Below are 57,671 nucleotides of genomic sequence, written 5' to 3'. Positions count from 1 at the left end.
CCGGAGGCTGAAAGAGGCACCGCGCGCCAAATCGCTATAATTTCGACATGTCCGAATTCTCCGAAAATCCCGGCGCGGCCGTGGCGGCGCAGCCTGATACGCCCGCTACGTCCGCTTCACCCGCCCCGCGCCCGTTGCGCGCGATCCAGCCCCTGCCCGACCAGCTGATCAGCCAGATTGCCGCCGGCGAAGTGGTCGAGCGGCCGGCTTCGGTGGTGAAGGAATTGCTGGAGAACGCGCTCGACGCCGGCGCGACGACGCTGCGCATCGTGCTCGACGAAGGCGGCGTCAAGCGCATTTCGATCACCGACGACGGCTGCGGCATCCCCGAAAACGAGTTGCCGCTAGCCTTGCTGCGCCACGCGACGAGCAAGATCCGCTCGCTCGCCGAACTCGAAGCGGTCGCAACGCTCGGGTTTCGCGGCGAAGCGCTGGCTTCGATTGCATCGGTGGCGGAGATGTTTATCACGAGCCGCACGGCGAGCGCGCCGCACGCGGTGCGCATCGATGCGCAGACCGGCGCGCTGACGCCCGCGGCCGGCACGCAGGGCACCACCATCGAAGTGCGCGAACTGTATTTCAACACGCCCGCGCGACGCAAATTCCTGAAGAGCGAGCAGACCGAACTCGGTCATTGCCTTGAGATGATCCGCCGCTCGGCGCTCGCGCGGCCAGACGTCGCGATTTCGGTGCTGCATAACGGCCGCGCCATCGAGCACTGGAACGCCACCGATCCCGCGACGCGCGTCTCGAAGATTCTCGGCGAAACGTTCGCGACAGCGCATCTGCCGCTGGATGAATCGGCCGGGCCACTTGCGGTCTACGGATGCGCGGGGCTGCCGACCGCGAGTCGTGGCCGGGCGGACCAGCAGTATTTCTTCGTCAACGGCCGCTTCGTGCGCGACAAGCTGCTCACCCACGCGGCGCGCGCCGCGTACGAGGACGTGCTGCACGGCGACCGCTACCCGTCGTACGTGCTGTTTCTCGATCTGCCGCCCCAGGCCGTCGACGTGAACGTGCATCCGTCGAAGATCGAAGTGCGGTTCCGCGATTCGCGCTCGATTCACCAGTTCGTGTTTCACGCCGTGCAGCGCGCGCTGGCGCGACACGCGGGCGCTTCGCCGGAAACGACTGCGGGCGGTCACGCCGCCCATATCGCCCCGATGCCGATGCCCACGCCGAATCCCGCTTCGTTCGGCTCGACGCCGCTCGGCGGCGGCGGTCTGTCGGACGAAAACGGCGGCAATACGTGGCTGCGCCAGGCGCGCATGACGCAGGGCACGTTGCCGGTTGCTCAACCACTAGCGCTTTACGACGCACTCTTCGGCCGCAGGGACACGGGTGCCGGAACATCGTCGGGCACGACCGCGCTCGAAGCGCGCGACGCGGACGGTAACGGCAATGGCATGTCAGCGTTTTCATCCAGCTTTGCGGCCAGTGGCACGCAGGCGTTCGCACCGGCTTCAAACGGCAGCAACGAGCAGCCGCTCGGCTTCGCGCTTGGCCAGATCCACGGCATCTACGTGCTGGCGCAGAACGCGCACGGGCTTGTGATCGTCGATATGCACGCCGCGCATGAGCGCATCCTGTACGAGCAGTTCAAGCACGCATTGTCCGACCGGACGATTGCCGTGCAGCCGCTGCTCATCCCGCTGTCGATGCACGCCGATCCCGTCGAGATCGGCACCGTCGAGGAAGAACGCGCGACGCTCGATGCGCTCGGCTTCGATCTCGCCGTGCTGTCGCCGAACACGCTCGCGATCCGCGCCGTGCCGGCGCTGCTGAAGGACGCCGACCTGCAGGCACTCGCACGCGCGGTCCTCGCCGATCTGCACGCGTTCGGCGGCTCGCGCGTGTTGACCGAACGTCAGCACGAACTGCTCGGCACGCTCGCGTGCCACCACGCGGTGCGTGCGAACCGGCGTCTCACGCTCGACGAAATGAACGCGCTCCTGCGCCAGATGGAAGCGACCGAACGCGCGGACCAGTGCAACCACGGGCGGCCGACGTGGTATCAGCTGACGCTCTCCGACCTCGACCGGCTCTTCATGCGCGGCCAATGAGCGTGCGCTTCTTCACCCGCTCCCGCTCCCGCTCCCGCTCCCGCGCACGATACGTCCGATGCACTCGCCCATGACATCACGCGAAGCCACGCCCATCGCCTGCCTGCTCGGGCCGACCGCGTCAGGCAAGACGGCGGCCGCGCTGGTGTTCGCCGCGCGGCGGCCGGTCGAGATCATCAGCGTCGATTCGGCGCTCGTCTACCGCGGGATGGATATCGGCACGGCCAAACCCACCGCCGAAGAGCGCGCGCTCGCGCCGCATCATCTGATCGACATCGTCGATCCCGCCGACGCGTATTCGGCCGCCGATTTTCGTGCGGCTACGCTGCGGCTCGTCGGTGAAATCACGGCGCGCGGGCGCGTGCCGCTGCTGGTCGGCGGCACGATGCTGTACTACAAGGCGCTGACGCAGGGGCTGAACGATCTGCCCGGCGCCGACCCCGAGGTGCGCGCGACGCTCGACGCAGACGCGGCCCGGGAAGGCTGGCCCGCCCTGCACGCGCGCCTCGCGGCGGTCGATCCGGTCACAGCGGCGCGCCTTGCACCCAACGATTCGCAGCGCATCCAGCGCGCGCTCGAGGTGTGCCTGCTGACGGGCCAGGCGATGTCGACGCTGCTGGAAACACCGGCGCGCGTCGACGAAGCCGCACGCCCCTGGCGCTTCACGCCGGTCGCGCTGGAGCCTTCGGATCGCAGCGTGCTGCATGCGCGCATCGAACAGCGCTTCGACGCGATGCTCGCGGCGGGCCTCGTCGATGAAGTGCGGCGCCTTCGTGCCCGCGGCGATCTGCATCCCGGGTTGCCTTCGATGCGATGCGTCGGCTACCGGCAGGTCTGGTCGTATCTCGACGGCGAGACGGACTACGACACCATGCGCGACAGAGGTGTCTTCGCGACGCGCCAGCTGTGCAAGCGCCAGCTTACGTGGCTGCGCGCGATGCCAGAACGCGTGATGATCGATTGCTGCGCGCCCGACGCAACCCAGCAGGCGCTTGCGGCGATTGAAAACATCGTCGGCGATATGGCCGCGCGATGACGGCGTAATAAAAAAGCCGCCTGACACACACAGTCAGACGGCTTTTTTTACAACGGGCAGATCACATCAATCAGATCAGACCACAACAGTCTGCGCCTCGCCTTCCCTGCTCTGACGCACGGTGCCGATCTTCCACACCTGCTCGCCCGCTGCGGACAGCAAGCCGATCGCCTGTGCGGCATCGTCAGCGGACACGATCACAGCCATCCCGATACCGCAGTTGAACACGCGATGCATTTCCGCGTCCGCCACGCCGCCGTGCTTCTGCAGCCAGCCGAAGAGCGGCGGCAGCGGCCATGCGCGATGGTCCAGCTCGGCCGTCAGGCCTTCGCGCAGGACGCGCGGAATGTTCTCGACGAGCCCGCCGCCGGTAATGTGCGCCATGCCCTTCACCGCCATGGTTTGCATCAGCGAAAGAAGCGGCTTCACATAGATATGCGTGGGCGCCATCAGCGCGTCGGCGAGCGAACGGCCGTCGAAATCGGCGTTCATATCCGGATTCGCGCGCTCGATGATCTTGCGCACCAGCGAGAAACCGTTCGAATGAATACCGCTCGATGCCAGACCCAGCACCACGTCGCCCGGGGCGATCGTGCTGCCGTCGATGATCTTGCTCTTTTCGACCGCGCCGACCGCGAAACCGGCCAGATCGTATTCGCCGTCCGGGTACATGCCCGGCATTTCCGCCGTTTCACCGCCGATCAGCGCGCAGCCGGCCAGCTCGCAACCCTGCGCGATACCTTTCACGACCGTCGCCGCGGTACCGACGTCCAGCTTGCCGCACGCGAAATAGTCGAGGAAGAAGAGCGGCTCGGCACCTTGCACGAGGATGTCATTGACGCTCATCGCGACCAGATCCTGGCCGACCGTGTCGTGCCTGTTCAACTGGAACGCCAGCCTGAGCTTCGTGCCGACGCCGTCGGTGCCCGAAACGAGCACCGGCTCCTTGTACTTTTTCGGTACTTCGAACAGCGCACCGAAACCACCGATGCCGCCCAGCACGCCGTCGCGCAAGGTCTTTTTGGCAAAGGGCTTGATCGCGTCGACAAGGGCGTCGCCCGCGTCGATGTCCACGCCGGCGTCGCGATACGACAGACCTTGGGCCGAATCAGTTGAATTCGGCGCGGATTTCGGTTGATTCATGGGGCAGAGCTCGAAGGTCGGTAAAATGCGATTTTACCCGATGCCGGCCGCCTGGCTGGAATTCATCCATTCGGACGATCCCTGGAAAACCCGCCTTGCAGCAGAATTCGCCTGTTCTGACGCCGTATCAGCGTCAAGCCTTCATCTGGGTCGCCATTGCGCTCGGGCTCGGCATCCTGTTGTGGCTGTTGAGTCCGGTCCTCACGCCGTTCCTGCTCGGCGCGATTCTCGCGTACATCCTGCAGCCGGGCGTCGCGTGGCTCGCGCGCCGGCGCATGCCGCGCAGCCTCGCCGCGCTGCTGATGATGCTGATCTTCGCGTTGCTGATGACGGCGCTCGTGCTGCTTATCCTCCTCGTCGTGCAGAAGGAAGGTCCGCAACTGAAGCAGCAGGTGCCGCGGTTTTTCTCGCAGGCGCATGACTGGCTGCAACCGAAGGTCGCGCTGCTCGGCCTCACCGACACGCTCGATTTCGCGAGCGTGCGCGATCTGGTGATGGGCCAGCTGGAAGGCAGCGCGCAGACCGTCGCGCTCTACGCGTGGACCTCGATTCGCACCAGCAGCAACGTGATGATCTCGGTCATCGGTAATGTCGTGATGGTGCCGCTCGTGCTGTTCTATCTGCTGTACGACTGGAACGCGATGCTTGCCCGCGTCCAGCTCTTCATTCCGCGCCGCTGGTACGACAAGACAATCCAGCTCGCCACCGACATGGACCACATGCTCTCGCAGTACCTGCGCGGCCAGTTGCTCGTGATGGGCGTGCTCGCCGTGTACTATGCGCTCGCGCTCTTCATCGCGGGCTTCGAGATCGCACTGCCGGTCGGCATCTTCACCGGCCTCGCGGTATTTATCCCGTATATCGGCTTTGCGACCGGCCTGATTCTCGCGCTCGGCGCCGCCGCGCTGCAGTTCGGCGACTGGTACGGCTTCGGCGCGGTGGCGCTCGTCTACGGCGTCGGGCAGATCCTCGAAAGCTTCATCCTGACGCCGCGGCTCGTCGGCGAGCGGATCGGCATGCATCCGCTCGCGGTGATTTTCGCGCTGCTCGCATTCGGGCAACTGTTCGGTTTTTTTGGCGTGCTGCTGGCGTTGCCTGTCAGTGCGATCCTGTCGGTCGCATTGCGCGAAATGCGTGCCGGCTATCTGGCCAGCGCGCTTTACAAGTAACTGACTCCGGTTTTTATTGTGCTTCGTCAACTGACGCTCGATCTCGGCACCCCACCGCCATCGACATTCGACAATTTCTTCGCCGGCACCAACGCCGAACTGGTCACGCGCCTGCGTGAGCTCGAGGGCGCGCTCGCCGTCGGCCCGGTCGCCGACCGGACGTTCTACGTCTGGGGCGAAACCGGCAGCGGCCGCAGCCATCTGCTGAAAGCACTGGTCGAGAACGCGCAACCCGGGCTCGCACGTTTCGCGTGCCCACAAAGCGGCCTCGCGGCGTTCGCGTTCGACCCACGGGTCGCGCTCTACGCGATCGACGACTGCGACGGCCTGTCGGGCGCCCAGCAGATCGCGCTCTTCAACCTCTTCAACGAAGTGCGCGCGCACCCCACGAGCGCGCTGGTCGCGACTGGCAACGCCGCGCCGATGGGCCTCGCGGTACGCGAGGACCTGCGCACGCGGCTTGGCTGGGGCCTTGTCTTCCACCTCGCGCCGCTGCCCGACGAACGCAAGGCGGCCGTGCTCAAGCACGCCGCGCGCGAACGCGGCATCGCCCTCGCCGACGACGTCCCCACCTACCTGCTCACGCACTTTCGCCGCGACATGCCAAGCCTGATGGCGCTCCTCGACGCGCTCGACCGCTTCTCGCTGGAACAGAAGCGCGCGGTCACCCTGCCGCTTTTGCGCACCATGCTCGCATCGCCCGAAAGCGGGGCGGCCCCCCGAACGGCTCCGTCGTCATCCGCTTCAAGTAAAATGGGCCCCCATGACTAACCTTGCACTCTTTGACCTCGATCACACGCTCATTCCCACTGACAGCGACCACGAATGGGGGCGCTTCATGGTGAAGCACGGCATGGTCGACGCCGAAAACTTCGCGCGTGAAAACGACCGCTTTTTTGCCGACTACAAGGCCGGGCGGCTCGACATTCACGCGTATCTGATCGCGATGCTCACGCCGCTGTCGAAGTACTCGCGCGCGCAACTGGCCGCGTTCCACCAGCAATACATGCACGAAGTGATCAAACCCGCGATCGTGCCGGCCGCGCTCGAACTCGTGCGCGTGCATCGCGATGCCGGCGACCTGTGCTGCATGGTCACCGCGACGAACGAATTCATCACCGGGCCGATCGCCGAAGTCTTCGGCGTCGACAACCTGATCGCGTGCGAAGCGGAAACCGTCGACGGCCATCCGCATTCGGACTACACCGGACGGCCGACTGGCACCCCGAGCTATAAAGAAGGCAAGATTGTCCGTACCGAAGCGTGGCTCGCTTCGCTCGGCAAGACATGGTCGGATTTTGAGCGCAGCTATTTCTACAGCGATTCGCACAACGACATCCCGCTGCTCGAAAAAGTCACCGACCCGATCGCGACCAATCCCGACGACATCTTGCGCGCCCACGCGCAGGCCAAAGACTGGCGCATCCTCGAACTCTTTCAACCCACGTGATCAAAAAACTCATTCGCAAGCTGTTCGGACAAGATCCGGCACCCGCTGACGCCCCGGACGCCGGTACCGCGCCGTCCGGCGCAGAAGAACCGGCTGGCACCCGCGCTGGCCGCAATGCCACGGGCGCCGCAGCCGGTCCGGCCACGAAGACACGCCGTAAACCGGCGCGCGCCACGGGCGCGAAGGCGGTGTCCGATCCGGACGTGCCCGTCATCATTTCGGCCGACATTCACGGCATCGATCCATCACTGATCTCGAAGAACGCGATCCGCGTGACCGAAGGGTTACAGCAGGCGGGCCACCGCGCGTTCATCGTCGGCGGCGCGGTACGTGACCTGCTGCTTGGCATCGCGCCCAAGGACTTCGACGTCGCGACCGACGCCACGCCCGATCAGGTGCAAAAGCTGTTCCGTCGCGCGCGCATCATCGGTCGTCGTTTTCAGATCGTGCATGTGCAGTTCGGCCAGGAAATCATCGAAACCTCGACGTTTCGCGCGCTGGTCGATCCGCCGGCCGCCGACGCCCCGCCGCCGCGCCGCCTGAAGCGCGACGAACTCGACCGCCGCACCCACGCAGTCGACGCCAGCGGGCGCGTGCTGCGCGACAACGTCTGGGGCGAGCAGCACGAAGACGCCACGCGCCGCGATTTCACGATCAACGCGATGTATTACGACCCGGCTACCGAAACGGTGCTCGATTACCACAACGGCATGGCTGACATGCGTGCGCGTCTCCTGCGCATGATCGGTGATCCGGCCACGCGTTTTCGCGAAGATCCGGTGCGCATGCTGCGCGTCGTGCGCTTCGCCGCGAAGCTCGGCTTCGAGATCGAGGACAGCACGCGCGCACCGATCGTCGAACTGGCCGACCTGATCAACAACGTGCCGGCCGCGCGTCTCTTCGACGAAATGCTGAAGCTGCTGCTGTCGGGTCATGCGCTCGCGTGTCTCACGCGTCTGCGCAAGGAAGGCCTGCATCACGGGCTGCTGCCGCTGCTGGACGTCGTGCTCGAACAGCCGCAGGGCGAGAAATTCATCACGCTCGCGCTCACCAATACCGACGACCGCGTGCGCGCCGGCAAGCCGGTTTCACCGGGCTTCCTGTTCGCCACGCTGCTGTGGCACGACATGCAGCAACGCTGGCAGCAATACGAGGCGAAGGGCGAGTTTCCGGTGCCCGCGCTGCACCGCGCGATGGACGACGTGCTCGACATGCAGACCGAGAAACTCGCGATCCACAAGCGCTTCTCGTCGGACATGCGCGAGATCTGGGGCCTGCAGTTGCGCCTCGAAAAGCGCTCGGGCCGCGGCGCGCTGAAGCTGCTGGAACACCAAAGATTTAGAGCAGGGTATGATTTCCTCCTGTTACGCTGCGAATCGGGCGAACTCGATGAGTCGGTCGGTCAGTGGTGGACGGATTTCATCGATGGAGACATCGCCGCGCGCGAAGCATTGCTCACGCAAGGCGGGAAGGACCGGGCACCCAGAAAACGACGGCGGCGCAGCAGTGGCGCCAGAAGCCGCAAGCCGGGTGACGGAATGGAGGGCGGCACGACCGCAGGAACGCGTGAAGCCAGCGATGCGAGCCCTGAAGGCTCGCACGAAGACTGACCGCTTCCGGCACGCGTCGTCGAACGTAAGTTGCAGGAAGCTATGCCATGACGGTTGCCTATCTCGGCCTCGGCGCGAATCTCGGGGACGCGCGCCAGACCCTGAAAGACGCTGTTGTGTGTCTCGCACAACAGCACACCATTGCCGTGCTCGCCAAGTCGAGCATGTATCGCACCGCCCCGATCGACGCAGGTGGAGACGACTATTTCAACTGCGTCGTGAAGATCGATACGACACTCCCCGTGCGCCATCTGCTCGCGCTGTGCCATACGATCGAGCATCACTTCGGGCGGGAGCGTCCCTTTCATAACGCACCGCGCACGCTCGATCTCGACATCCTGCTTTTCGGCGACCACTGCATGGACGAGCCGGATCTGATCGTGCCGCATCCCCGTCTCACCGAGCGCGCGTTCGTGCTCGTGCCGCTCGTCGAAATCGACCCGACGCTGATCATTCCGCAGCGCGGCCGCGCCGACGCCTTTCTTGAAGCCGTCGCGTCGCAACGCATCGAGAAGATGAATTCGCCCTGTCAGTGCCCGGTGCTTGGCGTGCTGACAGGCAGAAAAGCCGAATCGTCCGGAGGCGGTTGCCGATGAATTCCACGCCGCTCACCGTCGTCGCGCCGGATCTGCGCTCGCCGTTCCGCTATCTCGCGATCGAAGGCCCGATTGGCGTCGGCAAGACGTCGCTCGTGCACCGCCTCGCGGAGCGCTGGTCGATGCATGCGATCTACGAGCGGCCGCAGGAAAATCCGTTTCTCGAACGTTTTTACCGCGACACGTCGCGCTTCGCGCTACAGACGCAGCTTCACTTCGCGTTGCAGCGCGCGCAGCAGGTACGCGACATCGCGCAGGCGTGGTCGGCGGACACGCCGCTCATCGCCGATTTCATGACGCAGAAGAACGACGTGTTCGCGCATCTCACGTTGCCGGACGACGAATGGCAACTGTATCGTGCGCTCGCTGCGCGCGTCGATGCGTCAGGGCCTGCACCGGACATGGTCGTCTATCTCCAGGCGAGCCCGGAGGTGCTGTTTTCGCGCATCCAGAAGCGCGCGCTGCCGATGGAGCTACAAATTTCCGATGCGTATCTGCGCGCGCTGTGTGACGCTTACAACGAATTTTTCTATCACTATGACGGCGCGCCCGTGCTCACGGTGAACGCTGAACATCTGAATCCGCTCGAATCGGACGCGGACCTTGCACTTCTGATCGGACGCATGGAATCGATGCGCGGTCGCAAGGAATTCTTTGTCAAAGGCACGTCGCTTTAAACGACGCGCTCTCCTTATTCCGACGGACTGTCATGACCTATTTGCAGGAAACGAGCCGCAACGCCGTTACTGTGCCGAAACTGCAGGCAATGCGCGAAGCCGGCGAGAGGATCGCCATGCTCACCTGCTACGACGCAAGCTTCGCGTCGCTGCTCGATCGTGCGGGTGTCGACGTGCTGCTGATCGGCGATTCGCTTGGCAACGTGCTGCAGGGTCATTCGACGACGCTGCCCGTCACGCTCGACGACATCGCGTATCACACGGCCTGCGTGGCACGGGCGAAGCCGTCCGCGCTGATCGTCGCCGATCTGCCGTTCGGCACGTACGGCACACCTGCCGAGGCGTTCGAGAGTTCCGTGAAGCTGATGCGCGACGGCGCGCAAATGGTGAAGCTCGAAGGCGGCGAATGGCTGGCAGATACCATACGCTTTCTGGTCGAACGCTCGATTCCGGTATGCGCGCACGTGGGGCTCACGCCGCAATCGGTACACGCGTTCGGCGGCTTCAAGGTGCAGGGCAAGACGGAAGCGGGCGCGAGCCAGTTGTTGCGCGATTCGCGTGCCGTCCAGGACGCAGGCGCGCAACTGATCGTGATCGAAGCAGTGCCGACGCTGCTCGCATCGGAAGTCACCAAACAGCTGAAAATTCCGACGATCGGTATCGGCGCGGGGCTCGACTGTTCGGGTCAGGTGCTGGTGCTGCACGACATGCTCGGCATTTTCCCCGGCAAACGGCCGCGTTTCGTGAAGGACTTCATGCAGGGCCAGACGGGGATTTTTGCCGCGGTCGAGGCGTATGTGCGGGCGGTGAAGGACGGCTCGTTCCCGGGAACCGAACATACGTTTTGACGGTGATGGCGGGTGCGGCTGGTTCGCATCCGCCTGGCAAGCCGTTACGCTTCTCGTTCCGGGATTTGGCGCTCAGCCTGCCAGCCTCGCCGCTACCGCTCCACGCAGCGCATTACACAGCAGCAACGCTTCCGCCCGCTCCACATCCTCGCGCACAAGAACCCGCTCGGTGGCCTGCAGCTCAGTGTCCTCGAGCAGCACGCCGCGCATCACACCTGGCAGCACGCCCGATGACAGCGGCGGTGTCCACCAGCGCCCGTCGCACTTGACGAAGACTGTCGTGCGCCCGCCTTCGGTCAGTTCACCGCGGTCGTTGAAAAACAGCATGTCGAAGGCGCCCATCGACTCCGCTTCGTGCCATGCACGGTCATATTCCGCGCGACGCGTCGTCTTGTGATGCAGCAGCGCATCGCCCGCCCGCATCGCGCCGTAACCGTGATCGGACGCAAACAGCACGTCGACAACCCCGGTTTGCAGCGACGCCAGCAACGCGGCAGTCAGTTGCGTCGTGCCGCGCTTGCCGACCGACAGCCGCATGCGGTGCGGCGTTTTTGCCGCTAGTTGCGAACACTGCGCGACAATCTGTTCACGCGTTGCCGCTTCGTCGAACGCGAAGCCGAAATATCGCGCGCTCGCACCGATGCGCGCCAGATGGCGTTCCAGATGCCGCACGCCATTTTCGCGCGTCGCATACATCGTTTCGAATAGCTGGAAGCCCGGATCGGCCTCCGACAGAAACCGCGCTTTCAACCGGCACTCCGCGTATTCATCGGCGGCGACGCTGTCGAGCACGATGCCCGCGCCAATGCCGAGCTTGCCGTGGCGCGCGCCGCCCACCCCGGACGCGTCGAGCGTCAACGTACGAATCGCGACGGAAAGGCAGAAATCGCCGCAGACGTCTTCTGTGTCGTGAGCCGACGCAGCCGCCTCGTGCGAGGCCGGCACGGCGCTACCCGCGGAATTTACCGCGCCGATCGCCGGCGACGGCGACGGCGAAGGCGCATCGAGCCAGCCGATCGCGCCGGTATAAAGACCGCGTGGCGTGCTTTCGAGCGTATCGATCAACTGCATCGTGCGATGCTTCGGTGCGCCCGTGATCGAGCCGCACGGGAACAGCGCCCGGATGATATCGGCGAACGACGTATGCGCGCGTAACCGCGCTTCGACGCTCGACGTCATCTGCCACACCGACGCATAAGGCTCGACGGTGAAGAGCGCGGGCACTTTTACCGAGCCAGTCTCCGCGACCCGCGAAAGATCGTTTCGCAGCAGGTCGACGATCATCACGTTTTCAGCGCGATTCTTGGGGTCGTTCGCGAGGAATTCGGCGAGGTGTCGATCGGCCAGCGGATCCGGTGAGCGTGGCGCCGTGCCTTTCATCGGTCGCGCGTGCAGCGTACGGCCTTCTTTTTCGACAAACAGTTCCGGCGAGCACGACAGCACCCACCGGTCGTCGGGCAACGCGATCAGCGCGCCGTAGCGCACCGGCTGACGCGCCCGCAACCGTCGATACAGCGCAAGCGGCGTGCCGAACACGTCGAAATCGAGCCGGTACGTGTAGTTGACCTGATACGAGTCCCCGGCACGCAGCGCTTCATGGACGCCGGCAATGGCCTCTTCGAATTCCGCCTCATCGACACTCTCACGCATGCCGCCCACACCCGCCATCGACGGCTCCTGCGCGCCGCCATCGCGCGCCGCGAGCCACGTATCGACTTCATCGTGCGAGTGTTTTTCGCATCGTTCGAACAATAAAAAACGCAGCGTGGCATCGCCACGCTGCGTTTTTTGCGACCGGAGCGAATCCTGAAGAACCAGATTCCGGCCGAATTCATAGTCGCCGAGTACCACGGCGTGCAAGCCATCGCGCAGATCCGCCGCGACAGCGTCGCACACCGTGTCGAGCGCACCGGCATCCACGCACGCGCGCTCGCGCACAAAACCCGTGTACAGACGACTCGTCCGATGTGCTGCCGTCGAATCGCAGTCGTCGAGCAACGCGAACACGGTGCCGCGTTCGTCAGTCACCATGGGTACCGCCAACTTCAGCCTTCCGTTAATCGAAGAAGCTCTTCACCCGGTCAAACCAGCTCTTGCTTTGCGGGCTGTGCCGCGCGCCGCCCTCGACGAGCGACTTCTCGAACTGCTGCAGGATCTCGCGCTGACCTTCGGTGAGCTTGACCGGCGTCTCGACCTGCACGTGTACGTAAAGATCGCCCGCGATGCTCGAGCGCAAACCCTTGATACCCTTCGCGCGCAGACGGAACGTCTTGCCCGACTGCGTGCCTTCCGGCACCGTGAAGCTCGCGCGGCCCGCCAGCGTCGGTACCTCGATTTCACCGCCCAGCGCCGCCGTCGTGAACGGAATCGGCATCTGGCAATGGAGGTCGTCGCCGTCGCGCTCGAACACCGTGTGCTGCTTGATGTGAATCTCGACGTACAGGTCGCCCGACGGACCACCGTTGATACCCGGCTCGCCGTTGCCGGCCGAACGGATACGCATGCCGTCGTCGATACCCGCCGGGATCTTCACTTCGAGCGTCTTGGTTTCCTTGGTCTTGCCTGCGCCATGGCAGTGTGTGCAAGGCTCAGGAATGTAGGTGCCGGTGCCATGACACTTCGGGCAGGTCTGCTGGATGCTGAAGAAACCCTGCGACATCCGCACCGCGCCCGAGCCGCTACAGGTCGGGCAGGTTTCCGGCTTGGTGCCCGGCTTCGCGCCGGAGCCATGGCAGATTTCGCACGAAACCCAGCTCGGCACGCGGATTTGCGTGTCGTAGCCATGCGCGGCCTGCTCGAGCGTGATTTCCATGCTGTAGCGCAGATCGGCGCCGCGATAAACCTGCGGACCCGCGCGGCCGCCGCCGCGTGCCGCGCCGCCGGCCGCCTGGCCGAAGATGTCGCCGAAGATGTCGCCGAAAGCGTCGGCGAAGCCACCGAAACCCTGCTGGCCTCCGCCCATGTTCGGATCGACACCTGCGTGGCCGTACTGGTCGTACGCCGCACGCTTTTGCGAGTCCGAGAGCATTTCGTAGGCTTCCTTCACCTCCTTGAAATGCTCTTCCGCATCCTTGTTGCCCGGATTGCGGTCGGGGTGGTGCTTCATCGCGAGCTTGCGATAAGCCTTCTTGATTTCGTCGTCGCTCGCGTTCTTCGCGACGCCCAGAACCTCGTAGTAATCCCGTTTCGCCATTTCGGTTCAACGCCAGCCGCGCAATCCGGCGCGGCGGCTCCTTATGAATGCTGGAGTCTTCCGACTCGTCCGGCCGCGTTTTTATCCGTTACAACGGACAAAATCCACGTCCTCCATAAAACAAATGTGCCCGGAGAACCCAAAGGGCTCGCCAGGCGCGCTCATCATCGACTCGCGGTCACACGCCCGAGCGGGCGCGAACCGTTCTGCAGCCGGGCGGTGCATCGCTTCCGATGCACCGCCTTGAGGTTGATGTTCAACCCGGCCTAGTCCTTCTTCACTTCCTTGAACTCGGCGTCGACGACGTCGTCTTCCGGCTGGCTCGCGCCGCCTTGCGACTGACCCGCACCGGCTGCACCCGCCGCACCTTCCGCACCTTGCTGGGCTGCCTGCATGTCGGCGTACATCTTTTCGCCCAGCTTCTGCGACGACGTTGCAACCACTTCGATCTTCGCTTCGATCGCTGCCTTGTCGCTCGAACCGCTCTTCAGCGTTTCTTCGAGGTCCTTCAGTGCGGCTTCGATCTTTTCCTTTTCAGCGGCTTCGATCTTGTCGCCGTACTCGGTCAGCGCCTTCTTCGTGCTGTGAACGAGTGCGTCGCCCTGGTTACGGACATCGGCCAGCTCACGCAGCTTATGGTCTTCTTCCGCGTTCGCTTCCGCGTCCTTCACCATCTTTTCGATTTCAGCCTCGGACAGACCCGAGTTCGCCTTGATCGTGATACGGTTTTCCTTGCCGGTCGCCTTGTCTTTCGCGCCGACGTGCAGAATGCCGTTCGCGTCGATGTCGAAGCTCACCTCGATCTGCGGCACGCCGCGCGGTGCCGGCGGGATGCCTTCGAGGTTGAACTCGCCGAGCAGCTTGTTGCCCACTGCCATTTCGCGTTCGCCCTGGAACACCTTGATCGTCACGGCGCCCTGATTGTCGTCAGCCGTCGAGTAGACCTGCGCATGCTTGGTCGGGATCGTCGTGTTCTTGTTGATCATCTTCGTCATCACGCCGCCGAGCGTTTCGATGCCGAGCGACAGCGGGGTCACGTCGAGCAGCAGCACGTCGGTGCGGTCGCCCGACAGAACCTGCCCCTGAATCGCAGCGCCCACGGCGACGGCTTCGTCCGGGTTCACGTCACGACGCGGCTCCTTGCCGAAGAACTCCTTCACCTTTTCCTGCACCTTCGGCATACGCGTCATGCCGCCGACGAGAATCACGTCGTCGATTTCGCCGACCTTCACGCCTGCGTCCTTGATCGCCGTGCGGCACGGTTCGATCGTGCGTTCAATCAGCTCTTCAACCAGCGCTTCGAGCTTCGCACGCGTAATTTTCAGGTTCAAGTGCTTCGGACCCGACGCGTCGGCCGTGATGTACGGCAGGTTGATTTCGGTCTGCGCGCTCGACGACAGTTCGATCTTCGCCTTTTCAGCCGATTCCTTCAGGCGTTGCAGCGCGAGCACGTCCTTCGACAGATCGACGCCCTGCTCTTTCTTGAATTCGCCAATGATGTAATCGATGATGCGCTGGTCGAAGTCTTCACCGCCGAGGAACGTATCGCCGTTCGTCGAGAGCACTTCGAACTGCATTTCGCCGTCAACGTCGGCGATTTCGATGATCGACACGTCGAACGTACCGCCGCCGAGGTCGTACACGGCGATCTTGCGGTCGCCCTTTTCGGCCTTGTCCAGACCAAATGCGAGCGCGGCTGCGGTCGGTTCGTTGATGATCCGCTTCACTTCCAGGCCGGCGATGCGGCCTGCATCCTTGGTAGCCTGACGCTGGCTGTCGTTGAAGTACGCGGGAACCGTGATCACGGCTTCGGTGACCGGCTCGCCGAGGTAGTCTTCAGCGGTCTTCTTCATCTTGCGCAGCGTTTCCGCGGAGATTTGCGGCGGAGCGAGCTTCTGGTCGCGCACTTCGACCCATGCATCGCCGTTATCGGCTTTCATGATCTTGTACGGCATCAGAGCGATGTCTTTCTGCACTTCCTTTTCTTCGAAGCGGCGGCCGATCAGGCGCTTGACGGCGTACAGCGTGTTCTTCGGGTTCGTGACCGACTGACGCTTGGCCGGTGCGCCGACGAGAATCTCGCCGTCTTCCATGTAAGCGATGATCGACGGCGTGGTGCGCGCGCCTTCCGAGTTCTCGATCACCTTGACCGAGTTGCCTTCCATGATCGCCACGCACGAGTTCGTGGTGCCGAGGTCAATACCGATGATTTTGCCCATTTTTCCTGATCTCCTGAACTTTGATCGCAGCGAAAGGCGCGCCCCGTCTTGAGGATTGGCGGCGCACTTCGCCTTCAATTCATACCTGCACTCAAAATAAGTGCATCCGCATCGTTTTCAAGACCCTGAATGCAATGCGGTCATTAATATTTTTCAATCGCCCGGCCCGGCCATGCGGTTTTCCAGTGTGGCACCACCTTCATCCGTCACAGCGGCGACGATTTTCGCCCGCGTCGCCGCGACGGCGGCCTCGAACTGGCCGATGCCATGCCAGCCGGTTGCCCGGCCAAGGCGTTTGCCACGGTGGAAGAAAAACCACGTCGGCACGCCGTGCAGCAAGAAGCGACGGCCCAGTTCGCGGTGCTCGTAGACGTTGCAGTGGAACCATTTGAGCCCGAGCGCGCGGATCGCGTCCGGCTGCGTCAGCATCGCCTTCTTCGCGATTTCGCAGTTAAAGCACTCGAAACCCCAAAAGAAGACGACCGCCAGTTCATCTCCGGCCGAAACAAGGCCGGCGTCGAACGTTTCGGCGCTCAGCTCCTGCATGTCGAAGACGGAGAACGCGGTGGCATCGACGGGAATGCTGGTCATGACAACAATGCTACGGGCGGGACCGGACGACTGACTGCCGCGCTTACTTCGGCGCCGCGACGGTCACGAGTGCCGGACGCAGCACGCGGTCGGCAATCACGTAACCCTTTTGCAGCACAGCGACGACCGTGTTCGCTTCCTGCTCGGCCGGCACCATCGAAATGGCCTGGTGGCGATGCGGGTCGAACTTCTCGCCGACCGGGTTCAGAGCAACGACGCGCCCCTTCTCCAGCGCGCCCGTCAACTGGCGCAGCGTGAGCTCGACGCCTTCGCGGACCTTTGCCAGGTCGTCCGAGTTGTGCGCGAGCGCGGCTTCGAGGCTGTCGAGCACCGGCAGCAGATGTTCAGCGAAGCTCTCGATCGCGAACTTGTGTGCCTTCGCGACGTCGTCCTGGCCGCGGCGGCGCACGTTCTCCGTCTCGGCCTTCGCGCGCAGGAAGCTCTCCTGCAGTTCGACAATCTTCGCCTGCGCTTCAGCGAGTGCCGTATCAGCAGACTCAACCTGTGCCGTTCCTTCCGGCTGGGCCGTAGCCGTAGCGGCAGCAGTGGCATCAGCGGCCGCGCGACCGGTTTCGTCCGCGGGCGTGGGATTCTGGCTGGTCGGATTCTCTTGCGTGTTTTCCATGTCGCTGAAAGTCGTTAAAAAATAAAAGGCACGGCGGCGTCTTCATTCCATGCGCGCCCTGACGAGCGTTGCACGGACACAACAAGCCGCCGCTTGTCGATGGTGCAAATGGGGTCCGCACTGGCGTTTTCAAGTCCATTCACACCCCGGTTCGCACCCGGAACGTGCGGTGAAACTGGCCGTTACAACAATCACACGACCGTCATCAGATTGAGATTGAGCCCGATGCGCGACTGTCCTAAACTCCACTCAGACGTCCGAAAAGACACGTTTACCCTAACAGTCGTAATCTTCTTTCCGGATCGCTGCTGTTTTCACTGCTGTCACTGTCGTTATTGCCTTACCACCTGGCCAGAACGCCGTTTCAATCCCGCATCTTTCAGGGGAGTACCGTGAAACTGACCCTTGCAATTTCGGTGGTCGCCCTGGTACTCATCGCGGGCACCACGACCATATGTATGTCTGGCGCCGTCAACGAAAGCACGACGGAATACGGTGGCGTGCATCAGACAATGGAAAAACTTTTCAATCCGCACCTGAAAGTTTGTCGATAACGCGCCGGTCGCGTTTGGTCGGCCGGCCGTGCATGCTGGCGGCCGGTTCGCGATACGTCTTGCGCCGGTCCTGTTCCGCCAGCCGTTTTTCCCTGCCTTCAGCTGTTTCAGCGTAGAGCGTCTGCGCGACGCTCGCCGGGCCGCGCACGTCGCAGATGCCCAGCACTTCCAGTTGCCACAGAACCTGCTCGATCTGGATCTCGACCGGGTCGCCCACCCGCACGTCCTTCGACGGCTTGACCGTCGCGCCGCCGATCCGCACACGTCCTTTCTCGACCGCGTCCGCCGCGAGCGAACGCGTCTTGAAGAAGCGCGCGGCCCACAGCCATTTGTCGATCCGCAGACGCGCACCGGGCCCGGTATCAATTCTGTAGTTCATTGAAGCTCTTCCAATCCTGATCAATTATTCAGCCTGTTTCCGACCCGTTCCCCGTTCGTTGTCGACCATCACGCCTGGGCCACCGCGGCGCCCTGCGCAGGCGCCGGCTGAATGACCGGCCAGCCTTGCAGATGTTGCGCGACGATCTCGCCCAGCGCCGCGATCCACGGCGAAGAAGCATTGACGCACGGGATACGGTGAAACTCCTTGCCGCCCGCGTGCAGAAATTCGTCGCGCACTTCAAGGCCGACTTCCTCGATCGTCTCCAGACAATCAGCTGTGAAACCGGGGCAAAACACGTCCGCGCGCCGCACGCCTGCCTGCCCAAGCTCCTTCAGCGTGGGCGCGGTATAGGGCTGCAGCCACTCGGCGCGCCCAAAACGCGACTGGAACGTGATGCGGCACTCCACCGGCGACAGGTGCAGCGCGTTCATCAGCAGCGCGCCGGTCTGCTGGCATTGCTCGTGATACGGATCGCCGAGATCGAGCGTGCGTTTCGGCACGCCGTGAAAACTCAACACCAGCTTGTCGCCATTCGCGAAATCCGGCTGGCCGTGCGTCTGCCAGTAGTGCCGCACCTGCGCGGCGAGCGCGGCGATATATGCCGGATGGTCGCAATAGTGACGCACCGTGCGCACTTCCGGCTGGTTGCGCATGCGCCGCAACGCAACGAATGCGTCGTCGAATGCCGTGGCCGTGGTGGACGACGAATACTGCGGATACATCGGCATCAACAGCACCCTCTCGGCGCCCGACAGTTTCAACTGCTTCAGCATCGCGGGAATGCCCGGTGTGCCATAGCGCATCGCGTAATCGACGATCACCTGATAGTCGTTCAGATGCAGCAGATGGCGCAGCGCCTCCACCTGCTTTTCGGTGTGGACACGCAGCGGCGAACCCTCCGGCATCCATACGGCCGCGTACTTCTTTGCCGACGCCCGACCACGAAACGGCAGGATCAACAGACGCAGGATCACCTGCCAGATCGCGGCCGGAATCTCGACCACGCGCGGATCGGACAGGAACTGCGCGAGGTAGCGACGCACGGCACGCGGCGTTGGAGCATCCGGCGTGCCGAGATTGATCAGCAACACCGCGACACGATGTGACGTGGCGGACTGCGAAGGCCGCTCGAGATCGAAACGCATATTCAGTTGGCCCGGTGGCGTGCTGCAGGAAATCGGTTCAGGTGGAGCCCATTATAGCGGCCCGGTTTTCCACCGATAGCTGGCCATCCGGCCAGTTGGCGCGGTGCGCGCGGTCGCGCATCATGTGTCTCATGCGATGCGCGACGTGCGGTGCACGCGGGGTGTTACTGCTGGCTGAGGCTCATCGAAAGCAGCCGTGCGGTGATGTCGACGATCGGAATGACACGGTTGTAGGCCATGCGCGTCGGCCCGATCACACCGAGCGTGCCGACGATCTTTCCATTCACCTCGTACGGCGCGGTCACCACGCTCATTTCCTCGATCGGCACCAGATTCGATTCACCGCCGATGAAAATCTGCACGCCCTGCGCGTGACTCGATACGTCGAGCAATTGAAGGAGGCTGGTCTTCTGGTCAAACACATCGAAAAGCTTGCGCAGCCGCGCCATGTCCGACGAAAGGTCGGCGACTTCGAGCAGGTTGCGCTCGCCCGAAATCAGCACGGTCTCGCCCGTGTCGGTGTCGTCGGTGCTGGCGGTCACGGCCGCGTGCATCAGCGTGGTCATGTCGCCGCGCAACTCGTCGATCTCGTCGCGCAGGCGCCGGCGTACCACGTCGAACGAAAGGCCCGCGAAGTGCGCGTTGATGTAATTGGAGGCTTCCACGAGCTGCGACGGCGAGAAGTCGCGCTGGGTGGCCATGATGCGGTTCTGCACGTCGCCTTCGGGCGTCACGATGATAAGCAGGATGCGCTTGTCGGACAGGCGCATGAATTCGATCTGCTTGAATACGTGGCTGCGCCGCGGCGTCAGCACGACGCCCGCGAACTGCGACAGGCTGGAGAGCACGCTCGCCGCCGCCGCGACGATTTTCTGCGGCTCGCCGCCCTGGAGCGTGGTCTTGACCGTGCGCATGACCGCTTCTTCGTCAGCGGCGGATTCGACGGTCAGCATCGTGTCGACGAAAAGACGATAGCCGCGCGGCGTCGGAATGCGCCCGGCCGAGGTGTGCGGGCTGATCACAAGACCGAGATCCTCGAGGTCCGACATCACGTTGCGGATGGTCGCCGGGCTGAGCTCGAGGCCGGAATAGCGGGAAAGCGTGCGCGAGCCGACCGGCTGACCTTCGGCGATATAGCGCTCGATCAGCGTTTTGAGGAGGGTTTGTGCGCGAGGATCTAGCATGAGGGAAAATTTTAGCTCAACGGCGATACTTCAGGGAGCGATCACAAAACGTTTCGCTACAGTCGCGGGTTCGTCGCGTCTGGCGTCCGGCGGCACGCCGCCGGGCGGCCTGTCGTCAGTGGCGGTTCACCATTCTAGCGACAAACCCACACCGGCCGCGCAGCCGCGCCCGCCAGCGGGCAAAGTAGCGGCAGGCGCCACCACTCACGGCGCGTTGCCAGGTCCGCCGTCCTGCGCGCTGTTGCGACAGCAGGTGAAAGGTTCTTTTCGACACACAGCTATGGTGTAATGCCGGCATGCAAGTTACCAGCCAGTTCAAGACCGTTGCGCTAGTCGGGCGCAGCCACACGCCAGGCATCGGCGAGCCGCTGACGGAGCTCGCGTCGTGCATCGCGCGGCGCGGCTTCGACGTCGTGTTCGAAGCGGACACCGCCCAGGAAATCGGCGTGACCGGCTATCCGGCACTGCGTCCCGACGAGATCGGCGCACGTGCGGACGTCGCGGTGGTGCTGGGTGGTGATGGCACCATGCTCGGCATCGGGCGTCAGCTCGCGCCCTACCGCACGCCGCTGATCGGCATCAACCATGGCCGGCTGGGCTTCATCACGGATATTCCGATTTCGGACATGCGGGAAATCGTCCCCCAGATGCTGGCGGGCAGTTTCGAGCGGGAAGAACGGACGCTGCTCGAAGCCCGCATCATGCGCGACGGCGAGCCGATCTATCACGCGCTGGCTTTCAACGACGTGGTGGTCAACCGGAGCGGCTTCTCGGGGATGGCGGAACTGCGCGTCTCTGTCGACGGGCGTTTCATGTACAACCAGCGCTCGGACGGCCTGATCGTCGCCACGCCGACCGGGTCGACCGCATATGCGCTGTCGTCGGCGGGGCCGATCCTGCATCCGCGGCTACAGGGTCTCGTGCTCGTGCCGATTGCGCCGCACGCGCTGTCGAACCGCCCGATCGTGATTCCGGACGACTCGGCGGTCAGCATCCAGATCATTTCGGGTCGCGACGTCAACGTGAATTTCGACATGCAGTCGTTCACGGCGCTGGAACTGAACGACACGATCGACGTACGCCGCTCGCGCCACACCGTGCCGTTCCTGCATCCGGTCGGCTACAGCTATTACGCGACGCTGCGCAAGAAGCTTCACTGGAACGAGCACCCGTCGCTCGCGGACGATCCGCCGACGTGAACCATCCGCATACCGTTCACCGGTCGACTCGACTCGCGTGAGCGGGCAGCCGACAGATTGACCTGCATGGCCGCGCAACTACGCAACCCGACAACCACACAGGAAGCAAAACGCAAGGACACGCAGTGTCACCCGCGCATCGAATTTGCCGCTAAAACAGCTAACCAGACCAGACTCCATGCTTCGCCATCTCTCGATACGCGACTTCGTGATCGTCGCCGCGCTCGATCTCGAATTCGACAGCGGCTTCACGGTTTTCTCCGGTGAAACGGGCGCGGGCAAGTCGATCCTGATCGACGCGCTCGCGCTGACGCTGGGTGCCCGCGCCGACGCAAACGTCGTGCGCACCGGTGAATCGCGCGCTGACATCACGGCTGAATTCGCGACGCACGCGCAGGTCGAACAGTGGCTCGACGAACAGGCGCTCAGCATCGAAGCCGACCCCGCCGACGCGATGCATGGCAGCACAGTGATGCTGCGCCGGGTGATCGATTCGAACGGCCGCTCGCGTGCCTTCATCAACGGCACGCCGGCCACGCTCACGCAGCTGCGCGAAGTCGGCGAAATGCTCGTCGATATTCATGGGCAACACGCGCACCAGTTGCTGATGCGCCCCGACGCGCAACGCGAACTGTTCGACACGCATGCCGGGCTGCTCGACACGGCGTCCAGCGTCACGCGCGCATGGCGCGGCTGGCGCGAAGCGGCGCAGGCGGTCGAAACCGCGCAGACACGCGATCGCGAACTGCAGCTCGAACGCGAGCGGCTTGCCTGGCAGCTCACCGAACTCGACAAGCTCGCGCCGCAACCAGGTGAATGGGAAGAGGTCAACGCCGAACATCATCGGCTGTCGCATTCGGCGAGCCTGATCGAAGGCGTGCAGGGCGCGCTTGGCGCGCTGTCGGAATCCGACGAGGCGATGATCACGCACCTCGGCGCGATCATCTCGAAGGTGCGCGGTCTCGCGGAGATCGATCCCGCGCTCAACGATACGCTCGCCGCGCTCGAGCCCGCCGAAATCCAGTTGCAGGAAGCGGCCTATTCGCTCTCGCATTACGCGCAGCGGCTCGAACTCGATCCCGAGCGGCTCGCCCAGGTCGAGAAGCGCCTTGAAGCATTGCACTCGATGGCGCGCAAATTCCGTCTTCAGCCGCAAACGCTGCCCGAAGAACACGAAACCCGTCGTGCGCAACTCGCCGCACTCGATGCCGCAGCCGATCTCGACAGCCTGCGCGCTGCCGAATCGAAAGCGAAAGACGTGTACTTCGCCGAAGCAAAGGTACTGTCGAAGGCGCGCGCGAAAGCAGCCAAAGTGCTCGGCTCGGCGGTGACGACAGGCATGCAGGAACTGTCGATGACCGGCGGCAGCTTCGAGGTGGCGCTCGTGCCGCTAGCGGAAGGTGGCGCACACGGCACGGAGCAGATCGAGTTTCGCGTCGCGGGTCACGCGGGCGTTCCGCTGCGACCGCTCGCGAAAGTCGCCTCGGGCGGCGAACTGGCGCGGATCAGCCTCGCGCTTGCCGTGATCGCGAGCGCGGCGAGCCTCACGCCGACGCTGATCTTCGACGAAGTGGACACGGGGATTGGCGGCAGCGTCGCGGAAGTCGTCGGGCGGCTGCTGCATCAGCTCGGGCGCGACCGTCAGGTGCTGTGCGTCACGCATTTGCCGCAGGTGGCGGCGCGCGGCGACCATCACTTTCAGGTGGCGAAGAGCGGCAACGGCAAGGGCGGCACGACCAGCAGCGTCACGCCGCTCGACAGGTCGAGCCGCATCGAGGAAGTCGCGCGGATGCTCGGCGGCATCGAGATCACCGCGACCACCCGCAAGCACGCAAAGGAAATGCTGACGGCGTGAGCGGTGCCGCCCGGCGCCCGCGCGCCATGCCGTTCATCACCCGAACACGCGCTTCCACAACCCCAGCACCGCGTCGCGTTCGGCGTGCACCCGCTCCGGCTCGACCCGCGCCTTTTCCATGCCGTCGAGCCGCAGCCGGTGTTGCAGCTTGCGATACGTCCGGTACGCCGCCCCGACCGTCTCCGCCTCTTCCTCGCTCATCAGCCCGAATCGCGACACCTCGCGCAAGAGCGCGATGTTCCCCGTGTTGCGGATCAGTTCGGGGTCGCGCGCGGCGTGCAGCAGCACCCAGTATTGAACGGTGAACTCGATATCGACCATCCCGCCGCGATCGTGTTTCAGATCGAAGAGCTCGGTGCGGTTCGGGTGCCCGGCTTCGACGCGCTGGCGCATCTCGACGATCTCCGCGGCGAGCGGCGCGGCATCGCGCGGCGTCGTCAGCACCTGGGTGCGGATCGCTTCGAAGCGCGCGCCGATCTCCGCGTCGCCAGCGCAGTAACGGGCGCGTGACAGCGCCTGGTGCTCCCACACCCACGCGGTGTTCGCCGCGTCGCCTTCGCGCAGCTGGTAACGCCGGAACGCGTCGAGATCGGTCACCAGCAGCCCCGATTCGCCGTTCGGCCGCAGACGCAGGTCGACGTCGAACAGCGTGCCCGCGCCCGTCGCCATCGTGAGCCATGTGATGAGGCGCCGCGTGAACGTGGCATAGACGTCGGCGGCTGCGTCGTCGGGGTCGTCGTACAGGAAGATCACGTCGAGGTCCGACGCGTAGCCAAGCTCCTTGCCACCGAGCTTGCCGTACGCGATCACCGCGAAGCGCGGCACCTCGCGATGGCGCTTCGCCACCGTCTTCCAGACCGCTTCGAGCGTCACGTCGAGCACGGCGTCAGCGAGTTCGGAGAGCCGGTCACTCACATGCTCGACGCTCAGATGGCCGGCCAGGTCGATCAGCAGGATGCGGAACACCTCCGCCTGGTGCGCGTGGCGCAGCAGGTCCATCTGCTGCTCCACGCCATCGGCCGCGGCGATCCGCGCGCGCAACGACCGCTTGAACTCGGGCCAGTCGAACGGACTCGCGATGGCTTCGTCGTCGAGCAGTTCGTCGAGCAGCTGGGGATGCCGGATCAGATAGCCCGCCGCCCAGCGCGAACCGCCCAGCACCGACAGCACACGGTGCAGCGCCACCGGATATTCCGTCAGCAGCGCGAGGTATACGCCGCGCCGGCTCACTGCTTCGAGCAGATCGAAGAAGCGCGCGATCGTGTCGCCGCGCCGGCCGGCCGGCTCCAGCGTGCGGGCCGCCTCGAGCGCGCGCTGCGCGACGATGTCAAAGCGCTGCCGGCTACGCTCGGCGAGCCCCGCGTAACGCGACGAACGCCAGACGGCACGTAGCCGGTCCAGCAGCTCGCCCGGCTCCTCGACGCCCAGTTCGACGATGCGGGCCCGCAGCGCTTCATCGGCGCTTTCGTCATCGAGCGCGCTGCTCCACACCCAGGCCGCCGCGCCGTCTTCCTGCGCGCCGCAGCCGTTCTGGCCGCTCACCTTGTCGGCGAAAATTTCGTCAAACTGCCGCTCGACGCGTTCGCGATGCCCGTCGAGCGCCGTCATCAGCGCGGCGTAATCGTCGAAACCCATTGTTGTTGCAAGCTGCGCGCGTTCTTCCGGGTCGACCGGCATCGCGTGGGTCTGCGCGTCGTTGCGGTATTGCAGACGGTGTTCGAGGTCGCGCAGAAACCGGTAGGCCTGCGCGAGTTCGGCACACACAGCCGGCGCGATCAGCCCGTGCGCCGCCGCGTGCCGCAGCACCTTCAGCGTGGGCCGCACGCGAAAGCCCGCATCCTGCCCGCCGCGAATCAGCTGGAACACCTGCGCGCTGAACTCGATCTCGCGAATGCCACCACGACCGAGCTTGATGTCGTCGGCCTTGTCGGGACGCATCGAGGCACGGCGCTGCGCCTCCTGGCGAATCTGCAGATGCAGCGAGCGGATCGCCGCGATCACGCCAAAGTCCAGATACCGGCGGTAGATGAACGGCGTGACGATCGCGTCGAGCTGCTTCGACAGACGCTGCGCCGCCTCACTCTCGCCTTCCGAGACGAGCCGGCCCTTGATCCACGCGTAGCGCTCCCATTCGCGGCCCTGCACGTAGAAATACTCTTCGAGCATGCCGACGCTGCACACGAGCGGTCCCGAATCGCCGTTCGGCCGCAGCCGCATGTCGACGCGAAACACGTAGCCGTCGGCGGTGACTTCGGCGAGCGCGGCGATCAACCGCTTGCCAAGACGCGCGAAGAAATCCTGCGTCGCGATTCCCGGGCGCTGGCCGCCGGCCGTCTCGCCGTCCTCTTCGTACAGAAAGATCAGATCGATGTCGGACGATACGTTCAGCTCGCGCCCACCCAGCTTGCCCATGCCGACCACGCCGAGCGTGAGCCGCTCGCCATCGGGGCCGCGCGGCTCGCCATAGAGCGCTTCGAGATCGGCGGACAGCACCGCGAGCGAGCGCTGGATCGTCGCCTCGGCGAGATCGGTCATCGTGCCGGTGACTTCGGCGACGTCCGCGCGGCCCGACAGATCGCGCTCCATGACCGCGCAGAACACCTCGGTGCGCAACTGGCGCAGCGCCTTTTTCAGTGCATCTTCGGTGAGCGGTGCAGTGGACGCCAGGCCGCCCGCGCCGGTCAGTTCGTCGAGCCGCGCGTCGATCTGCGCGCGGGTGACGGGCGCCGCCGCGAGCGCCGTCACGCGTGCCGCGAGTTCGGGTCGGGCCGCCGCGGCGCGCGCCGCGTAGTGCGACCAGGCGGAACTCATCAGGGTGGAATCAGTCATCTAAGGTCTGGCTCGCTCGTTGCTTCATCGATTACGACGCACGGGGCACGCAACAGCCGCGCAGGACGGATCCGGCGAAGTCGCCAGCCGGGCGCTCCGGATCACTTCAGCGTACTGTCCTGTTGCGTCGCAAGGCTTGCTGGCCGGACGTTTCACCGAGTGCCCGTAGCCGTTGGCCTGTGTGTTACATTTCGTCGTCAGACCGCAAAACTACCATACGCCCACCCGCCGCCGCATGTCCGAGCGAAACGAATCCGCCGACCCGCACGAGGCCGGACACGCCAGGCCCAGCAGCGGGAGCGACCATGTGGTGCTGCGCCATACGCTGCGAGTCGTTCTCGCGATCGCGCTGGTGCTGTACTTCATCGTGGTGGGCCTCTTTCTGGGTTTGCGCTACGCGGTCCTGCCGCACGTCGATGCGCTCCGTCCGCGCATCGAGGCCGCCGTCTCGTCGAAGTTGCACGCGCAACTGGACATCGGCCAGTTGACGCCGCACTGGACAGGTTTCCAGCCCGGCATCGATATCGCCAACGTCACGATCCGCGACCGCGACGGCAACACCGCACTCACCATTCCGCACGCCACCGCGACGCTGTCGTGGCGCTCGCTCGTGCAGTTCGAGCCGGTGATGTCGAGCCTGGTCGTCGACCAGCCCGACGTCCTGATCGCACGCGGCACCGACGGCGTGCTTTCGGTGGCCGGCGTACCGCTACCCACCCGCCATACCGGCAACGATGCGTTCACCACCTGGCTGCTTCGCCAGCAGGCGATCGTGCTTCGCGGCGGGACGCTGCGCTGGCGCGACGCGCGTCACGACGCACCCGAGATCAGGCTGCACGATATCCGCCTCGCGATCCTCAACGACGGCTACGAGCATCGTTTCGCCCTGCAGGCGCCCGCCGAGGGCACCGTGCTGCACGGCCCGCTCGACTTCCGCGCGCACTTTCGCCACGCGCCGCTCTCGGCGGTCGGCAAGCCGGTCAACTGGAAAGGTCAGGCGTATCTGTCGACCGGCCCGGTCGATCTGCCGACGCTCGCGCGTTATATGGATTTCCCGGTCGAGACCTACGCGGGCCGCATCGACAACGCCATCTGGATCGACTTCGCCGAAGGCCGGATGACATCCGCGGGCGGGCATCTGGCCGGCACCGACGTGTCGATGCGCGTGCATCCGACGCAGCCGAGGCTCGACGTGCCAGTCGCCGATTTCACATGGCACGTCGATCTGGCGAGCCGCGACTTCACGCTGCAACTGCGCGACCTGCACGCCGAGCTCGGCCAGCCGCCGCTCGATGACGGCACGCCGGTCACGCGCACGCTCACGCTCGCGACGCTGAACGCACGTTACCGGATGCCGAGCATCCAGCACGGGCAACTGATCAGCGTCAACGGCGATCGCGTCGACCTCGGCATCCTCGCGGAATTCAGCCGGGCACTGCCGTTGCCGCGCAGCCTGCTGAACAACCTCGTGCGCTTCAATCCGCGCGGGCTGGTCGCCAATTACGTGATCGAAATCGAACGGGACAAGCCCGATGCTGGCGAAGCCGCCGCCGAGCAGCGTTCGGCGGGTGCCGAGCCGATCGTGCACTACCGCTTCAAGGGCGATCTGCAGGGCATCAGCGTGGCCGCGCAGGAACCGCCGCCCGGTCTCACGAAACTGAACCACCCACGCGCGGGTATTCCGGGCGTCGAGAACCTGTGGGGAAGCGTCGATGCCGATGAGAACCACGGCTCCATCACGCTCGACACCGAGAAGGTCGCCGTCACGCTACCTGGTGTATTCGACGACCCACGCCTGACGTTCGACCGGATGACCGGCCACGGCCAGTGGGAAATCAAGCCGGCCCCGCCGGGCGAACAGCACAAGGCGTTCACGTTCAGGATGTCCGATTTCGCGGTCGCGAACGCGGACGCCGCCGCGAAGCTCACCGCGAACTACACGAACCCCGGCCACGGGCGCGGCTCGCTCGATCTGACCGCCGTGTTCGACCGCGCCGCCGTGTCGCGAATCCCACGCTATCTGCCCACCAGCATCAGCGAGAAGCTGCGCCTGTATCTCGGCCACGGTCTGCAGGCCGGCACGTCGCACGGGGGAACAATCGATGTGCATGGCAATCTCGACAAATTCCCCTACTCGCGCGACCCGACCGCAGGCGTCTTTCGCATCGTCGCGCCGTTTCGCGGCGGCCGCTTCGAGCCGTCGCCGTTTCCGCCGCGCAAGCTGAAGGACGGCACACCGAGCGTCTGGCCCGCGCTCGACGGCATCGACGGCAAGTTCGAACTGAAGGAAAACGTGCTGCGCTTCGATGTCGACCATGCGCATTACAGGCGCGTCGCGCTCGGCAAGGTTTCCGGGAAGATCGACGATCTCGGCACCAAGGCGTCGAACTTCGTCATCGTGGGCGACGCGCACGGCCCGCTCGCCGACATGCTCGACTACGTGAACCACAGCGCGCTCGGTGGCATTTCGAAACACGCCGGCGAAAAGCTGCATGCCGAGGGTCCGGCGACGCTCGCGCTCAAACTGACGCTGCCGCGCACGCCGATGCCGCACGTTGCCATCGAAGGCGCGCTCGGATTCCAGAACAACCAGCTCGCGATGGAGAAGTTGCCGCCGCTCTCGCAGATCAACGGCAAGCTGCATTTCACGGAGCACACCGCCCGGACCGACCGGCTGTCCGCGCGCTTTCTCGGCGGCGACGTCCGTGCGAACGGCGGATACCGGCAGGACGGCACCTACGCGTTCGACGTCGCCGGCCACATCAGCGTCGACGCCGCGCGCGGGCTGAACCTGCGCGGCCCGGCCACCCAGGTGCTCGCGCACATGAGCGGCAGCGCGCCGTACCAGATGAACATTCACGGCGCGAAGGGCCGCCTGCCGGACGTCACCATGAATTCCGATCTGACCGGCCTCGCGCTGGACCTCCCCGCGCCGTTCAACAAGCCGATGGGCGAGCCGATGCCGCTGCGCTTCACGCTCCGGCCACCAGCGGATACTTCGCCGGCGGGCGCGCCGGTGGCGCCCAGACCGGCGGGGAAAGCGGGCGAGCCCCCTTCGTCCGCGGGAACCGCGGAAACACCCGCCCCCGGCGACGCCAGCCTGCAACGCGCCGACCTCACCTTCGGCCCGATCACCGCGACTTACCTGCTGCGCCACGACCCGAAAGCGCCGCTGACGGTCGTACGTGGCGCGATCGGCATCAACAAGCCGGCCGATCTGCCGTCTGAGGGCGTCACCGCAGCAGTCGACGTCGAACATTTCGACGCCGACGCGTGGCGCGCGCTCGTCGCGCAGATGCGCAGCGGCAGCAAGGACGCCATGCAACCCGGCGTTCCGAACGCGACGGCGCAGCAGTTCCTGCCGACCCGCTTCGCGGTCCACATCGGCACGCTCACGCTCCTCAAGCGCCACTGGGACAACCTGGTGGTCGGCGCCTCGAGCCAGGCCGGCAAGTGGCAGGCCAACATCGGCTCGAGCCAGGTGTCGGGCTACGTGTCGTGGCTGCCGGGCGCGACGAAAGGCTCGCCCGGTACCTTGCAGGCGCGCTTCGCGAAACTCGTGATTCCGTCGGCGAGCGAAAAGGATCTGTTCAGCCGCGCGATGTCGGTGCCGGCGCAGAACATGCCGTCGGTCGATCTGATTGTGAACGAGCTGATCGTGCGCGAGCGCAATCTCGGCCGGCTGGAAGTCGACGCGCACAATTTCGACGAGGACGGCGTGCCCGTCTGGCAACTGGACAAGCTCGACCTCAGCAACCCGGCCGCGACCCTGAGCGCGACCGCGAAGTGGCGCACCGACGAAACAATCGCCGGCAGCACCGAGGAAGCCGTGCCCCGCCGCACGGCGGTCGATTTCAAGCTCGACATCAAGGACGCGGGCGCGCTGCTCGAACGCGCCGGCGTCGCCCATGCGGTCAAGTACGGCTCGGGCACGTTGTCGGGCCAGCTCGCGTGGATCGGCGGCCCGACCGCGATCAATTACCCGACGCTCGGCGGCACGCTCGCCCTCGACCTGCGTCACGGACAGATCCTGAAGGTCGATCCGGGTGTCGCCAAGCTGCTCGGCGTGGTGAGCCTGCAAAGCTTCGCGCGCTTCGCCACGCTCAATTTCCGCGACGTGATCGGCGAAGGCCTGCCGTTCGAGCGCGTGACGGGCGCCGCGAAGATCGACGAAGGCGTCGGCCGCACGGACAACTTCGAGATGGTCACCGCACCGGCGCGCGCCGACATGAAGGGCACCGTCGACCTCGCCCACGAAACGCAGGACCTGCGCGTGCACATCACGCCGACGGTGAGCGCGGGCGCCGGCGTGATCGCCGCGGCGATCATCAACCCGCTGTTCGGTCTTGGCGCGCTGGTCGCTGACTTCGCGCTATCGCAGTCGATCAGCCACGCGTTCGCGATGGACTACGCGATCACCGGCCCGTGGTCCAAACCGCATGTCGAGCGGGTCCATGACGATCGCGGTAAGATGGCCGAGCCGGCTCCGACCGCCGTCCACTGAACGCCGATCCGGCCCCAGGCACTGCCGCTGCGCCGTGGCAGGCAGGGTCGGCGGTGGTGCCATGAATTGTCCCGGCGTGTGTCCCGTTCCGCGAGGTGTGCGGAACCGGAACGCGCGCCGCCCAGCCGGGAGTCTTTCGAAACGCCCATGAGCGATCAACACGCCGCTTCACAGTCTGCCCCTGCGTCGTTCCGGGTCGCCGCGCTCCAGATGGTGAGCACACCGGATCGCGACCGCAACCTCGCCGAAGCCGGCCGCCTCATCGCCGAAGCGGCCGCCGACGGCGCGCAGCTCGTGCTGCTGCCCGAATACTTCTGCTTCATGGGTTTCAGGGACACGGACAAGCTCGCCGTGCGCGAAGCGTGGGGCGACGGTCCGATCCAGCGCTTTCTCGCCGACGCGGCGCGCCGCCACAAGGTCTGGGTCATCGGCGGCACGCTGCCGCTGACCGCGCCGGAAGCCACCCGCGTGCTGAACACGACGCTCGTCTTCGACCCGCAAGGCCGCGAGGCGGCCCGCTACGACAAGATTCACCTCTTCAACTTCGAAAAAGGCGAGGAATCGTTCGATGAGGCGCGCACGATCCGCCCCGGCGACGAAGTCCGCACCTTTGACGCGCCGTTCGGCCGGGTCGGCCTGTCCGTCTGCTACGATCTTCGTTTTCCGGAGCTGTATCGCCGGATGGGCGATTGCGCGATGATCGTCGTGCCGTCCGCGTTCACGTACACCACGGGCCGTGCGCACTGGGAAATGCTGCTGCGCGCACGCGCCGTCGAAAACCAGTGTTACGTGCTGGCCGCGGCCCAGGGCGGCAAACACGAGAACGGCCGCCGCACGTGGGGCCACAGCATGCTGATCGATCCGTGGGGCGAGATCGTGGCCGTGCGGGACGAAGGCGCGGGCGTCGTGACCGGTAATCTCGAACGCGCGCGCATCGATGAAGTTCGCCAGAGCCTGCCCGCCTGGCGGCATCGCGTGCTGACATGAGCGGACCTTAGCCGACATCCCATCGCCGACCAGACTGACCTTGAAAGCGCCGCGCCGAAGATCCATCTGACACCTGACATCGACGCACGCTCCGACCGAATCCTTTGCATTGAAAAGACCAGACCTCGCATGAATATCATCGAACCCGGCATTCGCAACCTCGCAACCGCCAAGGACGTGCTCCTCACGCCGTATGGCCTCGACGAAGGCGTTCTCATCCGCACCCTCGGGGAGATCTTCACGCACCGCATCGATTACGCCGACCTGTATTTCCAGGCGACGCGCAGCGAAGCGTGGAGTCTCGAGGAAGGCATCGTCAAATCGGGCAGCTTCAGCATCGATCAGGGTGTCGGCGTGCGTGCCGTGTCGGGTGACCGGACGGCGTTCGCCTATTCGGACGACCTGTCGCCCGAGGCGATCCGCCAGGCGGCGCTCGCCACGCGGTCGATCGCAAAGGCCGGCGGCGGCAAGCAGAAGATCAAGGTGGCGTCGTCGCTGACCGGCATTGCCGGGCGCGATCTGTACCTGCCGTCCGATCCGCTGCATTCGCTCGACGCGACCGCCAAGGTCAAGCTGCTGGAGCGCATCGAGGAAATGGCGCGCGGCCGCGATCCGCGCATCAAGCAGGTGATGGCGGGCCTCGCCGGCGAATACGACGTCGTGCTGGTCGCGCGCAGCGACGGCGCGCTCGCCGCGGACATCCGTCCGCTCGTGCGCGTGTCGGTCACCGTGATCGCCGAGCAGAACGGCAGGCGTGAAATCGGCAGCGGCGGCGGCGGCGGACGCTTCGACTACGGTTATTTCACCGACGCAATCCTGTCGGGCTACGTCGACGACGCGGTGCACGCCGCGCTCGTGAACCTCGACGCGCGTCCCGCGCCGGCCGGCGCGATGACCGTCGTGCTCGGACCGGGCTGGCCGGGCGTGCTGCTGCACGAAGCGATCGGCCACGGTCTCGAAGGCGACTTCAACCGCAAGGGTTCGTCGGCATTCGCCGGACGGATCGGCGAGCAGGTGGCGGCCAGAGGCGTCACGGTCGTCGACGACGGCACGCTGCCGAACCGTCGCGGCTCGCTCAATATCGACGACGAAGGCAACCCGACGCAGTGCACGACACTGATCGAGGACGGCATCCTGAAGGGCTATATCCAGGACACGCTGAATGCGCGTCTGATGAAGATGCCGGTCACCGGCAACGCGCGCCGCGAATCGTACGCCGCGCTGCCGATGCCGCGCATGACCAACACGTACATGCTGAACGGCGACAAGGATCCACAGGAAATCATCAAATCGGTGAAGAACGGCCTGTATGCGGTGAACTTCGGCGGCGGCCAGGTCGATATCACGAACGGCAAGTTCGTGTTCTCGGCGTCCGAGGCGTACATGATCGAGAACGGCAAGATCAGCTATCCGGTCAAGGGCGCGACGCTGATCGGCAGCGGTCCGGAATCGCTCAAGTTCGTGAGCATGATCGGCAACGACATGAAGCTGGATACCGGCGTCGGCGTGTGCGGCAAGGAAGGCCAGAGCGTGCCGGTCGGCGTCGGCCAGCCGACGCTGCGCATCGACCGCATGACCGTCGGCGGCACGGCCTGATTTGAGCTTCAATGCACGTTTCGTGCGCAAATTGCACGAAACGTGCGGAATATCCGCATTTTTAGTGCCTGATGCTTGTCAGGCGCGCTTGAGCAGGTTATAAAGCCACTCACCCTTTTTCGATGAGCAACGCTTTTTCGCCATGTCTTTCGCCAGGTTTTACTTTTATTTTTTCTGGTATCTCAGACCGCTGGCGGATCGAGAGGGGTGTTAGTGCACGAAACACCGAGAATTCCCGAAAAACCGCCAGCGAGTCTGGCGGTTTTTTTTCGCCTGTCCGCTTCTACCCATTAGCCGTTGAACACCTTTGAGTTTCGTTTGCCGCGGTCTTGAGATCCTTCCCGCGCGAACACGCTACGAACTGAATCCTGGAGAACCAGCATGCCCCCGCACAACACCGACGATGTCCGCATCCGGGAACTGAAAGAACTGACGCCGCCGGCGCACCTGATCCGCGAATTCGCGCTCGACGAAAACGTGTCGAACACGATCTACAGCGCGCGCCAGTCGATGCATCGCATCCTGCACGGCATGGAAGACCGTCTGATCGTCATCATCGGGCCGTGCTCGATTCACGACACGAAGGCCGCGCTCGAATACGCCGGCCGCCTGATCGAGCAGCGCAAGCGCTTCGCGGGCGAGCTTGAAATCGTGATGCGCGTGTACTTCGAAAAGCCGCGCACGACTGTCGGCTGGAAGGGGCTCATCAACGACCCGTACATGGACAACAGCTTCAAGATCAACGACGGCCTGCGCACCGCGCGCGAGCTGCTGCTGAAGATCAATGAACTCGGCCTGCCGGCCGGCACCGAATACCTCGACATGATCAGCCCGCAGTACATCGCCGATCTGATCTCGTGGGGCGCGATCGGCGCGCGCACGACCGAATCGCAGGTTCACCGCGAACTGGCGTCGGGCCTGTCGTGCCCGGTCGGCTTCAAGAACGGCACGGACGGCAACGTGAAGATCGCCGTCGACGCCATCAAGGCCGCCTCGCAGCCGCACCATTTCCTGTCGGTGACGAAGGGTGGCCATTCGGCGATCGTGTCGACCGCGGGCAATGAGGACTGTCACATCATCCTGCGCGGCGGCAAAACGCCGAACTACGACGCCGAAAGCGTGAACGTTGCGTGCGCCGACATCGGCCGGGCCGGCCTCGCGGCGCGTCTGATGATCGACGCGAGCCACGCGAACAGTTCGAAGAAGCACGAGAACCAGATTCCGGTATGCGCGGACATCGGCCGCCAGATCGCTTCGGGCGACGAACGGATCGTCGGCGTCATGGTGGAATCGCATCTGGTGGCGGGCCGTCAGGATCTGCAGGAAGGCTGCGAACTGACGTACGGCCAGAGCATCACCGACGCGTGCATCGGCTGGGACGAAAGCATCGCCGTCCTCGAAGGGCTCGCCGAATCGGTCAGGCAGCGACGCATCGCGCGCGGCAGCGGCAATTAAGCGCGGGTTGCGCGCGATTTATCCTGGCTGGGCGGGCTCGCTTGAGCCCGCTTCTGGCGATCCATGCCGCCCGGTTGAAGAGACCCGGCGGCATTTCTTTTGCGCGCGCCGCCCGGCGTGCATACATCGGATTCATGACGCTTTCAGGCGCCCATTCCTTTCATTTCGCTACTTCGCCCGCGCTTTTACCCAGGATTCGTCCTACGCCGAAAAGCCTGTTGCGACGCAACAGAAATTGATCGAGTATCTGGAGTGCTGTCTCGCTGCACCGGCTCTGCCCGGTACGGCTGCGCGGCTGTTTTTTGCCTGATCGAATCTCGCCCTGCGCATCCCGCATCGCCTGCGCGACGCGCTCCCCCGAACCCTGTTTTCGGAGATCTCATGAAAATCGAAGAAGTCCGCGAAACCGCATTCTCGATGCCGCTGACGAGCCCCGCTTACCCGATCGGACCGTACCGGTTCGTCAATCGCGAATTCATGATCATCACGTATCGCACGGATATCGAAAAGCTGCGCGCGCTTGTGCCGGAGCCACTCGAGGTCTATACGGATCTCGTGCACCACGAGTTCATCCGCATGCCGGATTCCACCGGCTTCGGCGACTACACGGAGAGCGGCCAGGTCATCCCGGTCAGGTTCAACGGCAAGGCGGGCGCCTATACGCACGCGATGTATCTGGACGATCATCCGCCCATCGCGGGCGGGCGCGAGCTGTGGGGTTTTCCGAAAAAGCTGGCGTCGCCGAAACTGGAAACGCATATCGACTCACTGGTCGGCACGCTGGATTTCGGCCCGGTGCGCATCGCAACGGCCACGATGGGCTACAAGCACACCACGCTCGACGCGGAAGCCGAACGCGTGAAGATGAGTGGCGACAACTACCTGCTGAAGATCATTCCACACGTGGACGGCACACCGCGCATCTGCGAGATCGTTCGCTATCATCTGAAGGACATCACCGTCAAAGGTGCGTGGGGCGGTCCGGCTTCGCTCGCGCTGTCTTCGCATGCGCTCGCACCCGTGGGCGATCTGCCCGTGCTGGAAATCGTCGAGGCACGGCACATCATCGCCGATCTCACGCTGGCGCTCGGTGAAGTGGCGTTCGATTACCTGTCGGCCGATCCGCAGAACCGCTAGAACCAGCCGTACCGGAATCCACCCCGCCGGGCCTGCCCGGCGTGCTTCATCACGAGGCTAGAAAATGGCAACCCAGTCTGATCAGAATCCGCGCCCGCCGCTCAGTGAAATCGTCTCGCAGCACTATGAAACCGTGGCGCTCGTGCTGCAGGGGGGCGGTGCGCTCGGCTCGTATCAGGCCGGCGTCTATGAGGGGCTCGCCGAGGTCGGTATCCATCCGGACTGGGTCGCGGGTATCTCGATCGGAGCGTTGAACACCGCGATTATCGCGGGCAATGCGCCGGAGAAACGCGTCGATGCGCTCAAACAGTTCTGGGCCACGATCTGCCAGCCCGCTTCGCCGCTGAGCTTCTGGCCAGCGGCACTGGAAACCCGGCTCGTCGGCATTTCCGACTCGTTTCGCCAGGTGTTTTCGTCGTGGTATGCGACCCGCGCGCTGCTGGATGGCCAGAAGGGCTTTTTCACGCCGCGCTTTCCGCCGCCGGTCGGGCCGCGAACGCTCGATGTGACCGAAGCCAGCTATTACGACACCCGCACGCTCAAGGGCACGCTGGAGCAGTTCGCCGATTTCGACCGTATCAATCACGGCGGCATGCGCGTGTGCGTCGGCGCGGCGAACGTCGCAACGGGCAACCTCACGTTCTTCGACAACGCACACCTCACGTTGCGGGCGGAACACTTCATGGCATCCGGCGCGTTGCCTCCGGGTTTTCCAGCTGTGGAAGTGGATGGCCAGTTTTACTGGGACGGCGGGCTTATCTCCAACACGCCGCTTTCGGAAATACTCGGACAAACGCCACGGCGCGACACGCTCGCGTTCCAGGTCGACCTGTGGAGCGCACAGGGCACGCTGCCGTCGAACATGGGACAGGTCGACGATCGCGCGAAAGATATCCAGTATTCCAGCCGGACGCGGGCTGTCACGAATAACGTGCGGCGCACACAACTGCTACGCCGCACGCTTCGAGAGGTACTGCGCCATGTGAGTCCGGAGACGCTTGAAAACGATCCGTGGTGCAAGATCGCCGCACGTATGTCGACAGACAAGCGCTACAACGTCGTGCAGTTGATCTACAAAGACAAGCCGTACGAAAACCAGTTCAAGGATTTCCAGTTCGGCTACAACACGATGCTGGATCACTGGGCGACGGGGCTTGCCGATATCCGCGAAACGCTCGCTCATCCGGAATGGCTTGACCCGCCGCAGAACGAGGCGGGTTTCGCATCACGCGACGTGCACGCACCGGGCAGCAGCGACGGGCTCGGCCCAAAGACAGGCGCGGAGCGCGAGGCCGGTGTCTAGCGGTCGTGCTGCCATAGCACGTCCGTGCCGCCTTCGGCGCGATTCAGCACGCGCGCGAGCACGAACAGCAGGTCTGACAGCCGGTTCATGTACTGACGTGGCGCGGCGTTGACGGTCTCGATCTGGCCGAGCGCGACGATCGAGCGCTCGGCGCGGCGGCACACCGTCCGGCACACGTGCGCGACGGCTGCGGCGCGCGAGCCGCCGGGCAGGATGAACTCCTTTAGCGGCGGCAGCGTTGCGTTGTATTGTGCGAGCCACGCGTCGAGTTGCGCGAGCTGCGCGTCGGCGATCATGGTGTGGCCGGGAATGCAGAGCTCGCCGCCAAGATCGAACAGATCGTGCTGGATCGCGACGAGCGCCTGCCGCACATCGTCGGGCAACGCTTCGCATAGCAGCACACCGAGGTTCGAATTCAGCTCGTCGACGTCGCCGATCGCGGCGATCCGCGCGCCATCCTTGCGCACGCGGCTGCCGTCGCCGAGGCCGGTGGTGCCGTCGTCGCCGGTTCGGGTGGCGATTTTGCTCAGGCGATTGCCCATGATGATTCCTTTAAGTGATGACGACGCGGCAACACACGGTTCATGCCATGCCAGTGCCGTGGCCATCGCACGCTTGCGATTCGCTGGAAAGGGCTCGTGTCGCGCGCAGCATCTGCGGCGAGGCCATCGCGCCATTATAGGTTTGTCAGGCGCGACCCGCGCCAGGCGGGCGATCAGCGTAAAATGGACGTCAACAATCGAATCATTCGAACATCGTCCGCTTTCAGGAGACACGCGTGAATCATCCTGTGCCACCGGCACCGCTGCGCCGTCCGTTCGCCGCTGAACTGCTGGTCGCGCTGAAGGCCGCATTCGCCGATCGCGTTTCGACATCCGATGCCGTGCGCGCCCATCACGGCCGCGACGAATCCCCGTTCGATCCGCAATTGCCGGACGCCGTCGTCTACGCCCGCACGACCGAAGAAGTGCAGAGCATCGTCAGGCTCTGCGCGCAGTACGACGTGCCCGTCATTCCGTACGGCAACGGATCGTCGCTCGAAGGACATCTGCTTGCGGTCCAGGGCGGCGTGTCGATCGATCTGTCGGAGATGAACCGCGTGCTGGCGATCAACGCGGAGGACCTCACCGTCACCGTGGAGCCCGGTATCTCGCGCAAGCAGTTGAACGAAGCGTTGCGCGACACCGGCCTCTTCTTCCCGATCGACCCAGGCGCGGATGCCAGCATCGGCGGCATGTCGGCGACGCGCGCGTCGGGCACCAACGCCGTGCGCTACGGCACGATGCGCGAGAACGTGCTTGGCCTGACCGTCGTACTCGCCGACGGCCGCATCATCAAGACCGGCACGCGTGCGCGCAAATCGTCCGCGGGCTACGACCTCACGCGCCTCTTCGTCGGCTCGGAAGGCACGCTCGGCGTCATCACCGAAATCACCGTGCGGCTCTATCCGCAGCCTGAAGCGGTGTCGGCGGCGGTGTGCACATTTCCGTCGATGGGCGACGCGGTGCGCGCCGTCATCGAAACGATCCAGATCGGCGTGCCGATTGCCCGCGTCGAGTTTGTCGATTCGCTCGCGATCCGCTCGATCAACCGGCATTCGAACCTGACGCTGCGCGAAGCGCCCACGCTGTTCTTCGAGTTCCACGGCACCGAAGCCGGCGTGAAGGAACAGGCCGAACTCGTTCAGGACATCGCTTCGGAGAACCACGGCGAAGGCTTCGAGTGGGCGACGCGACCGGAAGACCGCAGCCGCCTCTGGAACGCGCGGCACAGCGCCTACTTCGCGATGCTGCAGCTAAAGCCGGGCTGTCGCGCGGTGACGACCGACGTGTGCGTGCCGATTTCACGTCTTGCGGAATGCGTCGTCGAGACCGAACAGGACCTGAAGGAATCGCCGCTGCCCTGCCCGATCGTCGGTCATGTGGGCGACGGCAATTTTCACGTCGCGATCCTGATCGACCCCGACAAGCCGGAAGAACTCGTCGAAGCCGAACGGCTCAATCACCGGATCGTCGAGCGCGCGCTGCGCATGGACGGCACGTGTACCGGCGAGCATGGTGTCGGGCTGCACAAGATGGGATTCCTCGTCGAGGAGCACGGCGAAGACACGGTCGACACGATGCGCGCGATCAAGCACGCGCTCGACCCGCGCAATCTGATGAACCCGGGCAAGATTTTTTCCTGGGCGGCATGACCCGACAGGCGAACCGGCATTCCACGACCGCGCGCCCGAAGAAGGAGGAGACATGAACGCACCTGGCGAACTTTCGCCTGAAGTTCTCGCCCAGCGCCAGCGCGAAGTCGTGCAGGCGCTGATGGCCGTACTGCCGACGCACTGCCTGCTGTATCGCGAAGAAGATACCGTCGCCTACGACTGCGACGGCCTCGCCGCGTATCGCCGGCTGCCGCTCGCGGTTGCGTTGCCGGAAACGGAGTCGCAGGTGCAGCGCATCGTGCAGATCTGCCATCGGCTAGGCGTGCCGATCGTGCCGCGCGGCGCCGGCACCGGCCTGTCCGGCGGCGCGCTGCCGATCCGCCATGGCGTTGTCGTGTCGCTCGCGCGCTTTCGCAAGATCGTCGAAGTCGATTCCTATGCGCGCACCGCGACTGTCCAGCCGGGCGTGCGCAACCTCGCCATTTCGGAAGCCGCGGCGCCGTACGGCCTTTACTACGCGCCCGATCCTTCCTCGCAGATCGCCTGCACGATCGGCGGCAACGTCTCGGAAAATTCCGGCGGCGTGCATTGCCTGAAATACGGCCTCACCGTGCACAACGTGCTGCGCGTGCGAGCCGTCACGATGGAGGGCGAGATCGTCGAGTTCGGCTCGCTCGCGCCCGACGCACCCGGCCTCGATCTGCTCGCGGTGCTGATCGGCAGCGAAGGCATGTTCGCGATCGTCACCGAAGTTACCGTCAAGTTGATCCCGAAACCGCAAACCGCGCAGGTCATCATGGCCAGCTTCGACGACGTCGTGAAAGGCGGCGACGCGGTTGCCGGCATCATCGCGGCGGGCATCATTCCGGCCGGCCTCGAAATGATGGACAAGCCAGCGACGCGGGCCGTCGAGGAATTCGTCAACGCCGGCTACGATCTCGACGCGGCCGCCATCCTGCTATGCGAGTCGGATGGCACCCCGGAAGAAGTTTCCGAGGAAATCGTCCGCATGACGGCGGTGCTGCGTGAATGCGGCGCGACGCGCATCCAGATTTCGCGCACGGAAAGCGAGCGGCTCAAGTTCTGGTCGGGCCGCAAGAACGCGTTCCCGGCCGCCGGACGCATCTCGCCCGACTACTACTGCATGGACGGCACGGTGCCGCGCCGCAGTATCGGGCCACTGCTGTCGCGCATCAGCGAGATGGAGAAAAAATACGCGCTGCGCTGTATCAACGTGTTCCACGCGGGCGACGGCAACATGCATCCGCTGATCCTCTTCAACGGCAACGATCTCGACGAATGGCACCGGGCCGAAGCGTTTGGCTCGGACATCCTGGAATGCTGCGTCGAGCTGGGCGGAACGGTGACGGGCGAACACGGTGTGGGCATCGAGAAGATCAACTCGATGTGCGTACAGTTTTCGCCCGAGGAGCGCGACGCGTTTCACGCGGTCAAGCGTGCATTCGATCCGCCCGGCCTCCTGAATCCCGACAAAGGCATCCCAACGCGTGCCCGCTGCGCCGAATACGGCCGGATGCATATTCGCGGCGGCTTGCTGCCGCATCCGGATTTGCCGAGGTTCTAGCGCGGTCTGCACCGTCGCAAGCTGGACGCCCCACCGGCGCCGGGCTGCTGCGCCGCGCCACTGGCGCAGCCCGTATGGGCAAACCCGGGGTCGCCCCCGGCTTGCCAGCGCCGCCCCGCCCGGTACAATCGGACGAAACACAACGAAGCAGGACGACATGGAAGAGGACGACATCGTCGCCGTTTGGTCCGAACGTATCCGTTCGGCCAGCGCTGAAGGACGCGCGGTGCGCATTCGCGGCGGCGGCACGAAAGACTGGTACGGCCAGAGCCTGGAAGGCGACATCCTCGACACGCGCGCGCATCGCGGCATCATCGCTTACGATCCGGCGGAGCTCGTGATCACGGCGCGCGCCGGCACGCCGCTCCTCGAAATCGAAGCGACGCTAGCAGAACACCGGCAGATGCTGGCGTTCGAACCCCCGCACTTCGGCCCACAGGCAACGTTGGGCGGCTGTATCGCGGCCGGCATTGCCGGGCCGCGACGCCCTTCGGCCGGCGCCGCGCGCGACTTCGTGCTCGGCGCGGTCATCATGAACGGTCACGGAGAAACGCTGCATTTCGGAGGCCAGGTCGTGAAGAACGTCGCGGGCTATGACGTGTCGCGCCTCATGGCCGGCTCGCTCGGCACGCTCGGGCTGATACTCGAACTGTCGGTGAAGGTGCTGCCGCTTCCGGTCGCCGAGGCGACGCTCAAGTTCGACATGAACGGCACCGACGCCGTGCGCAAGCTCAACGAATGGGCCGGCCACCCGCTGCCCATCACCGCGAGCGCATGGCGCAACGGCACGCTTGTCATGCGCCTGGCCGGCGCCGAAGCCGCGGTCAAATCGGCGCGTACGTCGCTCGGCGGCGAAGTGGTCGATGCGGTCGAGGCCGAACGCTTCTGGGCGGGGCTGCGCGAACAGACCGACCCGTTCTTCTCCGCGATCACGCCGGGCGCCGCGTTGTGGCGCCTCGCGTTGCCGTCGATTACCGAGCCCTTGCAACTGCCGGGGGCGCAACTGATGGAATGGGGCGGCGCGCAGCGCTGGTGGATCACCGACACCGACGCGCAGACCGTGCGCATCAGCGCCAAACAGGCCGGCGGCCACGCGACCATCTTCCGCACCGGACACGGCTTCGACCGCAGCGCAGGCGTGTTCACGCCGCTGCCCGCGCCGCTGATGAAAATCCATCGCGGCCTGAAGGCCGCATTCGACCCGGCCCGCATCTTCAATCGCGGCCGGCTCTACCCCGACTTCTGAGCGCGCGATGCAAACCAACCTCGCGGACTTCATTCGCAATACGCCCGACGGCGATGAAGCCGATTCCATCCTGCGCAAATGCGTGCATTGCGGCTTCTGCACGGCGACCTGCCCCACGTACCAGCTACTCGGCGACGAGCTCGACGGACCACGCGGCCGCATCTATCTGATCAAGCAGATGGTGGAAGGCGCACCCGTCACGCGCAGCACGCAGATGCACCTCGACCGTTGCCTCACGTGCCGCAACTGCGAATCGACGTGCCCCTCGGGCGTGCAGTACGGACGCCTTGTCGAAATCGGCCGCAAGGTGGTCGAGGAGCATGTCAGGCGGCCTCCCGGCCAGCGCCTGCTGCGCCGTATTCTGGCGAGCTTCCTGCCAAACAGCGCGCTCTTCACGCCTGCGATGCGGCTCGGCCAGCACGTGCGCCCGCTCCTGCCGAAAAAACTGCGCGACAAGGTGCCTGCCCGGCAACCGCTGCTTGAATGGCCGACGGCCCAGCACCCGCGCAAGATGCTGATGCTCGCCGGTTGCGTGCAGCCTTCGATGATGCCGAACGTCAATATCGCGACAGCGCGTGTGCTCGACGCGCTCGGCGTCGAGACCATCGTCGCGCCGGAAGCCGGCTGCTGCGGCGCGATCCGCCTGCACCTCGGCTATAACGACGAAGCACTCGACGACATCCGCGCCAACATCGACGCATGGTGGCCGCACGTCGAAGCCGGCGCCGAAGCGATCGTGATGAACGCGTCCGGTTGCGGCGCGACGGTACGCGAATACGCGCACCTGTTGCGCGGCGACCCGGCGTATGCGGACAAGGCACGCCGTATCGTCGAGCTCACCCGCGACATCTGCGAAATCCTGCCCGATTTCGAGGAGTCGCTCGCAGCACTCGCGCGCCGCCGCGCCGTGCATACGGTCGCCTTCCACCCGCCGTGCACGCTGCAGCACGGCCAGCAGGTGCGCGGGCGCGTCGAGCATCTGCTCACCGCGCTCGGCATCGAAGTGCGCCTGCCCGCCGACAGCCACCTGTGCTGCGGTTCGGCCGGCACCTATTCGCTCACGCAACCGACGCTTTCCTACACGCTGCGCAACCAGAAGCTCGAACGGCTGCGCGCGCTGGAACCGCAGCTGATTGTTTCGGCCAACGTGGGTTGTATCGCGCATCTGCAAAGCGGCACGTCGATTCCGGTCAAGCACTGGATCGAACTGGTTGAGCATATGCTTTCGGCCTGACGTTTTTCACCTGGCCGTTCGGATGACCCGGCGGCGAGGAATGGCGTCCGTATAATTCATTCCATCGCCTTGCTGTGTGTCCAACTGTCTGATGCCCGATCTCATTCATCACCTCGACGCGGTGCGTCAGCGCATCGCGCTGGCCGCTCGCGGCGCCGGTCGCGACCCGCGTTCGGTCGAACTGCTCGCGGTTTCGAAAACGTTTCCCGCTGAAGACGTGCGCGCGGCGCACGCCGCCGGGCAACGCGCGTTCGGCGAAAACTACGTGCAGGAAGCCGTCACGAAAATCGAAGCGCTGGCCGACCTGCGCGCGGATCTCGAATGGCATTTCATCGGCCCGCTGCAATCGAACAAGTCGAAACCCGTCGCGGAAAATTTCGACTGGGTTCACTCGGTCGATCGCCTGAAGATAGCCGGGCGCCTGTCCACGCAGCGGCCGGACGATCTGCCTCCGCTCAATGTCTGCCTGCAGGTGAATGCAAGCGGCGAAGCATCGAAGAGCGGCATTGCGCCCGGCGAAGCGCTGGAACTCGCCCGCGCCGTCGCCGCGTTGCCCCGGCTGCGGCTGCGTGGCCTGATGTCGATTCCCGAGCCCGCGGGCGACATCGAGGCACAACGCGCGCCGCATCGTCTGGTGCACGCGCTCTTCGAACAGCTTCGTGCGGAAGGGCTCGAACTCGACACGTTGTCCATGGGCATGTCGGGCGATCTCGAAGCGGCCGTCATCGAAGGTGCGACGATCGTGCGCGTCGGCACGGCGATCTTCGGCGCACGCGACTACTCAAACTGAACAGAACACTTCACGGAACATCATGAAAATTGCTTTCATTGGCGGCGGCAACATGGCTGCGGCGCTTATCGGCGGTCTCATCAAACGTGGTGTGGCGCCGGCCGACCTGTATGCGATCGATCCCAACGAAGAAGCGCGCGCGCGCAATGCGCAGCAATTCGGCGTGCGCACCGGCGCTGCGGCTGACGCTGTGCTCGCTTCGTTCGACGCCATCCTGCTCGCGGTCAAGCCGCAGATCCTGAAGAGCGTCGCTGCGGGCCTGGCGCCGTTTCTGCGGGCGGAGCAGCTCGTCATCAGCATTGCCGCGGGCATTCGTGCCGACGATCTGTCGCGCTGGCTGAACGGCCATGCGCGCGTCGTACGCACCATGCCGAATACACCGGCGCTGATCGGCATGGGCGCGACGGGCCTGTTCGCAACGCCGGGCGTCGACGAAGCGGGCTGCGCGCTCGCCACCAGGGTTCTCGGCGCGGTGAGCAACACAGTATGGTTCGACGACGAAGCAAAGATCGATGCCGTGACCGCCATTTCAGGCAGCGGCCCGGCATACGTGTTTTATTTCATCGAAGCGCTGGAAGAAGCCGCGCGCCAGCTCGGCATGGACGCGGCGCAAGGGCGCGCGCTTGCCGTCGCGACGTTCACGGGCGCAGCGCAACTGGCGGCGCAGTCCGACGCGTCGCCCGCCGTGCTGCGCGAACGCGTGACGTCCAAAGGCGGCACGACGGCGGCGGCGCTTGCATCGTTCGATGCATCGGGTGTCAAGGATGCGATCGTGCGCGGCGCGCTGGCCGCGGACGCGCGGGCAAAAGCGATGGGCGACGAATTCGGCAAACAGTAACGGACGGAGCCGCTTCGGGTCGCCGGCTGCGGTCATCCGGTTGACTGTAACCTGCGTGATGCAGCGGCCTTGCCGGTGGCGAGCGCGATTACCCCCGCTGGCCGTGTGCAGCACCTGTGGCGTTAGAACGCTCCAGCGGCATAGTGCGCCGCGATCCCCACGAACAGCATGCCGCCCAGCCAGTTGTTATGGCGAAACGCCGCAAAGCACGACATGCGCTCGCGGTTGCGGATGAGCGTGTAGTGATAGACCGCGCATCCGGCCGCCGCCGCCCAGCCGAGCCAGTACAGCGCGCCGAAACCCAGCACGATGCCAATGCCGACGTAGATGCCAAGCGTCATCGCGTAGCAGAGCATGATCGCGAGCACATCGAAGCGACCGAAGGTGAGCGCGGAAGTACGGATGCCGATCTTGATGTCGTCGTCGCGATCGACCATTGCGTATTCGGTGTCGTACGCAACCGACCAGAACACGTTGGCAAGCAGCATTACCCACGCGAGCACCGGCACCTGGTTCTGGATTGCAGCGAAGGCCATCGGAATGCCAAAACCGAACGCGATGCCGAGATAAGCCTGCGGAATCGCGAAGAACCGCTTCGTGAACGGGTACGAACCGGCGACAAAAAACGCTGCCACCGACAGTTCCTTCGTCAGCGTATTGAGCGGCAGGATCAGCAGAAACGCGATCAGCGACAGCCCGGCGGCGAGCGCCACGGCCTCCCACGCCTTGATCTTGCCTGACGTGATCGGCCGGTTTTCGGTGCGCTTCACATAGCGGTCGAAATCGCGGTCGGCGTAATCGTTGATCGCGCAGCCGGCCGAGCGCATCAGGATCGTGCCGACCACGAAAATCACGAGCAGGGAAAACGACGGATGGCCGTCCGACGCGATCCACAAGGCGTTGAGCGTCGGCCACAGCAACAGCAGACTGCCGATGGGCTTGTCCATGCGGACAAGGCGGAGATAGAGCGGAAGTCGGGCGAACATGGGAAGCCGGGTAAGAACAATTCCGACATTCTAGAGCAGCATGGCAAGCGGTGACCCGCGACCGCCGCCTGCGCCCGTTTCGCCGGTGCGCGAGGCCAGCCACAGGTTGATGCGCCGCCGGAAAATTCAGCCGGATCACGGCCACATGTAAAAACAGCCCACCAGGTGCTAACCTGGCAGGCCGTTCCGTCCTGCTTTCTCACCGGCGCCGCGCATCGCAATCGTCGCCCGGCACGAACCGGACGGGATCTGACCAGCCGCAGCGCCGGTTCACTGCCGAACCATTAACTATCAGGCCAGCATCGAACGCAGCATCCACGCGGTCTTTTCGTGCGTCTGCATACGTTGCGTCAAGAGATCGGCGGTCGGCTCGTCATGCGCTGCTTCGGTCGACGGGAAGATTTCGCGCGCCGTGCGCACCACCGCTTCCTGGCCCTCGACGAGCTGGCGAATCATGTCTTCGGCGGCCGGCACACCGTCGGCTTCCGGAATCGACGAAAGCTTCGCGAATTCCTTGTAGCTGCCCGGTGCATGCACGCCCAGCGCGCGGATACGTTCGGCGATCAGATCGACGGCCATCGCGAGTTCGGTGTATTGCGTCTCGAACATCAGATGCAACGTGTTGAACATCGGGCCCGTCACGTTCCAGTGGAAGTTGTGGGTCTTCAGGTACAACGTGTACGTATCGGCGAGAAGACGCGACAGCCCTTCCGCGATCTTCTTGCGATCCTTGTCGCTGATACCGATATTGACGTGCTGTACTGCTGCTTTTTTGGCCATGACGACTCCTTTTTAAGAGTGATACGAACCGGTCGGCAGGTTCAGGATCGCATGCGCGAGCCCGAGCGCTGGATGCCCGACAGTGTAGCCTGGGCAACCCCGCACGCGCGCTGGCGAACGGTCGCGCCCGCGCCTGTCAGCCGCCGAAAGCGTGCTGCAGCGCCTGTGCGGCGATCACGGCAAGACCGCTCGTGACGATCGCGAGCCCCACCATCTTTCTCGCAACCGTCGCGCCATGCGCGTGCGCGACGTAACGCGCGCCGCCCGTTGCGCGGACACCGTTCGTACGGTTCATTGCATGCTGCACTGTCCGGTTCATGATGCTTCTCCTTCGATTCAAACCCGGCGGTGCACAGATGCGCACCGCCATACCGCCTGACTTCAATTACCGCTTGCGTCCTGCTGTGCGAGCTTTGCGATCGCCGCGACGACGCCTTCGGCATACGCCGGATCGATGCGCCTGAAGTGCTCGATCTGACGCGCGACGATCTCGTCCGGCACGCCGTTGATGTGCCGCGCGATGTTGCCGAACAGTCGCTCGCGTTGTGCTGCATCGAAAATCCGGAACAGCGCGGCCGGCTGGCTGTAGTAGTCGTCGTCTTCCCGATGGTCGTAGCGATCGACGTTCCCGGCAGCGAGCGGCGGTTCCGCGGCGTTGCGGTCCTGCGCAAAGTCACCAAAGCGGTTCGGCTCGTAGTTCACCGTGCCGCCCAGGTTGCTGTCGGTGCGCATGCCGCCGTCCCGATGGAACGAATGCGGCGACGCGACGCGCGACGCATTCACCGGAATCTGGTGATGGTTCACGCCCAGCCGGTAACGCTGCGTGTCGCCGTATGAAAAAAGGCGCCCCTGCAACAGGCGGTCCGGCGAAAACCCGATACCCGGCACCACGTTCGCCGGCGAAAACGCCGCCTGCTCGACGTCCACGAAGTAGTTGCCGGCATTACGGTTCAATTCAAGGGTGCCGACGTCGATCAACGGATAGTCCTTGTACGGCCACACTTTCGTGATGTCGAACGGATTGTAGCGATACGTCGCGGCCTCCGCTTCCGGCATCACCTGAATGCAGAATCGCCACTTCGGAAAATTCCCGCTGTCGATGTTCGCGACCAGATCGCGTTGCGCGCTTTCACGATCGGCGGCGATCACCTGCGCGGCTTCGGCGTCGGTATGGTTTTCGATACCCTGCATCGACCTGAAGTGGAACTTCACCCAGAAGCGCTCGTTATTCGCGTTGATGAACGAGTACGTGTGCGAGCCGAAGCCGTGCATCGTCCGGTAGTTCCGCGGAATGCCGCGATCGCTCATCACGATCGTCACCTGGTGCAGCGACTCCGGATGCTGCGACCAGAAGTCCCACGCCGCGACGTTGCTGCGCGTGTTCGTGTACGGGTCGCGCTTTTGCGTATGGATGAAGTCCGGAAACTTCAGCGGATCGCGAATGAAGAACACCGGCGTGTTGTTGCCGACGACATCCCAGTTGCCCTCTTCCGTGTAGAACTTGACGGCGAAACCGCGCACGTCGCGCTCGGCATCGGCGGCGCCGCGCTCACCGGCAACGGTCGAAAAACGCATGAAGAGCGGCGTTTCCTTACCGACCTGCGCAAACACCTTTGCTTTCGTGAAGCGCGAGATGTCGTGCGTGATCTTCAGCGTGCCGAACGCGCCGGACCCTTTTGCATGGACGCGTCGCTCGGGAATCACCTCGCGGTCGAAGTGCGCCAGCTTCTCGATCAGCCAGACATCCTGCAGCGCGACCGGGCCGCGCGGGCCCGCGGTCATCGAATTCTGGTTGTCGGCGACGGGCGCACCGGCGGCAGTGGTGAGTTTGCGTTCAGACATCCTTCTACTCCTGGCTTTTACTGGAAATTGAGCGTGGTGCCACAGGCGACACAGCCGCTATGGCCGCGAACCTCAGGCCGAAATCGCGCGATCGACGAGAAGTGCGAACGCCACGGTGCGCAGCGATGCGGCAAGGGTCTGTACCGGGAGCGTCGTGGCTTGCTGGGCAAGCGGGGAATGGGCTTGATTCATGGGTTCCTCCGGGAGTGTCGGATCGGGCGATCCATGGAGGAAACTATAACAATGGCTATTGAATTATAGAATTTGATTAAACATATCTATTCGATAGTCGAAGCCCTGAATCTGGGAGGGCTTCTTCTGGCCGCGCGGCGCGATGCCGGCGGCCAGTCCAACCGATGAGACAGCGCGCGTTTAACTGACCGCTACTGGCTGCTCGAGCTTGCTCACGCCGGACAGATCGCAGGCGTTGATGGCATCGCAGATGGCGTCGATGGCGGGCATCCGCGTGAAACTCTTGCGCCATGCCAGCACGACGCGACGGTCGGGTACCGGCTCGTCGAAATGCACGTAGCTGAGGAGCCCCGAGTCGACACCGCCCGCGTGCGGCTTCACCTCGGTCACCGACATGCGCGGCAGCACGGTGATGCCAACGCCGCTTGCGACCATATGGCGGATCGTCTCGAGCGAAGAGCCCTCGAACGTCTTCTGGATGCCGTCGGCGTTCTGCGAAAAGCGCATCAGTTCCGGACACACGCCCAGCACATGATCGCGGAAGCAGTGGCCGCTGCCGAGCAGCAGCATGGTTTCCTGCTTCAGGTCGCTGGGGTCGATTTTCGCGCGCGTCTCCCACGCGTGGCCCGACGGCAGCGCGACGACGAACGGCTCGTCGTACAGCGGACGCAGCATCAGGCCGGTTTCAGGGAACGGCAGCGCCATGATGGCGACGTCGATTTCGCCCTGCTTGAGCAGTTCGATCAGCTTGAGCGTGTAGTTTTCCTGCAGCATCAGCGGCATCTGCGGGACGCGCCGGATCATCTGCTTGACGAGCGTGGGCAGCAGATACGGCCCGATCGTGTAGATCACGCCCAGACGCAGCGGGCCGACGAGCGGATCCTTGCCCTGCTTGGCGATTTCCTTGATGGCGAGCGTCTGTTCCAGCACGCGCTGCGCCTGCGAGACGATCTGCTCGCCCACCGGCGTCACGCTGACTTCGCTCGTGCCGCGCTCGAAAATCTGCACGTTCAGTTCGTCTTCGAGCTTCTTGATCGCCACCGACAGCGTCGGCTGGCTGACGAAACACGCTTCGGCCGCCCGGCCGAAGTGCCGTTCGCGGGCAACCGCGACGATGTATTTCAATTCAGTGAGCGTCATTGGGGACCAATCAGAGCGATGGATTCGATAGGTTTCTGTTATACACCTATGGGGCCAATTCGCCAACCCGGATTGACTTCAATGCAGGCAAAACCGCCGGCGCCCTGTCCAGCCCGGGTTGCGGGCCGCCCGCCGCCGGCGCGGCGCGGCATGGCGGGCGTCAGACGTCAGGCCTTCAGATAGTGCTCGCGCGCGCCGAGCCAGCGGGCCAGGTGCTGCGTGACGACATCCGGGTATTCGTCGAGCAGACGCGCGGCCGCTTCGCGCGCCGGCTCGATCAGCCAGCCGTCCTGTTCGAGATCGGCAAACCGCAGCATGGCCGCGCCCGACTGTCGCGCACCCAGAAACTCACCGGGACCGCGGATTTCGAGGTCGCGCCGCGCGATTTCGAAGCCGTCGGTCGTTTCGCGCATGGTCTGCAACCGTGCGCGGGCGGTTTGCGACAGCGGCCCGGTATAGAGCAGCACGCACACCGACGCCGCACTGCCGCGCCCCACCCGCCCGCGCAACTGATGCAGTTGCGCGAGACCGAAGCGCTCGGCGTGCTCGATCACCATCAGCGATGCGTTCGGCACGTCGACGCCCACTTCGATCACCGTCGTCGCGACCAGCAGTTGCACTTCGTTGCGCGTGAAGGCGTCCATCACCGCGGCTTTTTCGGCGGGCGCGAGGCGCCCGTGCACGAGGCCGACGTTCAGTTCCGGCAACGCCGCGATCAGCGTTTCGTACGTTTCAACCGCGGTTTGCAACTGTAGCGTCTCGCTTTCCTCGATCAGCGGGCAGACCCAGTAGACCTGGCGCCCTGTCAGCGCCGCCTCGCGCACGCGGCCGGTCACTTCTTCACGGCGCGCGTCGGAAACCAGTTTTGTCAGGATCGGCGTGCGGCCAGGCGGGAGTTCGTCGATGGTGGAAACGTCAAGGTCCGCGTAGTAGGTCATGGCGAGCGTGCGCGGAATCGGCGTGGCCGACATCATCAGCTGATGCGGCTGGAAGTCGCGCGCGCCGTCGGCGGCGTTTTGCCCCTTCGCGCGCAGCGCGAGGCGCTGCTCGACGCCGAAGCGGTGCTGTTCGTCGACGATCACGAGGCCAAGGCGCGCGAACTCGACGGCGTCCTGGATGATCGCGTGCGTGCCGATCACGAGCTGCGCGGTGCCGAGCGCCGCGGCTTCGAGCGCCGCGCGCTTGTCTTTCGCCTTCAGGCTTCCGGCGAGCCACGCGACGCTCACGCCGAGCGGTTCGAGCCAGCCGCGCAGCTTGCGCGCGTGCTGTTCGGCGAGGATTTCGGTCGGCGCCATCAACGCGGCCTGATAGCCCGCGTCGATCGCCTGCGCGGCGGCGAGCGCCGCGACGACCGTCTTGCCGCTGCCGACGTCGCCCTGCAGCAGACGCTGCATCGGATGCGGCTGTGTCAGATCCTGCGCGATCCCGGCCGTGACGCGCTGCTGCGCGCCCGTCAGCGCGAACGGCAACGCGGCGAGCAGGCGCGTGACGAGCGAAGCCTGATCCGCCGGCCCGCGACGCGGCATCGCCGGTGCCGCGCGGGTGCGTCGCTCTTCATGTGCGCGCTTGAGCGACATTTGCTGCGCGAGCAGTTCCTCGAACTTGATGCGCGTCCAGGCCGGATGCGTGCCGTCGATCAGCGCGTGCTCGTCCGAATCCGCGTTCGGGTGATGCAGCGTACGTACCGCGTCGATCAATGGCGGCACACCCAGCGGCTGCAGATACGCCTGCGCGACCGGCACGGGCAGCAGTTCCGGCAGCGCGGTGCGCGACAGCGCGTTATCGATCGACTTGCGCAGATAAGCCTGCGTCACGCCGGCGGTGCTCGGATAGACGGGCGTCAGCGCCTGCGGCAGCGGCGTTTCTTCTTCGACGACTTTCACCGCCGGATGCACCATCTCCATGCCAAAGAAGCCGCCGCGCACATCGCCGCGCACACGCAGCCGCTGGCCGATCGCCATCTGCCTGACCTGCGAGCCGTAGAAGTTGAGAAAGCGCAACACGAGTTCGTCGCCGGCATCGTCACGCAGCTTGACCAGCAACTGGCGACGCGGACGCCAGGCAATCTCGTTGTCGAACACGACGCCTTCGGTCTGCGCGATGCCGCCTGGCAGCAGTTCGCCCACGGGCGTGAGCGACGTTTCGTCTTCGTAGCGCATCGGCAGATGCAGCACGAGATCGATGTCGCGCGTGAGACCGAGTTTGGCGAGTTTGTCGGCGGCTCGGGTGGGCGCCGCAGCGGGCTTTTTCGCGCTGGCCTGATCGTCCGCCTGCGCATTCGACGCCGCGGCCGCCGCCTTGCCGCGCGCGGCGCGGCGTTTCGGCGCGACGCTCACTTCTTCGGTATCGGCAGGCATACGGCGTTCGGGCAAGGGCATGTGTCGCTTCGCAAGTACAATATCGGCTTTCCGGGGTGGTGCAGCGCTGCCGCGCGCGCCATGCCGGCACACCCGACGGGTCGCTCACGCGGGCTGGCGCAGCAATGTTTCGCAATCATAGCCGCTCGCCGCCCGGCACCGGTTCAATTCAGCATCGATTCACATCCAGTCCGTTCGCATGTTCACGCTTTCCGATTTCGATTTTGTCCTGCCGCCCGAGCTGATCGCGCAGACCGCGTTGCCCGAGCGCAGCGCGAGCCGTCTGCTCGAAGTGGACGGCTCGCGCGCGCCCGCCCGCTTCAACGACCGCCGCTTCGCCGAGCTGCCCGAGTGCATCGCGCCCGGCGATCTGCTGGTCTTCAACGATACCAAAGTCCTGAAGGCACGCTTCCTCGGCCAGAAGGCCAGTGGCGGCAAGATCGAAGTGCTGGTCGAACGGCTGACTGGCGAAACGACCGCGCTCGCGCAGATCCGCGCCAGCAAAAGCCCGGCGCCCGGCACGACGCTGCGTCTCGCGGATGCATTCGACGTCACGGTCGGCGAGCGTGTCGAGCCGTTCTACACGCTGCACTTTCCCGCGGACTGCCTGACGCTGATCGAGCAGTACGGCCGGCTGCCGCTGCCGCCCTACATCGAGCACGACCCCGACGCGACCGACGAGACGCGCTATCAGACCGTGTTCGCGCGGAACCCGGGCGCGGTCGCCGCGCCGACCGCCGGCCTGCACTTCGATACATCGCTGCTCGCGCGTCTGGACGAGAAAGGCATCGAGCGCGCGACGCTGACGCTGCATGTCGGCGCGGGTACGTTCCAGCCGGTGCGCGTGGAGAATCTCGACGAGCACAAAATGCACAGCGAGTGGTATCAGTTGCCGCAGACGCTCGTGGATCGCATCGCCGCGACCCGGGCGCGTGGCAACCGCGTGATCGCGGTCGGCACGACCTCGATGCGCGCGCTCGAAGCCGCCGCGCGCACTGCCGAGGAAGCCGGTCGCCCGCTCGCGGCAACGAGCGCCGAAACGGACATCTTCATCACGCCAGGCTACCGGTTCCGCATCGTTGACCGGCTGGTGACGAACTTCCACCTGCCGAAGTCGACGCTGTTGATGCTGGTGTCGGCGTTCGCCGGGATCGACACGATCCGCGCCGCCTACGCCCACGCGATCGAAGAGCGGTACCGCTTTTTCAGCTACGGCGACGCAATGCTGCTCACGCGCCGCGACGCGTGATTCACAGCGGCCCGGATATCAGATAACAGGCAGTTTCAACCCGCCGCCGCGCCAGGCGAAAGCGGCGTTCTTCATCTGCTCCGGACTGTTTTCCGGTGGCACAGGAGTCTTTTCATGACCGACGGTCATCAGCACGAAACACAAACCGGAAGCCCGGACAACGGCCTCAAGTTCGAACTGCTCACCACCGACGGCGAGGCGCGCCGCGGCCGCGTGACGCTCAATCACGGCGTCGTCGAAACGCCGATCTTCATGCCGGTCGGCACGTACGGCACGGTGAAGGCGGTCCAGCCGCGCGAACTCGAGGAGATGCACGCGCAGATCATCCTCGGCAACACGTTTCACCTGTGGCTGCGTCCCGGGCTCGAAACGATCGCCGCGCACGGCGGCCTCCATTCCTTCATGGGCTGGAAAAAGCCGATCCTGACCGATTCAGGCGGTTTTCAGGTGTTTTCGCTCGGCGATCTGCGCAAGATCACCGAAGATGGCGTCACGTTCGCGTCGCCGATCAACGGCGACAAGCTCTTCCTGTCGCCGGAAGTGTCGATGCAGGTCCAGAAGGTGCTGAACTCCGACATCGTCATGCAGTTCGACGAATGCACACCGTACGCGACCGATAACGTCCCGACGTCGCACCAGGAAGCGGCTGATTCGATGCGCATGTCGATGCGCTGGGCGAAACGTTCGATCGACGAATTCAACAGGCTCGGCAACCCGAATGCGCTCTTCGGCATCGTTCAGGGCGGCATGTTCGAGGATCTTCGCGACGAATCGCTGGCGGGCCTGTCGGAAATCGGCTTCCACGGCTTAGCGATCGGCGGGCTTTCGGTCGGCGAGCCGAAGGAGGACATGATGCGCGTGCTGAACCACATCGCACCGAAGCTGCCGGCGAACAGGCCGCACTACCTGATGGGCGTCGGCACGCCGGAGGATCTGGTCGCGGGCGTCGCAGCCGGCGTCGACATGTTCGACTGTGTGATGCCGACCCGCAATGCGCGCAACGGCTGGCTCTTCACCCGTTTCGGCGACGTGAAGATCCGCAACGCGACGCACCGGAACTCGCTGCGCCCGCTCGACGAGCGATGCGGCTGCTACACCTGCCGCAATTTCACCCGCGGCTATCTGCACCATCTGCATCGCGTGGGCGAGATCCTCGGCGCGCAGCTGAACACGATCCACAACCTGCACTACTACCTGGAATTGATGCAGGAAATGCGCGACGCGATCGAAAACCATATGTTCGACGCGTTCCGCAAGCTGTTTCACGAAAACCGGGCGCGAGGCGTCGAAGGGCCTGCCTGACGGCGTTCCCACGTTGTGGGTAAGGCCGCGTCGCCCGCAAACGCCCGTCCATTAACGCGTGCGGCGAAATCCGCAGAACAATGCGCCCATGCGACGGAACAAACCTTACAATCATCTTTCGCAATATGTGATCGAGCTGCACCTGTCGCAAATAACAGCTTGATCGGAAAGCGCATTTCATGTGCAGTTGCGGCTTATAGCAGGTGGTAGAATAACCGGCTGCATTTTTTGATCGTTATAACGGAGAGACCAACGTGTCGTTCATTTCCAATGCCTTCGCGCAAGGCACCGGTGGCGCAGAATCGAGCCTGATGAGCTTCCTGCCCCTGATCCTGATGTTCGCCGTGCTGTATTTCATCATGATCCGTCCGCAAATGAAGCGCCAGAAGGACCACCGCAACATGCTCGCCGCAATGGCCAAGGGCGATGAAGTCGTCACGAATGGCGGCATCGTGGGCAAGATCACCAGGGTGAGCGATGCTTACGTTGGCGTCGAAATTTCTGAGGGCACTGAAATCACCGTGCAGAAAGCCTCGGTGACGCAGATTCTCCCGAAAGGCACGCTCAAGTCGCTGTAAGGCCTGCTCTTCGCGTCCGGCGCGGCCTCGCCGGAACCGCACATGGCTCACGCCACGGTTCCCGCGCTCATCGCCGGACGCATCGCCTGAAAGCCAGGAAATCGGACCGGGCTTCCAGGCCAACCTTCCCGTTGGGCCATCCCCATGAATCGTTACCCCCTCTGGAAATATGTCGTGATGCTGGTGGCGCTCGTCATCGGCCTCGTGTACACGTTGCCCAACTTCTTCGGTGAAGCGCCGGCGGTCCAGGTGTTGAGCGGCAAAGCAACGGTCAAGCTCGATTCGACCACGCTCGCGCAGGTCGAATCCGCACTCGCTTCCGATCAGATCAAACCGTCCGCCGTCACGTTCGACAATTCGGCGACCAACGCGAACATCCGCGTGCGTCTGACGGACACCGACACGCAGCTGCGCGTGAAGGACCTGCTGCAGAAGTCGCTGAACGCCGATCCCACCGATCCGCAGTTCATCGTCGCGCTGAACCTGCAAAGCGCGTCGCCCGGCTGGCTGACCGCGCTGCACGCGCTGCCGATGTACCTCGGTCTCGATCTGCGCGGCGGTGTCCACTTCCTGCTGCAGGTCGACATGGCCGGCGCGCTGAACAAGAAGCTCGACTCCGACGCGTCCGACGCCCGCACCCTGCTGCGCGACAAGAACATCCGCGATGGCGGCGTGAACCGCGTGAACCAGACGGTCGTCGTCAATTTCGCCGACGCGGACGTCGCCGAAACCGCGCGCAAGCAGCTTGCCACCGGCATCAACGAACTCCAGTGGGCCACGCAGCCGGATCCGGCGGGCGGTGTCCTGGTGGTCGGCACCTTCACGCCCGCCGTGCAGAAGACGGTCGAAGACTCGGCGCTCAAGCAGAACATCACCACGCTGCATAACCGCGTGAATGAACTGGGCGTCGCCGAACCGGTAATCCAGCAGCAAGGCACCGACCGCATCGTGGTCGAACTGCCGGGCGTGCAGGACACGGCCAAGGCGAAGGACATCATCGGCCGCACGGCGACACTCGAAGCGCGTCTGGCCGACCCGGTGAACACGCATCCGAACCCGAACGATCCGGTGCCCCCGGGCGATGAACTCTTCACGCAGGGCGCGCAGACACCGGTGCTGCTGAGAAAGCAGATCATCTTCACGGGCGACCGGATTATCGATGCGTCGTCGGGCTTCGACGAGCATCAGCGTCCGTCGGTGAACATCCGCCTCGACAGTCGCGGCGGCCGCGCCGTGGCATCGGTATCGCGCGACAACATCGGCAAGCCGATGGCGATGGTGCTGTTCGAGAAGGGCAAGGGCGAAGTGCTGACGGTCGCGACGATCCAGTCGGAACTGGGCGACCGCTTCCAGATCACCGGCCAGCCGACGCCGCAAGCCGCGGCGGATCTGGCGCTGCTGCTGCGCGCCGGCTCGCTGGCGGCGCCGATGGACATCATCGAGGAACGCACGATCGGCCCGAGCCTCGGCGCCGACAACATCAAGAAGGGCTTCCACTCGGTAGTGTGGGGTTTCGCGGCGATCGCCGTCTTCATGATCGCGTACTACATGCTGTTCGGCCTGATCTCGATGATCGGCCTGTCGGTGAACCTGTTGCTGCTGATCTCGATTCTCTCGATGCTGCAGGCCACGCTGACGTTGCCGGGTATCGCCGCTATCGCGCTCGCGCTCGGTATGGCGATCGACGCGAACGTGCTGATCAACGAACGCGTGCGTGAAGAACTGCGCCACGGCGCGCCGCCGCAACTGGCCATCCAGAACGGCTATGAGCACGCATGGGCGACGATTCTCGACTCGAACGTGACCACGCTGATCGCGGGTCTCGCGCTGCTCGCGTTCGGTTCGGGTCCGGTGCGCGGCTTCGCGGTCGTTCACTGTATCGGCATCATGACGTCGATGTTCTCGGCGGTGTTCTTCTCGCGCGGTATCGTGAACTTCTGGTACGGCGGCAAGAAGAAGCTGAAATCGCTGGCGATCGGTCAGGTATGGCGCCCGGCACCCGTCGAAGGCGACGCGGCGTTCCTCGGGCACGACGATGCCGCCACCG

44 protein-coding genes (1 of these 44 only partly in view) are annotated in these 57,671 nt (G+C 64.6%); 27 read left to right on the top strand and 17 right to left on the bottom strand.

Translation table 11 applies throughout. The features are described from left to right. Positions 1–47: 47 nt before the first annotated feature. Positions 48–2,063, top strand: a complete 2,016-nt coding sequence (gene mutL / locus LPA37_RS07130; RefSeq protein WP_229012145.1) for a DNA mismatch repair endonuclease MutL — start codon at positions 48–50, stop codon at positions 2,061–2,063. Positions 2,064–2,133: 70 nt separating this feature from the next. After that, positions 2,134–3,099 carry a tRNA (adenosine(37)-N6)-dimethylallyltransferase MiaA gene (gene miaA / locus LPA37_RS07125; protein WP_229012144.1) on the top strand — a complete coding sequence of 322 codons (966 nt, stop codon included), beginning with the start codon at positions 2,134–2,136 and terminating at the stop codon, positions 3,097–3,099. 75 nt (positions 3,100–3,174) lie between these two features. Here miaA and purM read toward each other — a convergent pair whose 3' ends face one another. Further along, positions 3,175–4,242 carry a phosphoribosylformylglycinamidine cyclo-ligase gene (purM, locus tag LPA37_RS07120; RefSeq protein WP_229012143.1) on the bottom strand — a complete coding sequence of 356 codons (1,068 nt, stop codon included), beginning with the start codon at positions 4,240–4,242 and terminating at the stop codon, positions 3,175–3,177. Positions 4,243–4,337: 95 nt separating this feature from the next. Here purM and LPA37_RS07115 point away from each other — a divergent pair, with 95 nt between their 5' ends. From LPA37_RS07115 to panB, 7 genes are read left to right on the top strand one after another with little or no spacing between them, the layout of a single operon-like run. Beyond that, the gene (locus LPA37_RS07115; protein WP_229012142.1) at positions 4,338–5,411 is read left to right on the top strand and encodes an AI-2E family transporter; all 1,074 of its coding nucleotides are present in this window, start codon (positions 4,338–4,340) and stop codon (positions 5,409–5,411) included. Positions 5,412–5,429: 18 nt separating this feature from the next. Further along, the gene (hda, locus tag LPA37_RS07110; protein ID WP_229012141.1) at positions 5,430–6,182 is read left to right on the top strand and encodes a DnaA regulatory inactivator Hda; all 753 of its coding nucleotides are present in this window, start codon (positions 5,430–5,432) and stop codon (positions 6,180–6,182) included. Further along, positions 6,175–6,861, top strand: coding sequence for a histidinol-phosphatase (locus LPA37_RS07105; RefSeq protein WP_228974992.1), 687 nt, complete (start codon positions 6,175–6,177; stop codon positions 6,859–6,861). The genes hda and LPA37_RS07105 overlap by 8 nt, the downstream gene beginning before the upstream one ends. After that, the gene (pcnB, locus tag LPA37_RS07100) at positions 6,858–8,471 is read left to right on the top strand and encodes a polynucleotide adenylyltransferase PcnB (protein ID WP_229012140.1); all 1,614 of its coding nucleotides are present in this window, start codon (positions 6,858–6,860) and stop codon (positions 8,469–8,471) included. The genes LPA37_RS07105 and pcnB overlap by 4 nt, the downstream gene beginning before the upstream one ends. A 47-nt stretch (positions 8,472–8,518) precedes the next feature. After that, on the top strand, positions 8,519–9,067 hold the full coding sequence (gene folK, locus LPA37_RS07095; protein ID WP_228974996.1) for a 2-amino-4-hydroxy-6-hydroxymethyldihydropteridine diphosphokinase: 549 nt from the start codon (positions 8,519–8,521) through the stop codon (positions 9,065–9,067). After that, positions 9,064–9,744 (top strand): deoxynucleoside kinase, encoded by a 681-nt coding sequence (locus tag LPA37_RS07090; protein WP_229012139.1) that lies wholly within the window; start codon positions 9,064–9,066, stop codon positions 9,742–9,744. The genes folK and LPA37_RS07090 overlap by 4 nt, the downstream gene beginning before the upstream one ends. A 32-nt stretch (positions 9,745–9,776) precedes the next feature. Next, positions 9,777–10,592 (top strand): 3-methyl-2-oxobutanoate hydroxymethyltransferase, encoded by an 816-nt coding sequence (gene panB, locus LPA37_RS07085; RefSeq protein ID WP_228975002.1) that lies wholly within the window; start codon positions 9,777–9,779, stop codon positions 10,590–10,592. A gap of 72 nt (positions 10,593–10,664) precedes the next feature. On the opposite strand, the gene LPA37_RS07080 is transcribed toward panB, so the two are convergent. The 8 genes from LPA37_RS07080 to hrcA all read right to left on the bottom strand — a co-directional run bounded on the left by LPA37_RS07080 (position 10,665) and on the right by hrcA (position 20,485). Beyond that, complete coding sequence (locus LPA37_RS07080; protein ID WP_229012138.1) at positions 10,665–12,623, bottom strand: chorismate-binding protein; 1,959 nt, start codon at positions 12,621–12,623, stop codon at positions 10,665–10,667. 25 nt (positions 12,624–12,648) lie between these two features. Next, positions 12,649–13,785: a molecular chaperone DnaJ gene (dnaJ, locus tag LPA37_RS07075; protein WP_228975005.1), complete on the bottom strand. Its 1,137-nt coding sequence runs from the start codon at positions 13,783–13,785 to the stop codon at positions 12,649–12,651. A 266-nt stretch (positions 13,786–14,051) separates the two neighbouring features. After that, on the bottom strand, positions 14,052–16,004 hold the full coding sequence (dnaK, locus tag LPA37_RS07070) for a molecular chaperone DnaK (RefSeq protein WP_228975008.1): 1,953 nt from the start codon (positions 16,002–16,004) through the stop codon (positions 14,052–14,054). A gap of 153 nt (positions 16,005–16,157) precedes the next feature. Continuing rightward, the gene (locus LPA37_RS07065; protein ID WP_228975009.1) at positions 16,158–16,595 is read right to left on the bottom strand and encodes a thioredoxin family protein; all 438 of its coding nucleotides are present in this window, start codon (positions 16,593–16,595) and stop codon (positions 16,158–16,160) included. A gap of 43 nt (positions 16,596–16,638) precedes the next feature. Then, on the bottom strand, positions 16,639–17,220 hold the full coding sequence (gene grpE / locus LPA37_RS07060; protein WP_228975012.1) for a nucleotide exchange factor GrpE: 582 nt from the start codon (positions 17,218–17,220) through the stop codon (positions 16,639–16,641). A 525-nt stretch (positions 17,221–17,745) separates the two neighbouring features. Further along, entirely contained in the window at positions 17,746–18,153 is a 408-nt protein-coding gene (locus LPA37_RS07055; protein ID WP_228975013.1) for an RNA-binding S4 domain-containing protein, read from the bottom strand. Between the two features lie 68 nt (positions 18,154–18,221). Beyond that, a complete protein-coding gene (gene hemH, locus LPA37_RS07050; RefSeq protein ID WP_228975016.1) occupies positions 18,222–19,301 on the bottom strand; it encodes a ferrochelatase in 1,080 nt (359 codons plus the stop codon). A 164-nt stretch (positions 19,302–19,465) separates the two neighbouring features. Further along, complete coding sequence (gene hrcA, locus LPA37_RS07045) at positions 19,466–20,485, bottom strand: heat-inducible transcriptional repressor HrcA (RefSeq protein WP_228975019.1); 1,020 nt, start codon at positions 20,483–20,485, stop codon at positions 19,466–19,468. Between the two features lie 296 nt (positions 20,486–20,781). Here hrcA and LPA37_RS07040 point away from each other — a divergent pair, with 296 nt between their 5' ends. Together LPA37_RS07040 and recN are read left to right on the top strand one after the other, a co-directional pair. Next, the gene (locus LPA37_RS07040) at positions 20,782–21,684 is read left to right on the top strand and encodes an NAD kinase (RefSeq protein ID WP_228975021.1); all 903 of its coding nucleotides are present in this window, start codon (positions 20,782–20,784) and stop codon (positions 21,682–21,684) included. 178 nt (positions 21,685–21,862) lie between these two features. Next, positions 21,863–23,539 carry a DNA repair protein RecN gene (gene recN, locus LPA37_RS07035; RefSeq protein ID WP_229012137.1) on the top strand — a complete coding sequence of 559 codons (1,677 nt, stop codon included), beginning with the start codon at positions 21,863–21,865 and terminating at the stop codon, positions 23,537–23,539. Between the two features lie 36 nt (positions 23,540–23,575). On the opposite strand, the gene glnE is transcribed toward recN, so the two are convergent. Continuing rightward, entirely contained in the window at positions 23,576–26,368 is a 2,793-nt protein-coding gene (gene glnE, locus LPA37_RS07030) for a bifunctional [glutamate--ammonia ligase]-adenylyl-L-tyrosine phosphorylase/[glutamate--ammonia-ligase] adenylyltransferase (protein ID WP_228975024.1), read from the bottom strand. Between the two features lie 235 nt (positions 26,369–26,603). Between glnE and LPA37_RS07025 the strand changes: the two genes are divergently transcribed. From LPA37_RS07025 to LPA37_RS07000, 6 genes are all read left to right on the top strand, one after another. Continuing rightward, positions 26,604–30,872 carry a YhdP family phospholipid transporter gene (locus tag LPA37_RS07025; protein WP_229012136.1) on the top strand — a complete coding sequence of 1,423 codons (4,269 nt, stop codon included), beginning with the start codon at positions 26,604–26,606 and terminating at the stop codon, positions 30,870–30,872. Positions 30,873–31,019: 147 nt separating this feature from the next. After that, on the top strand, positions 31,020–31,859 hold the full coding sequence (locus LPA37_RS07020) for a carbon-nitrogen hydrolase family protein (RefSeq protein WP_228975029.1): 840 nt from the start codon (positions 31,020–31,022) through the stop codon (positions 31,857–31,859). A gap of 129 nt (positions 31,860–31,988) precedes the next feature. Further along, positions 31,989–33,455, top strand: coding sequence for a metalloprotease TldD (gene tldD / locus LPA37_RS07015; RefSeq protein WP_228975030.1), 1,467 nt, complete (start codon positions 31,989–31,991; stop codon positions 33,453–33,455). Between the two features lie 381 nt (positions 33,456–33,836). Next, the gene (gene aroG, locus LPA37_RS07010; protein ID WP_229012135.1) at positions 33,837–34,910 is read left to right on the top strand and encodes a 3-deoxy-7-phosphoheptulonate synthase AroG; all 1,074 of its coding nucleotides are present in this window, start codon (positions 33,837–33,839) and stop codon (positions 34,908–34,910) included. A gap of 381 nt (positions 34,911–35,291) precedes the next feature. Continuing rightward, positions 35,292–36,047: an acetoacetate decarboxylase gene (locus tag LPA37_RS07005; protein WP_229012134.1), complete on the top strand. Its 756-nt coding sequence runs from the start codon at positions 35,292–35,294 to the stop codon at positions 36,045–36,047. A 64-nt stretch (positions 36,048–36,111) separates the two neighbouring features. Then, the gene (locus LPA37_RS07000; protein WP_229012133.1) at positions 36,112–37,350 is read left to right on the top strand and encodes a DUF3734 domain-containing protein; all 1,239 of its coding nucleotides are present in this window, start codon (positions 36,112–36,114) and stop codon (positions 37,348–37,350) included. Here the strand turns inward: LPA37_RS07000 and LPA37_RS06995 are convergent. After that, positions 37,347–37,892: a cob(I)yrinic acid a,c-diamide adenosyltransferase gene (locus LPA37_RS06995; RefSeq protein WP_228975036.1), complete on the bottom strand. Its 546-nt coding sequence runs from the start codon at positions 37,890–37,892 to the stop codon at positions 37,347–37,349. The genes LPA37_RS07000 and LPA37_RS06995 overlap by 4 nt on opposite strands. A gap of 236 nt (positions 37,893–38,128) precedes the next feature. On the opposite strand from LPA37_RS06995, the gene LPA37_RS06990 reads away from it, so the two are divergent. The 6 genes from LPA37_RS06990 to proC all read left to right on the top strand — a co-directional run bounded on the left by LPA37_RS06990 (position 38,129) and on the right by proC (position 45,198). Further along, entirely contained in the window at positions 38,129–39,544 is a 1,416-nt protein-coding gene (locus LPA37_RS06990; protein ID WP_228975038.1) for an FAD-linked oxidase C-terminal domain-containing protein, read from the top strand. A 52-nt stretch (positions 39,545–39,596) separates the two neighbouring features. After that, the gene (locus LPA37_RS06985; protein WP_228975043.1) at positions 39,597–41,090 is read left to right on the top strand and encodes an FAD-linked oxidase C-terminal domain-containing protein; all 1,494 of its coding nucleotides are present in this window, start codon (positions 39,597–39,599) and stop codon (positions 41,088–41,090) included. 157 nt (positions 41,091–41,247) lie between these two features. Then, positions 41,248–42,336, top strand: a complete 1,089-nt coding sequence (glcE, locus tag LPA37_RS06980; RefSeq protein WP_229012132.1) for a glycolate oxidase subunit GlcE — start codon at positions 41,248–41,250, stop codon at positions 42,334–42,336. 7 nt (positions 42,337–42,343) lie between these two features. Beyond that, a complete protein-coding gene (glcF, locus tag LPA37_RS06975; RefSeq protein ID WP_228975046.1) occupies positions 42,344–43,570 on the top strand; it encodes a glycolate oxidase subunit GlcF in 1,227 nt (408 codons plus the stop codon). A 91-nt stretch (positions 43,571–43,661) separates the two neighbouring features. Beyond that, positions 43,662–44,360 (top strand): YggS family pyridoxal phosphate-dependent enzyme, encoded by a 699-nt coding sequence (locus tag LPA37_RS06970; RefSeq protein WP_229012131.1) that lies wholly within the window; start codon positions 43,662–43,664, stop codon positions 44,358–44,360. 22 nt (positions 44,361–44,382) lie between these two features. Continuing rightward, entirely contained in the window at positions 44,383–45,198 is an 816-nt protein-coding gene (gene proC / locus LPA37_RS06965; protein WP_228975050.1) for a pyrroline-5-carboxylate reductase, read from the top strand. Between the two features lie 122 nt (positions 45,199–45,320). On the opposite strand, the gene ubiA is transcribed toward proC, so the two are convergent. From ubiA to recG, 6 genes are all read right to left on the bottom strand, one after another. After that, complete coding sequence (gene ubiA / locus LPA37_RS06960; RefSeq protein ID WP_229012130.1) at positions 45,321–46,184, bottom strand: 4-hydroxybenzoate octaprenyltransferase; 864 nt, start codon at positions 46,182–46,184, stop codon at positions 45,321–45,323. A 291-nt stretch (positions 46,185–46,475) separates the two neighbouring features. Then, entirely contained in the window at positions 46,476–46,964 is a 489-nt protein-coding gene (locus tag LPA37_RS06955; protein ID WP_228975055.1) for a Dps family protein, read from the bottom strand. A gap of 136 nt (positions 46,965–47,100) precedes the next feature. Continuing rightward, positions 47,101–47,283 (bottom strand): hypothetical protein, encoded by a 183-nt coding sequence (locus tag LPA37_RS06950; RefSeq protein WP_229012129.1) that lies wholly within the window; start codon positions 47,281–47,283, stop codon positions 47,101–47,103. Positions 47,284–47,345: 62 nt separating this feature from the next. Beyond that, a complete protein-coding gene (locus tag LPA37_RS06945) occupies positions 47,346–48,806 on the bottom strand; it encodes a catalase (protein WP_229012128.1) in 1,461 nt (486 codons plus the stop codon). A gap of 372 nt (positions 48,807–49,178) precedes the next feature. Further along, complete coding sequence (locus LPA37_RS06940) at positions 49,179–50,138, bottom strand: LysR substrate-binding domain-containing protein (protein WP_228975060.1); 960 nt, start codon at positions 50,136–50,138, stop codon at positions 49,179–49,181. Positions 50,139–50,305: 167 nt separating this feature from the next. Then, positions 50,306–52,516 carry an ATP-dependent DNA helicase RecG gene (recG, locus tag LPA37_RS06935; RefSeq protein ID WP_229012127.1) on the bottom strand — a complete coding sequence of 737 codons (2,211 nt, stop codon included), beginning with the start codon at positions 52,514–52,516 and terminating at the stop codon, positions 50,306–50,308. Between the two features lie 178 nt (positions 52,517–52,694). Here recG and queA point away from each other — a divergent pair, with 178 nt between their 5' ends. The 4 genes from queA to secD all read left to right on the top strand — a co-directional run. Then, entirely contained in the window at positions 52,695–53,744 is a 1,050-nt protein-coding gene (gene queA, locus LPA37_RS06930) for a tRNA preQ1(34) S-adenosylmethionine ribosyltransferase-isomerase QueA (RefSeq protein ID WP_228975064.1), read from the top strand. A gap of 114 nt (positions 53,745–53,858) precedes the next feature. Beyond that, positions 53,859–55,046 carry a tRNA guanosine(34) transglycosylase Tgt gene (tgt, locus tag LPA37_RS06925; protein WP_229012126.1) on the top strand — a complete coding sequence of 396 codons (1,188 nt, stop codon included), beginning with the start codon at positions 53,859–53,861 and terminating at the stop codon, positions 55,044–55,046. Between the two features lie 254 nt (positions 55,047–55,300). Further along, a complete protein-coding gene (gene yajC, locus LPA37_RS06920) occupies positions 55,301–55,624 on the top strand; it encodes a preprotein translocase subunit YajC (protein WP_228975067.1) in 324 nt (107 codons plus the stop codon). A 144-nt stretch (positions 55,625–55,768) separates the two neighbouring features. Then, on the top strand, positions 55,769–57,671 hold the 5' portion of the coding sequence (gene secD / locus LPA37_RS06915) for a protein translocase subunit SecD (RefSeq protein ID WP_229012125.1). Its footprint extends 146 nt past the window's final position; only the first 1,903 of its 2,049 coding nucleotides appear in the window; it begins with the start codon at positions 55,769–55,771; its stop codon lies off the right edge, out of view.

The organism is Paraburkholderia gardini, assembly GCF_907164545.1.
GTDB classification, from domain to species: Bacteria; Pseudomonadota; Gammaproteobacteria; order Burkholderiales; family Burkholderiaceae; genus Paraburkholderia; species Paraburkholderia gardini.
Note: the sequence above shows the minus strand (reverse complement) of the source record. Positions and strands in the feature narration are given on the sequence as shown.

What these genes read in the sequence shown, in the direction of transcription:
- mutL (WP_229012145.1), top strand. Translation starts at nt 48, where the DNA reads ATGTCCGAATTCTCCGAAAATCCCGGCGCGGCCGTGGCGGCGCAGCCT.
- miaA (WP_229012144.1), top strand. Translation starts at nt 2,134, where the DNA reads ATGACATCACGCGAAGCCACGCCCATCGCCTGCCTGCTCGGGCCGACC.
- purM (WP_229012143.1), bottom strand. Translation starts at nt 4,242, where the DNA reads ATGAATCAACCGAAATCCGCGCCGAATTCAACTGATTCGGCCCAAGGT.
- LPA37_RS07105 (WP_228974992.1), top strand. Translation starts at nt 6,175, where the DNA reads ATGACTAACCTTGCACTCTTTGACCTCGATCACACGCTCATTCCCACT.
- folK (WP_228974996.1), top strand. Translation starts at nt 8,519, where the DNA reads ATGACGGTTGCCTATCTCGGCCTCGGCGCGAATCTCGGGGACGCGCGC.
- LPA37_RS07090 (WP_229012139.1), top strand. Translation starts at nt 9,064, where the DNA reads ATGAATTCCACGCCGCTCACCGTCGTCGCGCCGGATCTGCGCTCGCCG.
- panB (WP_228975002.1), top strand. Translation starts at nt 9,777, where the DNA reads ATGACCTATTTGCAGGAAACGAGCCGCAACGCCGTTACTGTGCCGAAA.
- LPA37_RS07080 (WP_229012138.1), bottom strand. Translation starts at nt 12,623, where the DNA reads ATGGTGACTGACGAACGCGGCACCGTGTTCGCGTTGCTCGACGACTGC.
- dnaJ (WP_228975005.1), bottom strand. Translation starts at nt 13,785, where the DNA reads ATGGCGAAACGGGATTACTACGAGGTTCTGGGCGTCGCGAAGAACGCG.
- dnaK (WP_228975008.1), bottom strand. Translation starts at nt 16,004, where the DNA reads ATGGGCAAAATCATCGGTATTGACCTCGGCACCACGAACTCGTGCGTG.
- LPA37_RS07065 (WP_228975009.1), bottom strand. Translation starts at nt 16,595, where the DNA reads ATGACCAGCATTCCCGTCGATGCCACCGCGTTCTCCGTCTTCGACATG.
- grpE (WP_228975012.1), bottom strand. Translation starts at nt 17,220, where the DNA reads ATGGAAAACACGCAAGAGAATCCGACCAGCCAGAATCCCACGCCCGCG.
- LPA37_RS07055 (WP_228975013.1), bottom strand. Translation starts at nt 18,153, where the DNA reads ATGAACTACAGAATTGATACCGGGCCCGGTGCGCGTCTGCGGATCGAC.
- hemH (WP_228975016.1), bottom strand. Translation starts at nt 19,301, where the DNA reads ATGCGTTTCGATCTCGAGCGGCCTTCGCAGTCCGCCACGTCACATCGT.
- hrcA (WP_228975019.1), bottom strand. Translation starts at nt 20,485, where the DNA reads ATGCTAGATCCTCGCGCACAAACCCTCCTCAAAACGCTGATCGAGCGC.
- LPA37_RS07040 (WP_228975021.1), top strand. Translation starts at nt 20,782, where the DNA reads ATGCAAGTTACCAGCCAGTTCAAGACCGTTGCGCTAGTCGGGCGCAGC.
- recN (WP_229012137.1), top strand. Translation starts at nt 21,863, where the DNA reads ATGCTTCGCCATCTCTCGATACGCGACTTCGTGATCGTCGCCGCGCTC.
- glnE (WP_228975024.1), bottom strand. Translation starts at nt 26,368, where the DNA reads ATGACTGATTCCACCCTGATGAGTTCCGCCTGGTCGCACTACGCGGCG.
- LPA37_RS07025 (WP_229012136.1), top strand. Translation starts at nt 26,604, where the DNA reads ATGTCCGAGCGAAACGAATCCGCCGACCCGCACGAGGCCGGACACGCC.
- LPA37_RS07020 (WP_228975029.1), top strand. Translation starts at nt 31,020, where the DNA reads ATGAGCGATCAACACGCCGCTTCACAGTCTGCCCCTGCGTCGTTCCGG.
- tldD (WP_228975030.1), top strand. Translation starts at nt 31,989, where the DNA reads ATGAATATCATCGAACCCGGCATTCGCAACCTCGCAACCGCCAAGGAC.
- aroG (WP_229012135.1), top strand. Translation starts at nt 33,837, where the DNA reads ATGCCCCCGCACAACACCGACGATGTCCGCATCCGGGAACTGAAAGAA.
- LPA37_RS07005 (WP_229012134.1), top strand. Translation starts at nt 35,292, where the DNA reads ATGAAAATCGAAGAAGTCCGCGAAACCGCATTCTCGATGCCGCTGACG.
- LPA37_RS07000 (WP_229012133.1), top strand. Translation starts at nt 36,112, where the DNA reads ATGGCAACCCAGTCTGATCAGAATCCGCGCCCGCCGCTCAGTGAAATC.
- LPA37_RS06995 (WP_228975036.1), bottom strand. Translation starts at nt 37,892, where the DNA reads ATGGGCAATCGCCTGAGCAAAATCGCCACCCGAACCGGCGACGACGGC.
- LPA37_RS06985 (WP_228975043.1), top strand. Translation starts at nt 39,597, where the DNA reads ATGAACGCACCTGGCGAACTTTCGCCTGAAGTTCTCGCCCAGCGCCAG.
- glcE (WP_229012132.1), top strand. Translation starts at nt 41,248, where the DNA reads ATGGAAGAGGACGACATCGTCGCCGTTTGGTCCGAACGTATCCGTTCG.
- glcF (WP_228975046.1), top strand. Translation starts at nt 42,344, where the DNA reads ATGCAAACCAACCTCGCGGACTTCATTCGCAATACGCCCGACGGCGAT.
- LPA37_RS06970 (WP_229012131.1), top strand. Translation starts at nt 43,662, where the DNA reads ATGCCCGATCTCATTCATCACCTCGACGCGGTGCGTCAGCGCATCGCG.
- proC (WP_228975050.1), top strand. Translation starts at nt 44,383, where the DNA reads ATGAAAATTGCTTTCATTGGCGGCGGCAACATGGCTGCGGCGCTTATC.
- ubiA (WP_229012130.1), bottom strand. Translation starts at nt 46,184, where the DNA reads ATGTTCGCCCGACTTCCGCTCTATCTCCGCCTTGTCCGCATGGACAAG.
- LPA37_RS06955 (WP_228975055.1), bottom strand. Translation starts at nt 46,964, where the DNA reads ATGGCCAAAAAAGCAGCAGTACAGCACGTCAATATCGGTATCAGCGAC.
- LPA37_RS06950 (WP_229012129.1), bottom strand. Translation starts at nt 47,283, where the DNA reads ATGAACCGGACAGTGCAGCATGCAATGAACCGTACGAACGGTGTCCGC.
- LPA37_RS06945 (WP_229012128.1), bottom strand. Translation starts at nt 48,806, where the DNA reads ATGTCTGAACGCAAACTCACCACTGCCGCCGGTGCGCCCGTCGCCGAC.
- LPA37_RS06940 (WP_228975060.1), bottom strand. Translation starts at nt 50,138, where the DNA reads ATGACGCTCACTGAATTGAAATACATCGTCGCGGTTGCCCGCGAACGG.
- recG (WP_229012127.1), bottom strand. Translation starts at nt 52,516, where the DNA reads ATGCCCTTGCCCGAACGCCGTATGCCTGCCGATACCGAAGAAGTGAGC.
- queA (WP_228975064.1), top strand. Translation starts at nt 52,695, where the DNA reads ATGTTCACGCTTTCCGATTTCGATTTTGTCCTGCCGCCCGAGCTGATC.
- tgt (WP_229012126.1), top strand. Translation starts at nt 53,859, where the DNA reads ATGACCGACGGTCATCAGCACGAAACACAAACCGGAAGCCCGGACAAC.